The 57,028-nt window shown below is 65.9% G+C and carries 53 protein-coding genes and 4 tRNA genes (2 of these 57 running past the window's edge); 14 read left to right on the top strand and 43 right to left on the bottom strand.

The genetic code is table 11. The features are described 5' to 3' along the window. Positions 1-883 carry the 3' portion of an amidohydrolase family protein gene (locus L5G33_RS14850; protein ID WP_236998966.1) on the top strand. The gene continues 26 nt to the left of window position 1, outside the view, so only the last 883 of its 909 coding nucleotides appear in the window; the start codon falls outside the window, past its left edge; the stop codon is at positions 881-883. A 5-nt stretch (positions 884-888) separates the two neighbouring features. Next, a complete protein-coding gene (locus L5G33_RS14845; protein ID WP_236998965.1) occupies positions 889-1,905 on the top strand; it encodes a TIGR03617 family F420-dependent LLM class oxidoreductase in 1,017 nt (338 codons plus the stop codon). 21 nt (positions 1,906-1,926) lie between these two features. On the opposite strand, the gene L5G33_RS14840 is transcribed toward L5G33_RS14845, so the two are convergent. Continuing rightward, entirely contained in the window at positions 1,927-2,901 is a 975-nt protein-coding gene (locus L5G33_RS14840) for an NADPH:quinone oxidoreductase family protein (protein WP_236998964.1), read from the bottom strand. Positions 2,902-2,945: 44 nt separating this feature from the next. On the opposite strand from L5G33_RS14840, the gene L5G33_RS14835 reads away from it, so the two are divergent. Next, positions 2,946-3,602, top strand: coding sequence for a class I SAM-dependent methyltransferase (locus tag L5G33_RS14835; RefSeq protein ID WP_236998963.1), 657 nt, complete (start codon positions 2,946-2,948; stop codon positions 3,600-3,602). 24 nt (positions 3,603-3,626) lie between these two features. On the opposite strand, the gene L5G33_RS14830 is transcribed toward L5G33_RS14835, so the two are convergent. The 4 genes from L5G33_RS14830 to L5G33_RS14815 are packed head-to-tail and all read right to left on the bottom strand — an operon-like array spanning position 3,627 to position 8,456. After that, positions 3,627-4,667: a prenyltransferase gene (locus L5G33_RS14830; RefSeq protein ID WP_236998962.1), complete on the bottom strand. Its 1,041-nt coding sequence runs from the start codon at positions 4,665-4,667 to the stop codon at positions 3,627-3,629. A gap of 2 nt (positions 4,668-4,669) precedes the next feature. After that, complete coding sequence (locus L5G33_RS14825; RefSeq protein WP_236998961.1) at positions 4,670-5,383, bottom strand: class I SAM-dependent methyltransferase; 714 nt, start codon at positions 5,381-5,383, stop codon at positions 4,670-4,672. After that, entirely contained in the window at positions 5,377-6,774 is a 1,398-nt protein-coding gene (locus L5G33_RS14820) for a glycosyltransferase family 4 protein (RefSeq protein WP_236999162.1), read from the bottom strand. Before L5G33_RS14820 ends, L5G33_RS14825 begins: the two co-directional genes overlap by 7 nt. A gap of 17 nt (positions 6,775-6,791) precedes the next feature. Then, the gene (locus tag L5G33_RS14815) at positions 6,792-8,456 is read right to left on the bottom strand and encodes an FAD-dependent oxidoreductase (protein WP_236998960.1); all 1,665 of its coding nucleotides are present in this window, start codon (positions 8,454-8,456) and stop codon (positions 6,792-6,794) included. A gap of 144 nt (positions 8,457-8,600) precedes the next feature. Here L5G33_RS14815 and L5G33_RS14810 point away from each other — a divergent pair, with 144 nt between their 5' ends. Beyond that, positions 8,601-9,428: an acyl-[acyl-carrier-protein] thioesterase gene (locus L5G33_RS14810; protein WP_236998959.1), complete on the top strand. Its 828-nt coding sequence runs from the start codon at positions 8,601-8,603 to the stop codon at positions 9,426-9,428. Positions 9,429-9,438: 10 nt separating this feature from the next. Here L5G33_RS14810 and L5G33_RS14805 read toward each other — a convergent pair whose 3' ends face one another. From L5G33_RS14805 to L5G33_RS14795, 3 genes are all read right to left on the bottom strand, one after another. Then, positions 9,439-9,993 (bottom strand): DUF3558 domain-containing protein, encoded by a 555-nt coding sequence (locus L5G33_RS14805; protein ID WP_236998958.1) that lies wholly within the window; start codon positions 9,991-9,993, stop codon positions 9,439-9,441. Further along, entirely contained in the window at positions 9,990-10,865 is an 876-nt protein-coding gene (locus tag L5G33_RS14800; protein ID WP_236998957.1) for a DUF3558 family protein, read from the bottom strand. The genes L5G33_RS14805 and L5G33_RS14800 overlap by 4 nt, the downstream gene beginning before the upstream one ends. Positions 10,866-11,052: 187 nt before the next feature. Continuing rightward, positions 11,053-11,442, bottom strand: a complete 390-nt coding sequence (locus L5G33_RS14795) for an SHOCT domain-containing protein (protein WP_236998956.1) — start codon at positions 11,440-11,442, stop codon at positions 11,053-11,055. Between the two features lie 179 nt (positions 11,443-11,621). Between L5G33_RS14795 and L5G33_RS14790 the strand changes: the two genes are divergently transcribed. Together L5G33_RS14790 and L5G33_RS14785 are read left to right on the top strand one after the other, a co-directional pair. Then, positions 11,622-12,152: a DUF4333 domain-containing protein gene (locus L5G33_RS14790; RefSeq protein ID WP_236998955.1), complete on the top strand. Its 531-nt coding sequence runs from the start codon at positions 11,622-11,624 to the stop codon at positions 12,150-12,152. Between the two features lie 126 nt (positions 12,153-12,278). Further along, the gene (locus L5G33_RS14785) at positions 12,279-12,731 is read left to right on the top strand and encodes a flavodoxin domain-containing protein (protein WP_236998954.1); all 453 of its coding nucleotides are present in this window, start codon (positions 12,279-12,281) and stop codon (positions 12,729-12,731) included. Positions 12,732-12,797: 66 nt separating this feature from the next. On the opposite strand, the gene L5G33_RS14780 is transcribed toward L5G33_RS14785, so the two are convergent. After that, positions 12,798-13,643 carry a DMT family transporter gene (locus tag L5G33_RS14780; RefSeq protein WP_236998953.1) on the bottom strand — a complete coding sequence of 282 codons (846 nt, stop codon included), beginning with the start codon at positions 13,641-13,643 and terminating at the stop codon, positions 12,798-12,800. A 147-nt stretch (positions 13,644-13,790) separates the two neighbouring features. On the opposite strand from L5G33_RS14780, the gene L5G33_RS14775 reads away from it, so the two are divergent. Next, positions 13,791-14,063, top strand: coding sequence for a hypothetical protein (locus L5G33_RS14775; protein WP_236998952.1), 273 nt, complete (start codon positions 13,791-13,793; stop codon positions 14,061-14,063). Next, on the top strand, positions 14,060-14,551 hold the full coding sequence (locus L5G33_RS14770) for a SixA phosphatase family protein (protein ID WP_236998951.1): 492 nt from the start codon (positions 14,060-14,062) through the stop codon (positions 14,549-14,551). Before L5G33_RS14775 ends, L5G33_RS14770 begins: the two co-directional genes overlap by 4 nt. Before the next feature lie 9 nt (positions 14,552-14,560). Here the strand turns inward: L5G33_RS14770 and L5G33_RS14765 are convergent, their stop codons facing one another. Further along, positions 14,561-15,688, bottom strand: a complete 1,128-nt coding sequence (locus L5G33_RS14765; RefSeq protein ID WP_236998950.1) for a DNA polymerase IV — start codon at positions 15,686-15,688, stop codon at positions 14,561-14,563. A 124-nt stretch (positions 15,689-15,812) separates the two neighbouring features. On the opposite strand from L5G33_RS14765, the gene L5G33_RS14760 reads away from it, so the two are divergent. Both L5G33_RS14760 and L5G33_RS14755 read left to right on the top strand, forming a co-directional pair. After that, complete coding sequence (locus L5G33_RS14760) at positions 15,813-16,808, top strand: alpha/beta hydrolase (protein ID WP_372476921.1); 996 nt, start codon at positions 15,813-15,815, stop codon at positions 16,806-16,808. 36 nt (positions 16,809-16,844) lie between these two features. Continuing rightward, positions 16,845-17,291: an SRPBCC domain-containing protein gene (locus tag L5G33_RS14755; RefSeq protein WP_236998948.1), complete on the top strand. Its 447-nt coding sequence runs from the start codon at positions 16,845-16,847 to the stop codon at positions 17,289-17,291. Between the two features lie 168 nt (positions 17,292-17,459). On the opposite strand, the gene L5G33_RS14750 is transcribed toward L5G33_RS14755, so the two are convergent. The 15 genes from L5G33_RS14750 to rplJ form a co-directional block, all read right to left on the bottom strand. Then, positions 17,460-21,416, bottom strand: a complete 3,957-nt coding sequence (locus tag L5G33_RS14750) for a DNA-directed RNA polymerase subunit beta' (RefSeq protein ID WP_236998947.1) — start codon at positions 21,414-21,416, stop codon at positions 17,460-17,462. A 135-nt stretch (positions 21,417-21,551) separates the two neighbouring features. Then, a complete protein-coding gene (rpoB, locus tag L5G33_RS14745; RefSeq protein ID WP_236998946.1) occupies positions 21,552-25,052 on the bottom strand; it encodes a DNA-directed RNA polymerase subunit beta in 3,501 nt (1,166 codons plus the stop codon). A 363-nt stretch (positions 25,053-25,415) separates the two neighbouring features. Beyond that, entirely contained in the window at positions 25,416-26,195 is a 780-nt protein-coding gene (locus L5G33_RS14740) for a hypothetical protein (RefSeq protein ID WP_236998945.1), read from the bottom strand. Next, entirely contained in the window at positions 26,195-27,073 is an 879-nt protein-coding gene (locus L5G33_RS14735) for a hypothetical protein (RefSeq protein ID WP_236998944.1), read from the bottom strand. Before L5G33_RS14735 ends, L5G33_RS14740 begins: the two co-directional genes overlap by 1 nt. Before the next feature lie 178 nt (positions 27,074-27,251). Continuing rightward, on the bottom strand, positions 27,252-28,493 hold the full coding sequence (locus tag L5G33_RS14730; protein ID WP_236998943.1) for an MCE family protein: 1,242 nt from the start codon (positions 28,491-28,493) through the stop codon (positions 27,252-27,254). Then, positions 28,490-29,857: an MCE family protein gene (locus L5G33_RS14725; protein ID WP_236998942.1), complete on the bottom strand. Its 1,368-nt coding sequence runs from the start codon at positions 29,855-29,857 to the stop codon at positions 28,490-28,492. The genes L5G33_RS14730 and L5G33_RS14725 overlap by 4 nt, the downstream gene beginning before the upstream one ends. After that, a complete protein-coding gene (locus tag L5G33_RS14720; RefSeq protein WP_236999161.1) occupies positions 29,857-31,101 on the bottom strand; it encodes an MCE family protein in 1,245 nt (414 codons plus the stop codon). The genes L5G33_RS14725 and L5G33_RS14720 overlap by 1 nt, the downstream gene beginning before the upstream one ends. Continuing rightward, entirely contained in the window at positions 31,101-32,210 is a 1,110-nt protein-coding gene (locus tag L5G33_RS14715; RefSeq protein WP_372476913.1) for an MCE family protein, read from the bottom strand. Before L5G33_RS14715 ends, L5G33_RS14720 begins: the two co-directional genes overlap by 1 nt. Then, on the bottom strand, positions 32,207-33,295 hold the full coding sequence (locus tag L5G33_RS14710) for an MCE family protein (RefSeq protein WP_236998940.1): 1,089 nt from the start codon (positions 33,293-33,295) through the stop codon (positions 32,207-32,209). Before L5G33_RS14710 ends, L5G33_RS14715 begins: the two co-directional genes overlap by 4 nt. Next, positions 33,292-34,605, bottom strand: a complete 1,314-nt coding sequence (locus L5G33_RS14705) for an MCE family protein (RefSeq protein ID WP_236998939.1) — start codon at positions 34,603-34,605, stop codon at positions 33,292-33,294. Before L5G33_RS14705 ends, L5G33_RS14710 begins: the two co-directional genes overlap by 4 nt. A 6-nt stretch (positions 34,606-34,611) precedes the next feature. Beyond that, positions 34,612-35,484, bottom strand: coding sequence for an MlaE family ABC transporter permease (locus L5G33_RS14700; RefSeq protein ID WP_236998938.1), 873 nt, complete (start codon positions 35,482-35,484; stop codon positions 34,612-34,614). 2 nt (positions 35,485-35,486) lie between these two features. Further along, complete coding sequence (locus tag L5G33_RS14695) at positions 35,487-36,293, bottom strand: MlaE family ABC transporter permease (protein WP_236998937.1); 807 nt, start codon at positions 36,291-36,293, stop codon at positions 35,487-35,489. Next, positions 36,290-37,579 (bottom strand): ABC transporter ATP-binding protein, encoded by a 1,290-nt coding sequence (locus L5G33_RS14690; protein ID WP_236998936.1) that lies wholly within the window; start codon positions 37,577-37,579, stop codon positions 36,290-36,292. Before L5G33_RS14690 ends, L5G33_RS14695 begins: the two co-directional genes overlap by 4 nt. Before the next feature lie 398 nt (positions 37,580-37,977). Further along, complete coding sequence (rplL, locus tag L5G33_RS14685; protein ID WP_236998935.1) at positions 37,978-38,364, bottom strand: 50S ribosomal protein L7/L12; 387 nt, start codon at positions 38,362-38,364, stop codon at positions 37,978-37,980. A gap of 103 nt (positions 38,365-38,467) precedes the next feature. After that, complete coding sequence (gene rplJ, locus L5G33_RS14680; protein ID WP_236998934.1) at positions 38,468-38,998, bottom strand: 50S ribosomal protein L10; 531 nt, start codon at positions 38,996-38,998, stop codon at positions 38,468-38,470. 308 nt (positions 38,999-39,306) lie between these two features. On the opposite strand from rplJ, the gene L5G33_RS14675 reads away from it, so the two are divergent. Together L5G33_RS14675 and L5G33_RS14670 are read left to right on the top strand one after the other, a co-directional pair. Then, complete coding sequence (locus tag L5G33_RS14675; protein ID WP_236998933.1) at positions 39,307-40,485, top strand: glycoside hydrolase family 76 protein; 1,179 nt, start codon at positions 39,307-39,309, stop codon at positions 40,483-40,485. 96 nt (positions 40,486-40,581) lie between these two features. Then, on the top strand, positions 40,582-42,597 hold the full coding sequence (locus tag L5G33_RS14670) for a CocE/NonD family hydrolase (protein WP_236998932.1): 2,016 nt from the start codon (positions 40,582-40,584) through the stop codon (positions 42,595-42,597). A gap of 4 nt (positions 42,598-42,601) precedes the next feature. Here L5G33_RS14670 and L5G33_RS14665 read toward each other — a convergent pair whose 3' ends face one another. The 13 genes from L5G33_RS14665 to L5G33_RS14605 all read right to left on the bottom strand — a co-directional run bounded on the left by L5G33_RS14665 (position 42,602) and on the right by L5G33_RS14605 (position 50,383). Further along, positions 42,602-43,033 carry a TIGR04338 family metallohydrolase gene (locus L5G33_RS14665; protein ID WP_236999160.1) on the bottom strand — a complete coding sequence of 144 codons (432 nt, stop codon included), beginning with the start codon at positions 43,031-43,033 and terminating at the stop codon, positions 42,602-42,604. Positions 43,034-43,086: 53 nt separating this feature from the next. Beyond that, on the bottom strand, positions 43,087-43,908 hold the full coding sequence (locus L5G33_RS14660) for a DUF2786 domain-containing protein (protein ID WP_236998930.1): 822 nt from the start codon (positions 43,906-43,908) through the stop codon (positions 43,087-43,089). 94 nt (positions 43,909-44,002) lie between these two features. After that, positions 44,003-45,337, bottom strand: a complete 1,335-nt coding sequence (locus L5G33_RS14655; RefSeq protein ID WP_236998929.1) for a bifunctional adenosylcobinamide kinase/adenosylcobinamide-phosphate guanylyltransferase — start codon at positions 45,335-45,337, stop codon at positions 44,003-44,005. A gap of 107 nt (positions 45,338-45,444) precedes the next feature. Next, positions 45,445-46,161 carry a 50S ribosomal protein L1 gene (gene rplA, locus L5G33_RS14650; RefSeq protein ID WP_236998928.1) on the bottom strand — a complete coding sequence of 239 codons (717 nt, stop codon included), beginning with the start codon at positions 46,159-46,161 and terminating at the stop codon, positions 45,445-45,447. A 111-nt stretch (positions 46,162-46,272) separates the two neighbouring features. Further along, positions 46,273-46,710 (bottom strand): 50S ribosomal protein L11, encoded by a 438-nt coding sequence (rplK, locus tag L5G33_RS14645; RefSeq protein WP_236998927.1) that lies wholly within the window; start codon positions 46,708-46,710, stop codon positions 46,273-46,275. A gap of 78 nt (positions 46,711-46,788) precedes the next feature. Next, the gene (gene nusG / locus L5G33_RS14640) at positions 46,789-47,628 is read right to left on the bottom strand and encodes a transcription termination/antitermination protein NusG (RefSeq protein ID WP_236998926.1); all 840 of its coding nucleotides are present in this window, start codon (positions 47,626-47,628) and stop codon (positions 46,789-46,791) included. Positions 47,629-47,714: 86 nt separating this feature from the next. Next, a complete protein-coding gene (secE, locus tag L5G33_RS14635) occupies positions 47,715-48,080 on the bottom strand; it encodes a preprotein translocase subunit SecE (RefSeq protein WP_236998925.1) in 366 nt (121 codons plus the stop codon). Positions 48,081-48,118: 38 nt separating this feature from the next. Next, positions 48,119-48,191, bottom strand: a tRNA-Trp gene (locus L5G33_RS14630). A 188-nt stretch (positions 48,192-48,379) separates the two neighbouring features. Further along, positions 48,380-49,468, bottom strand: a complete 1,089-nt coding sequence (locus L5G33_RS14625) for a fused (3R)-hydroxyacyl-ACP dehydratase subunits HadA/HadB (protein WP_236998924.1) — start codon at positions 49,466-49,468, stop codon at positions 48,380-48,382. 273 nt (positions 49,469-49,741) lie between these two features. Then, positions 49,742-49,909 carry a 50S ribosomal protein L33 gene (gene rpmG, locus L5G33_RS14620; RefSeq protein ID WP_183369950.1) on the bottom strand — a complete coding sequence of 56 codons (168 nt, stop codon included), beginning with the start codon at positions 49,907-49,909 and terminating at the stop codon, positions 49,742-49,744. A gap of 86 nt (positions 49,910-49,995) precedes the next feature. Next, positions 49,996-50,069: transfer RNA gene (locus L5G33_RS14615), tRNA-Met, on the bottom strand. Positions 50,070-50,106: 37 nt separating this feature from the next. Continuing rightward, positions 50,107-50,179: transfer RNA gene (locus tag L5G33_RS14610), tRNA-Thr, on the bottom strand. A gap of 123 nt (positions 50,180-50,302) precedes the next feature. Next, positions 50,303-50,383 (bottom strand) — tRNA-Tyr (locus L5G33_RS14605). A 129-nt stretch (positions 50,384-50,512) separates the two neighbouring features. Between L5G33_RS14605 and L5G33_RS14600 the strand changes: the two genes are divergently transcribed. Then, positions 50,513-51,004, top strand: a complete 492-nt coding sequence (locus tag L5G33_RS14600; protein ID WP_236998923.1) for a YajQ family cyclic di-GMP-binding protein — start codon at positions 50,513-50,515, stop codon at positions 51,002-51,004. Positions 51,005-51,163: 159 nt separating this feature from the next. Here L5G33_RS14600 and htpX read toward each other — a convergent pair whose 3' ends face one another. Together htpX and L5G33_RS14590 are read right to left on the bottom strand one after the other, a co-directional pair. Next, positions 51,164-52,027 (bottom strand): zinc metalloprotease HtpX, encoded by an 864-nt coding sequence (gene htpX / locus L5G33_RS14595; protein ID WP_236998922.1) that lies wholly within the window; start codon positions 52,025-52,027, stop codon positions 51,164-51,166. Positions 52,028-52,113: 86 nt separating this feature from the next. After that, the gene (locus L5G33_RS14590) at positions 52,114-53,130 is read right to left on the bottom strand and encodes a polyprenyl synthetase family protein (RefSeq protein WP_236998921.1); all 1,017 of its coding nucleotides are present in this window, start codon (positions 53,128-53,130) and stop codon (positions 52,114-52,116) included. A gap of 143 nt (positions 53,131-53,273) precedes the next feature. Between L5G33_RS14590 and L5G33_RS14585 the strand changes: the two genes are divergently transcribed. Continuing rightward, positions 53,274-54,503 (top strand): geranylgeranyl reductase family protein, encoded by a 1,230-nt coding sequence (locus tag L5G33_RS14585; protein ID WP_236999159.1) that lies wholly within the window; start codon positions 53,274-53,276, stop codon positions 54,501-54,503. Between the two features lie 27 nt (positions 54,504-54,530). On the opposite strand, the gene L5G33_RS14580 is transcribed toward L5G33_RS14585, so the two are convergent. The 3 genes in view from L5G33_RS14580 to menD are tightly spaced (at most 11 nt apart) and all read right to left on the bottom strand, a layout consistent with a single transcriptional unit that may run on beyond the window. After that, entirely contained in the window at positions 54,531-55,223 is a 693-nt protein-coding gene (locus L5G33_RS14580) for a demethylmenaquinone methyltransferase (protein ID WP_236998919.1), read from the bottom strand. A gap of 9 nt (positions 55,224-55,232) precedes the next feature. Continuing rightward, on the bottom strand, positions 55,233-55,661 hold the full coding sequence (locus L5G33_RS14575) for a DUF3592 domain-containing protein (protein WP_236998918.1): 429 nt from the start codon (positions 55,659-55,661) through the stop codon (positions 55,233-55,235). A gap of 11 nt (positions 55,662-55,672) precedes the next feature. Further along, on the bottom strand, positions 55,673-57,028 hold the 3' portion of the coding sequence (gene menD / locus L5G33_RS14570) for a 2-succinyl-5-enolpyruvyl-6-hydroxy-3-cyclohexene-1-carboxylic-acid synthase (RefSeq protein WP_236998917.1). Its footprint extends 315 nt past the window's final position; only the last 1,356 of its 1,671 coding nucleotides appear in the window; the start codon falls outside the window, past its right edge; it ends in the stop codon at positions 55,673-55,675.

The following is a 57,028-nucleotide window of genomic DNA, read 5'->3' as shown; positions in this document are numbered from 1 at the left end:
GTTCTCGCGGGCCGAGACCGATGCCGTTCACGAACGCTGGCAACGGCTTGACCTCCCCGGGATCATCGACGTCCACACGCATTTCATGCCGGGGCGAGTCCTCGACAAGGTGTGGGCATACTTCGATTCGGCTGGCCCGATGCTGGGCCGTGAGTGGCCGATCACCTACCGCGCTGACGAGGACGAACGCGTCGAGACACTCCGCGGGTTCGGCGTCCTCGCCTACTCGTCGATGCTCTACCCACACAAGCCCGCGATGGCGCGCTGGCTGAACTCCTGGGCCGCCGACTTCGCCGCCGGGCACCCCGACTGCCTGCACACGTCGACCTTCTACCCCGAACGCGACGCCGGCGAGTACGTCCGCGCCGCAATCGACGCAGGCACGCGAGTGTTCAAATCACACATCCAGGTGGGTGACTACTCGCCGATCGATCCGCTGCTCGACGACGTGTGGGGCGCGATCGACGACGCGCAGGTACCGGTCGTCATCCACTGCGGTTCGGGGCCTGCCCCGGGCTCGTTCACCGGGCCGGGGCCGGTCGAGGCCCTGCTGGCGCGCTTCCCGACACTGCCGCTGATCGTCGCCCACATGGGCACCCCCGAGTATGCCGAGTTCCTCGCGCTCGCCGAGCGATACGAGAACGTGCGACTGGACACGACGATGTCATTCACCGACTTCTCCGAGCAGGATGCGCCGTACCCGCGCGATCTCTTGCCGCGCGTCGCCGACCTCGGCGACAAGATCCTATTCGGCTCCGACTTCCCGAACATCCCGTACGGCTACACGCACGCGCTCGATGCGATCGTCCGTCTCGACCTCGGTGACGACTGGAACCGCCGTGTGCTCAACGGCAACGCAGCGCGCCTGTTCGGCATCCGGTAACCAGCATGCTCGTCGACACGACCGTCACGTGCCCGCTCGCGGAGATGCCCGCACGCGCCGTGGCAGCCGAACGTGCCGGGTACGACGGGGTGTGGACGTTCGAGGGCGCGCACGACCCGTTCCTTCCGCTCTTGCTGGCGGCCGAGCACACGGAGTCCGTGACGCTCGGAACGTCGATCGCTGTGGCGTTCGGCCGCAATCCGCTGCTGCTGGCGACGATGGGCTGGGACCTGCAGTCGTATTCGCGGGGACGGTTCGTGTTGGGTCTGGGCACGCAGATCAAGCCGCATATCGAGCGTCGATATTCGATGCCGTGGAGCCGTCCGGCCGACCGCATGCGCGACATGGTGACAGCGGTCCGCGCGATCTGGGACAGTTGGCTCACTGGCGGCCGGCTCGATCACCGCGGCGAGTTCTATACGCAGACGCTGATGCCGCCGCTGTTCAAACCCGATGCCGACGAGGTGGACGGTTTCGGTCCTCCGCCGGTGTGGCTGGCCGGAGTCGGGCCAGCGATGACGCGAGTGGCGGGAGAGGTCGCCGACGGCTTCCTCTCTCATCCGCTGGCGACACCGCAGTTCTTGCGCGACACCACGATCCCCAATCTCATCGACGGTGCCGCCTGCCGTCCGCGTCCGACAGTCCACCATTCGGCGATGGTGATCGTCGGACGCGACGACGTCGAGCGCGCCGCCGCACGCAACGCGGTCCGCGCTCAGATCGGCTTCTACGGTTCGACTCCCGCGTACCGCCCGATCCTCGACTCGGTGGGTTTCGGTGATCTCCAGCCGCGCCTTCGAGAACTGACCCGCGCCGGCGACTGGAAGGCCATCGCCCGCCTGGTTCCCGACGACCTGGTCGACGCGATCGCGGTGACGGTCACCGATCCCGCCGACGGCGCCGCCGAACTCCTGCGACAGTACGGGCCGCTGGTGAACCGTCTCGGCTTCAACACGCCGTACCAGGCCGACCCGGATCTACTCGCCGAGCTCGCCGTCGAGGTCCAGCGCGCCGACGGCTAACGTCGAGCGTCGTGACTATCGTCACCCCTCCGTGACATGGACGACGGCCTTCCCCTTGATGCGGCCTTCGGCGAGATCGGTCAGCGCGGCCCCCAGCTGGTCGAGTTCGTAGACGTGGGTGGCGGGCGGACGCATGCCCGCAGCAATCATCTCGGTGAGCTCGTCGTGCAGCAGGGCGGGGAGCTCGGGACTCTTCTTGGTGATGTACTCGCCCCACGCCGCGCCGACGATCGAGATGTTGCGGAACAAAACACGGTTGAGCTTGACCGACGGGATGCCGCCCGCGGCGAACCCGATCACGACGTAGCGACCGTCGGCGCCGACGGTGCGCAGCGCTTCGTCGAAGACCTCGCCGCCGACTGGGTCGATCAGCACATCGACGCCGCCGTCGGACAGTTCGAGCACTTTCTCCTTCCAGCCGTCGGTCAGCTGGACGACCTCGTCGGCTCCGAGACCGCGCAGCATCTCCTCTTGGCCGGTGCGGTGCACGACGGCGATCACCTTGGCGCCCATGGCCTTCGCGACGAGGATCGAGGCTACGCCCACGCCACCCGCCGAACCGAGGACAGCGACCACTTCGCCCGGAGCCGTCTGCGCGCGAACCTTCAACGCGAACAGCGCCGTCTGGAAGTTGATGCCCATCGCAGCACCCTCGTCGAAGGTCAGCTCGGCGGGCATCGGGAGGATCTGTTGCTCGACGGCGGCGAGTTGCTCGCCGAAGCCGCCGACCATCGACGTGACCAACACCCGGTCACCGACGGCGTAAGCGCCGCCGGCGGGGGCCTGCGCGATCACGCCCGCCACCTCGGTGCCCGGGACGTACGGGACCGGCGGACGGAACTGATACTTGCCCTGCGACATGAGCAGATCGGGGAAGCACACCCCGCACGAGCGGACGTCGACCAGGTACTGTCCAGCCTGGGCCTGTGGGGCGGGGATCTCTTGGAGTTCGAGTCCGTCGGGGCCGGTCTCGCTGACGATCATCTGAGCCTTCATGGGTTTCACCGTATCTGCATCGAGCCCTCGCCTACGATCGAATCATGCCTTTGTCGACTTCGAGTTCCACGCTGCCCGACGACCGCCGCACGGTGGCCGACAACACTCCGGGATTCATGCCCGCCGACGAAGCCGATGCTCTGCATCGGGTAGCGGATCGCTTTCTGTCCGAGCCGGATTCGGTCGGGATCGGGGTGGAGATCGGCACGTACTGCGGAAAGTCGACCGTGTACCTGGGCGATGCGGCGCAACGTCATGACGCACTGATCGTCACCGTCGACCATCATCGCGGTTCCGAAGAGCATCAGCCGGGCTGGGAGTATCACGACACGACTCTCGTCGACGCGCACGCCGGTCTTCTCGACACTGCGGCACGGTTCCGCCGCACCATGTTCGACGCGCGACTCGAGCACACCGTCCTGGGTCTGCTCGCACCGTCGACTGCCGCGGCCCGCGTATGGGGGCGTGCCGTCGACTTCGTGTTCATCGACGGCGGCCACTCGATGGAGGCCGCCCAGAACGACTACGACGGGTGGGCCACCTGGGTGCGCCCCGGCGGAGCCCTGCTGATCCACGACGTGTTCCCCGACCCTGCAGACGGCGGGCGTCCACCGTACGAGATCTATCGGCAGGCCCTCGACTCCGGCCAATTCACCGAAGCCGACGCCCACGGTTCGCTGCGCGTGCTGGTGCGCCGCTGACCTGGGAGCCAGACGACACACGACCTAGCCTGCGACGCGGCTGTCTGCGACGTCGCGGAAGATTCCACTTCCCGGCGTCGCGCGGCTGATCGCGTCGGCAGCGAGCACGACGGCCGCCGCCGTCCAACAGCTCAGTTCGACCGGCCAGCGTTTCCCGTCGGAGAAGACGAGCCCAGTCCAGTACGAACCGTCGTCCTCGCGGAGATGCTGGATCGACTGCACGAGAGCAGCGGCCCGGTCGACGTCGCCGAGCGAGTCGACGGCCATCGCCAGCTCGCAGGTCTCGGCGCCCGTCACCCACGGATGGTCGTCGACGCAGCGTGCGCCGAGACCATCGACGACGAACTCGCTCCAGCGTTCGTCGATGAGTTCGCGTCCGACGTCGCCGCGCACCGCGCCGCCGAGCACCGGGTAGTACCAATCCATGGAATGGTGCGACGCGGGGTCGAGGACGCTGCGATCGTCCGCCCAGCGGTCGAACACGTCGCCGAGGCGGTGCCTCGCAGCCTCCCACGCCTGCGTCGGCTCACCGAGGACGTCCCCGATCCGCACCGCGCAGTCGAGCGCCGAATAGATACTGGCGTTCCCGGTGATGAGGACGTTCGGGAACATCTCACCGGTGGCATGGTCTGCGGCCCACCGGATCGCGCCGTCGGCGCGCGCGAACGTCACAGTGCGCTCGATGGCGGCCCGGACCGTCAGCCACATGCGTCGAAGGAACGCCGGGTCGTCGTACACCAGGAAGTGGTGCCACACGCCGACCGCGACGTAGGCACAGAAGTTGCTATCGACGCCGGTATCGACGACGCGCCCCTCCCGGACTTCGATCGGCCACGACCCGTCGAGTCGCTGAGTGCGGCGAGACCACTCGTAGGCGGCTTCCGCCTCCCACCGGAACCCGCTGGCCGACAACGCCATCGCTGATTCGACATGGTCCCACGGGTCGGTTTTGCCGCCGGGGAACCACGGCAGAGCGCCGGACGGCTCCTGCATCGCGACGATCGACTGTCCCGTCGCCCGGATCTGAGCCGGGGTCAGCACGCCGTCGATGTACGGGACCGGCATGCCTATTCCGGTTTACGCAGATAGATGGCGACCGATTTGCCGACGAGCGGATTGAGCAACTGCTCGCCCACACGCGTCACCCACGGCTTGCTCATCATGTCCCAGACGAGCAGCTTGTGATAGCCCTTGATCAGGGGATTGCTGTCGTTCTCCACGCCGACGGCGCACTTGAGCCACCAGTACGGCGCGTGGAGCGCGTGCGCATGATCAGTGCCGGTCACTTCCAGGCCCGCGGCCTGGAGCTTGGCCGCCAACTCCGACGCCTTGTAGATGCGGACGTGCCCGCCTTCGACCTCGTGATACTCGTCCGACAGTGCCCAGCAGATCTTCTCCGGCCAGAACCTCGGAACGGTGACCGCGGCCAGGCCGCCCGGCTTGAGAATGCGGACCATCTCGGCGATCGCCGACTCGTCGTCGGGGATGTGTTCGAGGATCTCTGACATCAGCACCACGTCGAACGAGGCGTCGTCGTACGGCAGACCGAGAGCGTCGCCGGTACGGGTGTCCGCGTTCCCCGACTCGGGGACTTCGCCCGCCGCGACAAGTGCCCCGAACATCTCGGAGACGTCGGCCATGTCGGATGCGCTCATGTCGAACGCCGTCACCTCGGCGCCGCGACGCAGCATCTCATACGAATGCCGTCCTTGCCCGGCGCCGATGTCGATCGCGCGTACTCCCGGACCGACGTTGAGTCGATCGAAGTCGACCGTCAGCATGATGTTCCCTTCTGTCCCCCAGCGGCTTTGGCTCCTGTGGCATTGGCTCCAGTGGCATTGGCTCCAGTGGCATTGGCTCGAGCGGAATCGGCGTCAGGGGAATCTGCGCCAGGGGGGTTGGCTCGAGTCGATTCGATCGCCGCGCGGTACCGCTCGACGGTGGCGGCGGCGACTGCCGACCAGCTGTACTTCGTCAGCACGCGTTGCCGGCCTCCGCGGCCGAGTCGATCGCGCAAGTCCGAGTCGTCGAACAGACGCAGGAACGCTTGCGCCAGCTGTCCGGCGTCTCCCGCGTCGACGAGCACCGCCGCTTCTTCGGCCTCACCGACCACCTCGGGGATCGCTCCGGCGCGGGTCGCCACCAACGGGGTCCCGCAGCTCATGGCTTCGACGGCTGGCAGCGAGAACCCCTCGTACAACGATGGGACACAGGCGATCTCCGCGCTGGCCAGAACGCGTGCGAGTTCGTCGTCGTCGATGCCCGACACGACTGACACCTTGTCGGCGATCGACAGTTCGTCGATGAGCGCGGCCGACGGGCCGGCCGGGTCGAGTTTGGACACAAGTGTCAGGTGCACCGGCTGCTCGGCGGCAACCTTGGCCACCGCTTCCAACAGGTACGAGACGCCCTTGAGCGGTGCATCAGCGCTCGCGACGCACACGATGTGCCCTGGGGCGCGGTCGGCGCGCGGTGCGAACACCTCGGTGTCGACGCCGAGCGGGATCGTCGCCAACGAGTCCTCACGGACTTTGAACGCGCTGCGGATGTCCTCTTCGCTGCTGCGCGAGACCGTCAGCAGTGACGGGATCCGCCGGGCCACGCGTCCCTGCATGGCCAGGAACGAATGCCAGCGCCAGGCGCTGATCTTCTTGACGCCCTTGGCGGCCCGCACTGCGAGGGCGCGGTCGCGGGTGATCGGATGGTGGATCGTAGCGACGAGCGGGAAGCCTGCGCGCTTGACAGACAGGAGGCCATAGCCGAGACACTGGTTGTCGTGGACGACGTCGAAGCCGCCGGTCGAGTCGCCTGCCGCCAGTGCGGCCCGACGACGACTGCGCAGCAGCCGGGATGCTCGAAGGCTGAACGTGAGCGGCTCACCGAATGCGGCGGTCCACATCTGGGCGACCTCGACGACGTCGATCCAGTCCCGGAACTCGCGCGGCCTCGGGGTCCGAAACGGGTCCGGTTCGCCGAACAGATCCAGGCTCGGCACTTTAGTCAAGGTGACGCCCGCGTCGAGCGCCGACTCGTCGAGGTCGGGGTACGGCTGGCCGGAGAAGATCTCGACGTCGTGACCGAGCAGCGCGATCTCACGTGCCAGATGACGGACGTAGACGCCCTGACCTCCGCAGTGCGGTTTGCTGCGGTACGAGAGCAGCGCGATCCGCAACCGGTCGTCGCCGGCGCTCACGCGTTGTCCCCCGCAGCCCGCTCCAGGTCGGTCACTGACACGATCTTGATGCGGCGGCGACCTGCGGCCTTGCCCGCCCCCTTCTCGGCGGCGTCGATCGCCTTCCATCCGGCGAGGTCGATGCGGTTGGCTCCGCGCGACGCGACGAGGTCGGCGAGGTCGTCGGTGCTCGCGGTCGGGGCCGGAAGCACTCCGTGAGCGAAGTCGGCGAGCACGGCCTTGGCCGCTTCCTCGCCGCAGTACCGGTTGCGGCCGATGCCTCCGGTGGGCCCGCGCCGGATCCAGCCTGCGACGTAGAGGCCCGGTATCGGTTCGCCGTCCGGAGCGTCGAGCACGCGCGCGTCCGCGCTGGGGACGACGGCGCGCTGCTCGTCGAACGGCAGGCCGTCGACGGGGTTCCCGCGGTAACCGACTGATCGGACCACGACTCCGGCCGCGATCTCCCCGGTGTCGTCCGTCGGCTCGATCGACGATCCATCAACGTACCGGTTGCGGACGTACTGCACCGTCTCGACGCCGCCGGAGCCGACGATCGCGGTCGGCGAGGTCAAGAACTCGAACACGATCCGACGGTCCCCGCCGCCGACCGACTTCGCCGCGAACTCACGGGCGAGTCGGATCTTGGTGGCCTTGACCGAGTCGAGCGAGCCATCGGCTTCGGCGGCGGCCGCCTCATCGGACAGGGTCAGTTCGTCGGGCATGACGATGTCGACACCGTCGAGTTCGCCGAGCGACAGGAACTCGCTGTTGGTGAACGCACCGTGCTCGACGCCGCGACGCGCCAGCACGACGACTTCGCGGACGGCCGATTCGCGCAGGACTGCGAGTGCGTGGTCGGCGATGTCGGTGCGGGCGAGCTGGTCGGGATCGGTCACCAGGATGCGGGCGACGTCGAGCGCGACATTGCCGTTTCCGACGATGACGACCCGCTCGGACGAGAGGTCGAACACCCGGCCCGCGTGATCGGGATGTCCGTTGTACCAGGCGACGAAGTCGGTTGCGGCGATCGACCCGGGCAGTTCCTCGCCGACGACGCCGAGACGACGATCGTGCGCCGCGCCGACCGCGTACAGCACCGCGCCGAAGCGCTCGCGCAGCTCGTCAGAGGTCACATGCGGACCGACCTCGACGTTCAGGTGGTAGGTGAAGTTCGCCTTCTTCTCGACGGCCGCGAATGTCGACTCGACGCCTTTGGTCTTGGCGTGGTCGGGGGCCACCCCCGCGCGCACCAGTCCGTACGGGGTGGGCAGCCGGTCGAACATGTGCACCTGCACCTGCCGCTTCTTGACCAGCTCCTCGGCCGCGTAGAAGGCGGCCGGACCGGCCCCGACGATCGCGACCCGCAGTTCCTCACCCTCGGGCAACTGCGGGGGCTTGGGATGCTTCACCAGGCCGCCGTCTGCGTCGTGGTCCTTGTAGTAGTCCGCGTTGATCTGCAGATACGGTTCGTCCGACTCTTCGAGCTGGTCGTCGGGAACGATCGCCTCAACCGGGCATTCGTCGATACACGCACCGCAGTCGATACAGGTCTCGGGATCGATGTACAGCATTTCCGCGGTCAGAAAGTCCGGTTCGTCCGGCGTCGGATGAATACAGTTCACCGGACACACTGCGACGCAAGAGCCGTCATTGCAGCAAGGGCGGGTGATAACGTGCGCCATCTGGTCTTCCTTCATGCCGAAACCGGCGATCCACAGGGTGAACGTGTTCTAGTTTTGCTATTGAGAATAGCGTAATGCGTCACACCGGAGGATAGTGGACCCGAGATTACGCGCCACCCCGCAGCCCCCTAGGAGGCCCCCGACGTGACCAGCACCGGCGAGTACGGGCCGCTGAGCGAACGGAAGTCCGGTGCGCGATTCTTCGCAGGCGAGTACCGCGTCCGCACCGGTGACGTCGACCAGGACATGCGCGTTCGATTGGACGGAGTGGCGCGCTACCTACAGGACGTCGCGAACGACAACATCGCCGCCGTCACATTCGCCGACACCGACCCGTTCTGGATCATCCGCCGCACCGTCATCGATGTGATCGAACCCCTCACCTGGCCGTCCGATCTCCGAATGGAACGGTGGTGCGGCGCCCTCTCCACGCGGTGGACCAACATGCGCGTGCGCATCGTCGGCGAGACGCAGACCAACCGGTTCAATCCGAAACCCCGACCGAACGGACTCGTCGAGACCGAGGCGTTCTGGATCAACGTCAACGATTCGGGAATGCCGTCGCGGATCAGTGACGGTGCCCTCGACCTGCTCGCGCAGATGACCGACGAGCACCGCCTGCGGTGGAAGTCGATGAATCCGGGGACCGCTCCGAGTGTCGAGGACATCGATCTCCCCGATCGCGAACACGTCCTGCGGATCACTGATTTCGATCCGTTCAAGCATCTGAACAACGCGGCGTACCTCGAGATCGTCGAGGATGAGCTCGTCGATCACCCCGATCTGATCGACGGTCCGCACCGAGCAGTGATCGAGTACCTGCGACCGATCGCGCCGGCCACGCCGGTCACCGTCCGCCGCTCCCGGGACGGCGAACGCCTGCTGATGTGGATCTTGGTCCCCGACGACGACGGCGCGCTCGCCGTGGCCTCGACCGTCTCAGTCACGACCCTTGCGAACGCGGCCCTTTAGAGCGCGACCCTCAGAACGCACCCGTCAGAATGAGTTCCATCAGTTTGATGGGCGCGTCGCAGGCGTCGCCCGCCGGCGTGCCGGATGGCTCAACCCACCACGTGTAGACGCCGCCGCTCGGTGCTTTCGCAGTCACGCCGCAGACGTTCGGTCGTTTCGGGTCCCGTGCGGTAAAGGCGGCCTGGCTGCGCACTTCGACGTTCTCGGTGGTGAAGCCCAGCCGCTTGGCGGTGTCCTTCTCATGGTTGTACGACCCCCACTCGAACCAGTTGAACATCACCTCGGCGGTGTTCGTCCCCAGCACGGTCCAGCGACAGTTGGCACCGAAGAAGCTCGGGTCGGCGACAGCGCCGCCGACGGCTTCGGCGATCTGGTTCGACGGCAGGATCTCGCATTCGGCGAGGAGGTTCTCGAACTTGTCGGTGTCGACGTGGCCGGTGTCGGTGCCGACGTCACGCCCTTCACGCACCGGAGTGCCGTCCACGCTGCACGCGCCGACACCGACGACCGCGGCGACGGCGACCGCCGATGCGGCGACGACCCGGCGGGCCCGGTTCCCCCTCACGAGGACGCTCCTCTCACGACCTTCTCGGTGAGCCGTTTCGTCACTTCACACGTCTGATCGGTAGTCATCGACGCGGTACCGTCCGCGGATGCGGACATCACCGAGATCTCGATGAAGTCGGCGTCCCATCCGATGCCGGTCTCACAGATGTTCCCATGGCGGGCGATGAAACCGGACTGTCCGTCGACCTCGTAATCCTGTGTCACATCGCGTTGCAGCTGTTCGGTTCCCCGCTCGCGCCCGATGGGCGACCCTCGGTACCAGTTGAACGACACGGACGGCGCGCTGGTCGCGCCGCGCCGCCATTCGCAGGCCGACGGATTGTCGATGACCTGGGTGAGGCCGCCGAGTCGGCTGATCGAGACGACGTCGTCAGTGGTGAGACCGCCGCATCGGTCGAAGTCGGGACCGGTACCCGTCTTAGGTTCGGGACTCGAGTCGATCGCGTCGGACGTTCCATCGCTACCGCACGCCGCCAGGCCGAGCACCGCGATCGCGGCCACAACGAGCATCGCCCCGCGGCGAAAGCGGTCGAGTTCACGCCGTTCACGTTTAGTCGGCCTGCCCGCTCCGGCTTCGCGCCGCGGAATCGACGCGATCACTTCGCGGGGAGGAGGTGGAGGGCTGTGGTCGACATAGTGCTGCGCGGCGACGGCCGCCGACACCCGTTTGTTGATCAGGCCGGTCACTTCGACGACCCGTTCGCGCGAACCCTGGCGCACACTTACTCGGTCGCCGACCGCGACGGTCGCAGACGGTTTGGCGGTGGCCCCGTTGAGCCGGACGTGGCCGCCCCGGCATGCGGCGCCCGCGGCTGAGCGGGTCTTCGTCAGTCGGATCGCCCAGATCCAGCTGTCGATACGGGTCGCCATGGACAGGTCCCTTCTCGCGGAGCGCGGTGTTCGGTCCGATCCCAGAGTATCGGTCCGAACCGCCGACCACGGTGCACACACGATCGTTCGACCGACCGGGTGTACACGTCTACGACAGACAAACAGGCCCGGACGGAACAATCTCCGTCCGAGCCTGTCGCAGGGCACTACCAGCCATCGGGGCCGGTCAGGCAGCGAGCGCCTTGGCCTTGAGAGTCTCGTACTCCTCCGGCGTCACGACTCCGGCGTCGAGCAGCGACTTCGCGGTCGCGATCTGGTGCGCAGGCGACGCCTGGCCCGCGGCGTGCTGGATGTACTCCTCCTGCGCCCGGTGAGCGGCGACGGCTGCCGCGCGGTTCCGGTCGTTCATCCCGGGGCCGCGCGCGAGAATGTACACGAACGCCGTCAGATACGGGAAGATCACCAGCGCGATGATCCACAGGACCTTCCAGCCCGCACCCAGCTTGTGGTCGCGGAACAGGTCGGTCAGGATCATGAACAAGACGATCAGATATGCGATGAAAGCAAAAATCACGATGGTGTACCACAGCACACCCCAGAACGAACTCCAGTCCACTTTCGTGCACCTTTCTCAAATGTCGGGAATGCAATCCTATCGCGCCAGGAGAAGGCAATAGCGCCGTTCAGCCACAACCGGCGACCCACGATCACCACAGTTCAGCGACAGTCATCCGATCGACGGACAAATCACTATAGTGACACAAATCACTTCCGTGAAGAATATTCTTGCCGGGTATGAGCCATCTGCGTCCCGCCGCCGCCATCGCAGCCCTCGCCGTACTCCCCCTCCTCGCCGCGTGCAGCGCCTCGGTGAGCGTCGGCGACAACGGTTTCGACCGGAGTGCCTTCGAGGAGAGGGCCGTCTCGGAGATCGACGACGACTACGCGAAGACCGGCCGAACCGTCTCCACCTACGAGTGCGACTATCCGGAGAGCGAGATCACGACCGGCACCGCGTTCACGTGCGTGGCCGACATCGACGGCGCGAAAGTTCGTACGCAGATCACGATCACCGACGACGACGGCGGATTCAAGCTGACCACTGACGACCTGCTGTACGACATGCCCACTGTCGCAAAGCAACTCGCACAGCCAGTCGCGGATCAACTCGGCGGGAATGTCACCGTGAACTGTGGTGAGGACGTCAAAGCGTTGACCGCGGGATCGACGTTCCAATGCACGGTGGTCAACGACGGCGGGGCGACGAGGCCCCTCACGTACTCCGTCTCCGCGGGCGGTACGAACGACCGTTGGGAGGTCAACTGACCCCGACTCCGCCGACGGGCCTGTGACATAGACCTAAAGTCCCTGGTCGGGGTTCGACGCGACGAAGTGGTTAGGATACCGTCATCGTCGTCGTTGACCCCGAATCTTCCCAGGAGATGCCCGATAATGGCAGCTGTCATCCTCTACGGCACCGAGACCGGCACCAGCGAACTCGTCGCCGACGCCATCGCCGACGTGCTCGCCGCCGACCACGATCCGTCGATCTACGACATGGCCGAGTACGCCGCCGAAGATCTGAACACCGACGACTTCCTCGTCGTGGTCTGCTCGACGTACGGCGAAGGCGAACTCCCGTCGAGCGCACTTCCGTTCGCGGATGAGTTGGATGAGGAGAAGCCCGATCTCGCCGGACTGCGCTTCTCCGTGTTCGGTCTCGGCGACACGGTCTACGACGACACGTTCAACCGTGGCGGAGAGGTCATGGCCGAGAAACTGACGGCTCTGGGCGCGATCGAGGTCGGGGAGCACTACCGCCACGACGCATCGAGCGCCGAGAAGCCCGCCAAGGCGGCGCAGGCGTGGGCCGAGCGACTCAAGCCGGTCATCGCCGGAGCCTGAGTCTCTACCGGTGCCTGAGTCTCTGCCGAAGCCTGCGTAATCGCGGGAGGCTGGGTCTCTGTACGTTCACTGATCCACGCACGCCAGCGAACGCTGGTCTCCGCGGATCGCTGCGGCTTTGGCCAGTTCTGCGACAGCGACGATCGCCAGTGCCAGGACCACTACGAGAACGATCGTCGCGGGCACCCCGACCTTCAAGCTCTCGCCGAGGAGCGCGACACCGAGCACCATCGCGACGGTCGGCTCCATGACGTTCATGGCCGGAAACGACGTCTGCAGATCACCGGACCCGAACGAACGCTGCTGCGCGACTACGCCGAGCACGACGACCGGCACCAGCAGGTAGACCTCGTAATGGACGAACACAGTCAGCGGACCGTCGACCACGCGGATCGCCACCGCCTTGATCAGCAGTGAGGACACTCCGAACAGGGCACCCGACGCCAGTCCGTACAGCAACGCCTTGTGGTGACGGTTGTCCTTACATTCGGCGACCACGACCAGCGCGATCAACCCGGCGACCACTGCGCCGACCGTGCCTCCCATGACGACGACATCTGGGCGGCGGTCCGTCGATACCGGTCTCGCGATCAGTAGGAAGGCAACGACGCAGGCGACGAGGACACCGCCCCACGCCCACTCGGAGCGGCGTGGTCGCCGGTGGTCGGCCCACGCCTCCATCGGCAGCACGAACAACACGGCGAGCACGACGAGCGGTTGCACGAGAAGGATCGACCCGAGGCCCAACGCCGACGCTTGCAGCGAGAACCCAGACAACGCCACGGCAGCGCCGATCCACCAGCCGGCGGTGATGGCCCCGCTCGCCGCCGACGAGCGCTGACGCAGCACAGTGCCGATGGCGATCAACAGTGCCGCGGCGATCGCCAACAGCGCGGGAATCCAGGTGTGCATCCCGACCAGACTATCCGCCGGCGACGCTTCACCCGGCAATCACGAGCACTGCGCGTGAATTGTCACTCATTCCACTGACGCCTGTGCACCCGACAACCGGTGGCGCGCCTGCCCGAAATTGTCGGGGGTCGGATCTACCGTTGACTCATGTACCGCAGCGAACTGGAACGCCTGATGACCCTGGCCTCCGACGACGTCAACGCAGCGTGCCGGGGCGAGAGTCTGCAGAGTCTGATCACGCGGTGCGTCGACGAGCACCTGGAGTTGTCCGAGCTGGCCGACGACTCTGCTCACACGTGCGACGTCGATGCACATGCCTTCTACGTGCAGGAGGCCGCCGCATGGCGTGCCACCGCGCAAGTACTGCGGACCATGTCCGCTGACTCCTCGCTCGCCCGGGACGCCCAGGGAGCCGCATGAGCCGAGGGAGCCGCCTGCTGATCCTGCTTCGGCACGGGAAGAGCGACTACCCGCTCGGCGTCCCCGATCACGAGCGGCCGCTCAACGAGCGCGGTCGACGTCAGGCCGCGCTCGCAGGCGACTGGATCCGGGACGACGGGTATCGCGTCGACGCCGTTCTCTGTTCGACGGCGACTCGCACCCGGCTGACGTTGGAGCGGACCGGGATCGGCGCGCCGACCCAGTATGTCGACGACATCTACGGCGGCACACCCGACGAATTGCTGGAGACGATCCGCATTCACGCGCCGGCCGACGCGCGGACCCTGCTGATGGTCGGCCACTTTCCGGGAATCCCGGAGACGGCGTTGACGCTCGATCCGTCCGGCACGATCGAGAGATTTCCGACGTCGGCCTACGCCGTCGTCCGGATCGGCGCCGAATGGGACCGGATCGGGTTGGATGTTGACGGCGACGCCGAACTCAGTTCGTTGCGGGTTCCCCGCTGACAGCGCGCGCTACACGTCTTCCAATTCCAACCGGACGGCCAGCAGACGAACAGGCCTGTCGAGTTCGAAGGCATCGACCAGACTGTCGACGACGGGGATGATCTCGGCGTACTCGACAGTCGGCTCGGCGAGCCTGCGCATCTTCGTCCGCGTGTAGAAGGTCGACGTGCGAACGGTGAGCCCGACACGGAACGGCAGGCGCTGCTCGGCGACGGCGTGCGCGAGCACCTCACGGGTCAAATCGGCCGCCGCGTCACGGACTTCTTCCCGATCGGTGAGATCTCTCGGATAGGTGCGTGACCGCGAGTGGGACTTCGCGATCCACGGCGCGGTCGCGATCGCGTCGTCGCCTCCTCCCCGACACAGGACGTACAGCCAATTTCCTTGACTCGGGCCGAACATCGAAATCAGATCCTCGAGCGGTACCGTCTGCAGTTGCTCGACGGTGTCGACACCGTGATCGGCGAGCCGAGCCGCAGTCCTCGGACCGACGCTCCACAGATCGCGGCAGGATCGCGGCCCCATGAGTTGAGGCCAGTTCCCGTCGTCGAGCACAAAGATCCGGTCGGCGGCAGGCGCGTCAGGGCGACGGACCGCAGCCTTCGCGAACCCCGCGGCCATCTTCGCTCGCTGCTTGTTGTCGGAGACCCCGAGACAGCACTCGAGACCGGTCTCGTCGAGTACCGCGACCCGGAGCCGGTCGGCGAACTCGACGACCTCCGCCGCGGTCAGCATCGGCGTCGCGTCACGCGGCTCGACGCCGAGGTACGCCTCGTCGAATCCCCACACTTCCACGAGACTGCCCTGTGCCCGGACGACGTCCATGACCCGCTCGGAGACGTCGGTGTAGTACGCCATGTCGAGCGGCAGGAAGACGGCGTCGGGGCTCTTGCGTCTGGCGGCGGGAAGTGGAAGGCCTGCACGCGCACCGTCGACCCGAGCCTCGTACGACGCGCACGTCACCACCTGCCGCGGACGGGACGGATCACCGTCTCCGCCGACGATGACCCGGACACCGACGAGATCGGGCCGACGCAATCGCTCCGCCGCCACCTGGAACTGGTCCACGTCGATGTGCAGCAGCCAACGGAACCGCGTCGGCGGCTGCTGCTGCGCTCGATCGACGCGCTCGGCCACGACCTCCACTGTAGAAGGCAGGAGCACGCATCGATACCACAACGAACGAGTAACGCGGATCGGCACTCGACGGTGCCACCGCTACTCTCGGGTCGTGACTGAATTGCGTGCGAGGACGACGCGCATGCCTGCGTCCGCGCCCGCGCCGACACGTCGCCGCCGTACCAGGCGAACCGTTCTCGTGGCCGTCGTCTTCGCGTTGCTCGCCGCATCGGCTCCAGGACTGCCCACGGCTGCCGCGGCAGCACGGATCGTCGGTGTGCAACGGCTCAGCCCGCAAGTGGATCTGGTCTCGGTGTACTCGCCATCGATGCACCGGGTGGTCCGCAACCACGTGCTGCATCCGGTCGGCAAGCCTGCCGGACTGCCGTCCTTCTACATGCTCCCCGGCGCGGGCGGCGCCGAGGACGGCATCTCCTGGTACCACAGCGGCGGCGCCCGAGCGTTCTTCGCACACAAACGCGTCAACGTCGTCCTGCCGATCGGCGGGAAGTTCTCCATGTGGACCGACTGGAACACGAACGACCCGGTTCTCGGGCACAACAAGTGGGAGACCTACATCAACCGGGAACTCCCGCCGGTGATCGACGCCGCCTACCGCACCAGCCGCGTGAACGCCCTGTCGGGAGTCTCCATGACGGCGGGCCCGGCCCTGGACATCGTGACGCACGCGCCGTCACGATGGCGTGCCGTCGCCTCCTACAGCGGTTGCCCCGGCGCCACCGATCCGCTGGGGCTGCTCGCGAACACGGCCGTCGTCGCCCGAGGAGGCGGGAACGTCGTCAACATGTGGGGGCCGCCCGGAAGCCCGCAGTGGCGGCACCACGATCCGGTGGTCAACGCAGGCAAGCTCCGTGGCAAGACCATCTATCTGTCCGCCGGGTCGGGAGTAGCGGGGCCGGTTGATGGCAGCCTCCTACGCAACGGCGGCGGACTCGTCGGCGGCAACGTGATCGAACGCGTCGCCCTGAGCTGCACGACGAACATGGCGAACCGACTCGCGGGTCTACACATCCCACACCGCTTCGTCCACCGCCCCGACGGCGTACACACGTGGGGCCTGTTCTACGCCGACCTCCGTGACTCCTGGCCGATGATCGCTCGCGCCATCGGCGCCTGACAGACGCATTTCTGCAACGTGTTCTACAGTTGCGGGATGAGCCTAGTCACCGACAACAGCATCGAGATCGACGCACCTGCCGACGTGGTCTGGAGCGTGCTCACCGACTTCGACGCCTACCACGAATGGAATCCCTTCCAGCTGGACTGCTCGACGACGCTGACTCCGGGTGCGCCGATCGACATGAAGGTCGACCTCGGCCCCCGACCGCCGATGCGTCAACGCGAGTTCATCGACGAGGTGGACGAGGATGGGCGATGGTTCACCTACCGGATGAAGCCCGCTCCGTTCAGGTTGATCACCAGCCTGCGCCGCCAGAGCGTCGTCGATCTCGGCGACGGGCGGTCGCGCTACGACTCGCACTTCGAGATAAACGGACCGTTGTCCGTGGTCGTCAAGGCCCTGATGGGCAGGGAGCTCGTCGCCAAGTTCACGAAGACCACCGAAGCCGTCGGCAGACGGGCCGCCGAACTGGCCCCCTAAGTCTCAGCGAAGGCCTCCGCAGAAACTCAGTGCTGCCCGTTTGTGCTCAGGGCAGCGCCCTTGTGCTCAGGGTCTGACCCTGCGCACAAAGCCGCGCCCTGGGCACGACCAGCAGCGACGAGGAAGGCCCCCACCTCGCGGTGGGGGCCTTCCTCGTTGTCTGTCGCGCTAGCGGAAGTCGCTACCGAAACCGTAGTCGTCCAGCGGGACGGCGGCACCACTCGGCGCACCGAACGGGCTGTCCGGGCTGTAGTAGGTGTCGTCGTACGTGGGCAGCGCGTACGCGGCGGCACGGGCTTCCTCGGTCGGCTGGACCTGGATGTTCCGGTAACGGTCGATACCGGTACCGGCCGGGATCAGCTTACCGATGATCACGTTCTCCTTGAGGCCGACGAGCTTGTCGCTGCGGCTGTTGATGGCCGCATCGGTCAGGACTCGCGTGGTCTCCTGGAACGACGCCGCCGACAGCCACGAATCCGTGGCGAGCGACGCCTTGGTGATGCCCATCAAGACCGGACGGCCGGCAGCCGGCTCCCCGCCCTCGGCGACGACCGACCTGTTGGCCGCCTCGAACTCGGCGCGCTCGGTCAACGAACCCGGCAGGAACTCGGTCGCACCGGAGTCGATGATCGTCACGCGACGCAGCATCTGGCGGACGATGGTCTCGACGTGCTTGTCGTGGATCGACACACCCTGGCTCCGGTACACCTCCTGGACCTCGTTGACGAGGTGGATCTGCACCTGGCGCGGACCCATCACACGCAGCACCTCGTGCGGATCGGCAGCACCCTCCATGAGCTGCTGACCGACCTCGACGTGGTCACCGTCGGTCAGGAGACGCTCGGTGCCGTCCTCGTGCTTGAAGACGCGCATGCGCTGACGCTTCGAGATCTTGTCGTACACGACCTCTTCGCTGCCGTCGTCCGGGACGATCGTGATCTTGTAGAAGCGATCATCGTCCTCGATGGAGACGCGGCCGGACACCTCGGCGATCGGAGCCTTGCCCTTCGGGACACGTGCTTCGAACAGCTCGGTGACACGCGGCAGACCACCCGTGATGTCGTCGCCGACACCACCCTGGTGGAACGTACGCATCGTCAGCTGGGTACCGGGCTCGCCGATCGACTGGGCAGCGATGATACCGACGGCCTCGCCGATGTCGACGAGCTTGCCGGTGGCCATCGAACGGCCGTAGCAGTGGGCACAGACGCCGGTGCCGGTCGCACAGGTGAGGACCGAACGGACCTTCACCTCGGTGACACCCGCGGCGAGGAGAGCCTCGATCGCGGGATCACCCAGGTCGTGGCCCTTCTTGATGACGACGTTGCCGTCGGCGTCGAGCGCGTCCACCGCGAGCGTACGAGCGTACGCCGAGGTCTCCACGTGAGCGTCGCGAATGAGTGCGCCGTCGCTCTGTCGCTCCGCGAGCGGCACGTTGATGCCGCGCTCGGTGCCACAATCCTCTTCGCGGACGATGACGTCCTGCGAAACGTCCACCAGACGACGGGTCAGGTAACCCGAGTCGGCGGTACGCAGAGCCGTGTCGGCCAGACCCTTACGAGCACCGTGCGTGTTGATGAAGTACTCGGCGACCGTCAGTCCCTCACGGAACGACGACTTGATCGGACGCGGGATGAACTCACCCTTCGGGTTCGTCACCAGGCCCTTCATGCCCGACAGGTTACGAACCTGCGTCATGTTGCCGGTGGCGCCCGACTTCGGGATCATCGTGATCGGGTTGTCGTCCGGGTAGTAGTCCTCGAGAGCCTTACCGACTTCCTCGGTGGCCTGCTTCCAGATCTCGACCAGTGCGTCGCGACGCTCTTCGGTGGTCAGACCACCGCGCTGGTACTTGCGCTCCAGCCCGTCGGCCCGCTCCTCGTAACGCTCCAGGATCTCGGCCTTGGCGGGCGGAACCAGAACGTCCGACATCGAGACGGTGACGCCTGACCGGGTCGCCCAGTAGAAGCCGACGTCCTTCATCTTGTCGACGGTCTGCGCGACGACGATCATCGGGTAGCGCTCAGCGAGATCGTTGATGATCACGGCCTGACGCTTCTTCGGCATCTGCTCGTCGATGAACGGGTAGTCGTGCGGAAGCAGCTCGTTGAACAGCACACGGCCCAAGGTGGTCGTGGTCTCCCACGCCATGCCCTTACGCCAGCCATCGGCGAACAGCTCGGCCTCAACGTCCGCGGGCGGACGCTGATCGGTCAGACGCACCTTGATCGACGCCTGGATGCTCAGCGAGCCGCGATCAACGGCCATCTGCGCCTCGGCGGGGCTCGAGAAGACACCGCGCTCGACGTCGTCGCCGGTCGCGCCGGTGTACTCGCCCTTCTCACCCGGCTTCTGAGTGGTCAGGTAGTACAGACCGGTCACCATGTCCAGACGCGGCATGGCGAGCGGGCGGCCCGATGCAGGCGAGAGGATGTTGTTGCTCGAGAGCATCAGGATGCGAGCCTCGGCCTGCGCCTCCGCCGACAGCGGGAGGTGCACGGCCATCTGGTCACCGTCGAAGTCGGCGTTGAACGCTTCACAGACGAGCGGGTGCAGTTGGATGGCCTTGCCCTCGACGAGCTGCGGCTCAAACGCCTGGATACCGAGACGGTGCAGGGTCGGAGCACGGTTCAGCAGCACGGGGTGCTCGGCGATGACCTCTTCGAGGACGTCCCACACGGCGGGGCGCTGACGCTCCACCATGCGCTTGGCCGACTTGATGTTCTGCGCCTGGTTCAGGTCGACGAGACGCTTCATCACGAACGGCTTGAACAGCTCAAGAGCCATCAGCTTCGGCAGGCCGCATTGGTGCAGCTTGAGCTGCGGACCGACGACGATGACGCTACGGCCCGAGTAGTCGACGCGCTTGCCGAGCAGGTTCTGACGGAAACGACCCTGCTTGCCCTTGAGCAGATCGGACAGCGACTTGAGCGGACGGTTGCCCGGTCCGGTGACCGGACGACCGCGACGGCCGTTGTCGAACAGTGCGTCAACCGACTCCTGAAGCATGCGCTTCTCGTTGTTGACGATGATCTCGGGCGCACCGAGATCGATCAGTCGCTTGAGACGGTTGTTGCGGTTGATGACGCGGCGGTACAGATCGTTCAGGTCCGACGTAGCGAATCGGCCACCGTCGAGCTGGACCATCGGACGCAGCTCCGGCGGGATCACCGGGACGGCTTCGAGGACCATGCCCTTGGGCTCATTGCCCGAACGCTGGAACGCAGCGACGACCTTCAGTCGCTTGAGCGCACGCAGCTTCTTCTGGCCCTTGCCGCTGCGAATGGTCTCGCGCAGCGATTCGGCTTCCGCGTCGATGTCGAAGGTCTCGAGGAGCTTCTTGATCGCCTCGGCGCCCATCGCACCGGTGAAGTACTCGCCGAAGCGGTCCTCCAGTTCCCGGTAGAGACGCTCGTCGATGATGAGCTCGCCCGGGGCCAGCTTGGTGAACTTGTCCCAGATCTCGTCGAGAGCCTCGACCTCGCGGTTGGCGTGGTCGCGCATGCGCTTGAGCTCGCGCTCACCGCCGTCACGGACCTTGCGCTTCGCGTCGGCCTTCGCGCCCTCCGCCTCGAGCTCGGCCAGGTCGGCTTCGAGCTTGGTCTGTCGCTCGGCAAGCGCGGCTTCGAGATCATCCATGATCGCCTTGCGCTCGACGCCCATCTCGGCCTCACGGGTCGAGAGCTCCGCGTGACGAAGCTCGTCGTCGACCGACGTGATCACGTAGGCGGCGAAGTAGATGATCTTCTCGAGATCCTTCGGCGCCAGGTCGAGCAGGTAGCCCAGACGGCTCGGCACACCCTTGAAGTACCAGATGTGCGTGACCGGTGCAGCCAGCTCGATGTGGCCCATGCGCTCGCGGCGCACCTTGGCCTTGGTCACCTCGACGCCGCAGCGCTCACAGATGATGCCCTTGAAGCGCACGCGCTTGTACTTGCCGCAGTAGCACTCCCAGTCGCGGGTCGGACCGAAGATCTTCTCGCAGAAGAGCCCGTCCTTCTCCGGCTTCAGGGTGCGGTAGTTGATGGTCTCCGGCTTCTTGACCTCACCGTACGACCAGTTGTGGATATCGTCGGCCGTCGCAAGACCGATCTTCAGTTCATCGAAAAAGTTTACGTCGAGCAATCTATTGCCCTTCCTCAGAAAGCTAAGCAGCCCTAAAAGCGTCGAGGTCTAAGTCGTGTTGTCGGGGGCGGCCCCGTCCCGTGAACCGCTGGTCGGACCAGGGTCCACGGGGGGACGGAGCTCCCCGTGCGTGGGTCAGTTCGCGAGATCGTCGACCGTGGCGTTCTCGTTGCGCGAGAGGTTGATACCCAGGTTCGCGGCGGCGCGCTCGAGGTCTTCGTCATCGCTGTCGGCCATCTCGATGGCTGCACCGTCCGACGACAACACCTCCACGTTGAGGCAGAGCGACTGAAGCTCCTTGAGCAGGACCTTGAACGACTCGGGGATACCCGGCTCCGGGATGTTCTCGCCCTTGACGATCGCCTCGTAGACCTTCACGCGGCCGACGACGTCGTCCGACTTGATGGTCAACAATTCCTGCAGGGTGTAGGCGGCGCCGTACGCCTGCATCGCCCAGCACTCCATCTCACCGAAGCGCTGGCCACCGAACTGCGCCTTACCACCGAGCGGCTGCTGCGTGATCATCGAGTACGGACCGGTCGAACGCGCGTGGATCTTGTCGTCGACCAGGTGGTGCAGCTTGATGATGTACATGTAGCCGACCGCGACCGGGTACGGGAACGGCTCGCCGGAACGACCGTCGAACAGCGTCGCCTTGCCGTCCGGGCCGACCATGACGTCGCCGTCACGGTTCGGCAGGGTCGAGCCGAGCAGACCGGCCAACTCGTCGTCCTTGGCACCGTCGAACACCGGAGTCGCGGTGTTCGTGTTCGGCTCGGCCGAGACCATGTCGGCGGGCAGGCGCTTGGCCCACTCCTCTTCGAGCTGCGCGGTGTCGATGTTCCAGCCGGCCTTGGCGACCCAGCCGAGGTGGGTCTCCAAGATCTGGCCGATGTTCATACGACGCGGAACACCGTGGGTGTTCAGGATGATGTCGACCGGTGTGCCGTCGGGCAGGAACGGCATGTCCTCCTGCGGCAGGATCTTGCCGATGACGCCCTTGTTGCCGTGGCGGCCTGCGAGCTTGTCGCCGTCCTGGATCTTGCGCTTCTGCGCGACGTAGACGCGGACCAGCTCGTTGACACCCGGAGCGAGGTCGTCGTCGTCGTCACGGCTGAAGACTCGGACGCCGATGACCTTGCCGGTTTCGCCGTGCGGCACCTTCAACGAGGTGTCACGCACTTCGCGCGCCTTCTCACCGAAGATCGCGCGGAGCAGACGCTCTTCCGGGGTCAGCTCGGTCTCGCCCTTCGGGGTGACCTTGCCGACCAGCACGTCGCCGTCGCGGACCTCGGCACCGATGCGCACGATTCCGCGCTCGTCGAGGTCCGCGAGGACCTCGTCGGAGACGTTCGGGATGTCACGAGTGATCTCCTCGGCACCGAGCTTGGTGTCGCGGGCATCGATCTCGTGCTCCTCGATGTGAATCGAGGTGAGCGTGTCCTCTTCGACGAGGCGCTGGCTCAGAATGATCGCGTCCTCGTAGTTGTGACCCTCCCACGGCATGATCGCCACGAGCAGGTTCTTGCCGAGCGCCATCTCACCCTGGTCGGTGCACGGGCCGTCGGCGAGAACCTGACCGGCCTCGACACGCTGTCCCTCGTCGACGATCGGCACCTGGTTGGCGCACGTGCCGTGGTTGCTCCGCTCGAACTTGCGCAGGCGGTAGCTGTCCCGGGTGCCGTCGTCGGCCATCACGGTGATGTAGTCGGCCGAGACCTCTTCGATGACACCGGTCTTGCCGGTGACGATGACATCGCCGGCATCGACCGCGGCACGCAACTCCATGCCGGTGCCGACCAGCGGCGACTCGCTCTGGACCAGCGGCACAGCCTGGCGCTGCATGTTCGCGCCCATCAGGGCACGGTTGGCGTCGTCGTGCTCGAGGAACGGGATCATCGCGGTCGCGACCGACACCATCTGGCGCGGCGAGACGTCGATGTACTGGACCTGCGAAGCCGGAACGAACTCGACCTCGGCGCCCTTGATGCGGACCAGGACGCGCTCGTCGGTGATGGTGCCGTCGGCGTCGTAGTTCGTGTTCGCCTGACCGATGAGGTAACGATCCTCCTCGTCGGCGGTCATGTACTCGATCTGGTCGGAGACCTTGCCGTCGATGACCTTGCGGTACGGCGTCTCGATGAAGCCGAACGGGTTGACGCGGGCGTACACCGACAGCGAACCGATCAGGCCGATGTTCGGTCCTTCTGGCGTCTCGATCGGGCACATGCGGCCGTAGTGCGACGGGTGGACGTCACGGACTTCCAGGCCGGCACGCTCACGCGACAGACCACCCGGGCCGAGCGCCGAGAGACGACGCTTGTGCGTCAGACCCGACAGTGGGTTGTTCTGGTCCATGAACTGCGAGAGCTGGCTGGTCCCGAAGAACTCCTTGATCGCCGCCACGACGGGACGGATGTTGATCAGAGTCTGCGGAGTGATCGCCTCGGCGTCCTGCGTGGTCATGCGCTCGCGGACGACGCGCTCCATGCGGGACAGGCCGACCCGGATCTGATTCTGGATCAGCTCGCCGACGGTGCGCAGGCGACGGTTGCCGAAGTGGTCGATGTCGTCGACCTCGACGGGCACCGGGACACCGCCGGGAACGGTCATCTCGCTGGTGACGTTCGGGTCGGCCTCGTGCAGGCGCACCAGGTACTCGACGGTCGCGATGATGTCCTCGCGGGTCAGCACCGACTCACCGAACATCGGGGTCGCGGTGAGACCGAGCTTCTTGTTGATCTTGTAGCGACCGACACGTGCCAGGTCGTAGCGCTTGTCCTTGAAGAACAGGTTCTCCAAGAGACTCTCGGCCGACTCCTTGGTCGGCGGCTCTCCCGGACGCAGCTTGCGGTAGACCTCAAGGAGGGCTTCGTCCTGGTTGCCGGTCGAGTCCTTCTCCAGCGTCGACATGAGGATCTCGGAGAAGCCGAAGCGCTCGGTGATCTCTTCGCGCGTCATGCCGAGCGCCTGCAGCAGCACGGTGACGGGCTGACGGCGCTTGCGGTCGATGCGGACACCGACGGTGTCGCGCTTGTCGACGTCGAACTCGAGCCACGCGCCGCGGCCCGGGATCACCTTGACCGAGTGCAGCGTCTTCTCGGTGGCCTTGTCGATGGTGGCGTCGAAGTACACGCCGGGGCTACGGACCAGCTGGCTCACCACGACACGCTCGGTGCCGTTGATGATGAAGCTGCCCTTGTCGGTCATGATCGGGAAGTCGCCCATGAAGACGGTCTGCGACTTGATCTCGCCGGTGTTGTTGTTGATGAACTCGGCGGTGACGAACAGCGGAGCCGCGTACGTCATGTCCTTGTCTTTGCACTCGTCGACCGAGGCCTTGACCTCGTCGAAGTGCGGATCAGAGAAGGACAGGGACATCGAGGACGAGAAGTCCTCGATGGGCGACAGTTCGCGGAGGACATCCTCGAGTCCGCCGACCGGGTTCTCTTCACCGCGGGCGGTCGCCTTAGCGCGCCACTCGGGCGTTCCGACGAGCCAGTCGAACGAGTCGAGCTGGACGTCCAGCAGACCCGGAACCTCCAGTGGCTCGTCGATCTTGGCGAATGAAGCGCGGTGCGGCGCTCCCGGGATAATACCCGCAGTGGTTGAGGTGGACTGGCGGTCGAGAGCCAAGATGCGTCCTTCCAACACGAAGTTTCTCGGTGCATGGCATGTAGCCGTTGGCCGTGGGGCCGCTGCGAGGCGAATCGACCTGATGAGCAGCGAATTCCCACGGCGGGCACCGAGGTGACCGGAAGGGCATCGAACAGCGAACAGGAGGCAGCCAGCGCAACGTCCAACTGTATCAGAAGAGGAGCGGGATTTGTCAACCCCGAGTAGAACCAGATCGCCGGGCTGCCACCTGAGCTGATCGGTTTGGTGACTACAGTGACCCGCGAAGAGCCGGTTCGTCAAGAGAACGCGCGGATCGGCCATGAAATTTCATGACTGATCCGCGCGCTGTCAGCGAACGACGGACATACGTCCACGCGGTGTCTACGGATCGAGGAACTGGTCGACCAGCCACTCGTCGCCGTCGCGGACCAGGACGATCCCCGTCTTCGGCTTGTTCGACTCGACCAGCGCGCCGTCGCGGGTGGTGTCGATTTGGAGGGCGGCCAGGACGGTCGCGTGATCGTGCGACAGATCCATCAGGCCGACCGTCTCGACTCGACAGTCCGACGACGACTTGGTCTGTTCGATGATCGACCGGTTCGTCTTGAGATTCGCCTGGAACTGTTCGCGCGCGGTGCCGCTCAGCTTGCTCTGGGCCTCGGTGAGCCAGTAGTCGAGGTTCTGGTACTTGTACTGGAACGGTGCACACGCTGCCGATCGTGCTTGCGACAGCACCTTCTCCGACGCCTCCTGGTCGACGAACGCCTTGTTGTCGGTCACATCGGCTCCCGGGTGGAACGCGAAGACAGCCGCGATCGCGCCGAGGAGCACCGCGACTGCGCCGAGGACCGCCGCGAGTCGGTACGTTCCGCGTGTGTCGCGGACCCCGGGTTCGACGTCGGTCATCGAACGTTCGCGTTCGGCGACCTCGCGTTCGGCTTCGACCAGACGACGCTTGCGGTCGACGCCGGACTCGGCACCCTGCGGCTTGCGAAGGCTGACGGAGCGCGCCGTCTCCTCGGCCTGCGAGACCGGCTCCGCCGTGCCGGCGGGCCCCTTGGACTGCTTGCGCTCCCGCGCGGTCTGCGACAGTTCGACGCGGGCCGTCGAACGGCCTGCGACCTTGCGTGTACGACGCTGGTTCGGGCGTTCGGCCGCCATCAGTTGCCGCCTTCCTGCTGCTGTTCGGTGCCCTGCTGCTGTTCACCGGTGGCAGGCTCTGCCGTGTCGTCGTAGTAGGTGATGTCGGTAAGCGGCACGATCTTGTCGACCTTCCACGTGTCGTCGACCTTGACCACCGACAGCAACGACGACTGGGCCTGCGGCTGGTTCGGGGCCTCCGACGTGGCCGCCTGGCTCAGCACGAAGACCGTCGCCGTGTCCTCGTCCGGGTTGAATTCGGTGGTCGCGCTGCGAATGATGCTCGCCTTGATCGTCAGCTTCCGGTCCTTGGCGGCTTCGATCTGCTTGACCGCACCACCGCTGGTCTCGTCGATCGCCTGCTTCAACGCGTCACCGGTCAACGACGACTTCATCCGCTTCTGCCAGACGTCGACACCCTTGTCATCGACGGTGAGGATGTTCAGCATCGCCTGTTCGGCTGCGTCGACGACGTGGACGCGCATCTGCTCACGGTTGGCATCGACGGTGTACGCCCTGATGCCGGTGTAGCCGAAGTAGCCGACGCACACGATGGCTGCTACGAGCGCGGTGACCGCCACTGCGAGAGCCATCGAGGCCGCCCAGTGGCGTCCACCGTCCGTCTCGCCGGAGTCAGAGTCGGTGTCGTCGGAGTCGGTGTCGTCGGAGTCGGTGTCGTCAGAGTCCGTCTCGCCGGAGTCGGTGTCGTCAGAGTCGGTGTCGTCGGAGTCGGTCTCGTCGTCCGAATCGACCGGGCCCTGAGACGCGCCGGTCTCGTCGACTCCTGCCACGTCGGCTCCGGTCTCATCGACTCCTGCCTCGTCGCTGCCGTCCAGGCTGGTCTCATCGCTCACCGATTCGTCCACCGAATCCGGCTCGCGGGTCTCATCAGAATTCATCGAGCGCCACTGTACCTATCGAATGTCACGGCACGCTGTGTGCCGGTTGGAGGATGTTCCGACTCGCTCCGCCCGCTCTACCAGCGACAAGGCGAAGCTCGGGACGACTAGCGCCCGCGGGCGTCTACGGCTCCGCGGGCGCGATCGCATCCTTCACCGCATCGTCACTGACTGCACGTCATTTGGCGTGCACGCCCATCAGTGTCGCCAGCTGCGTGGCGATCGGATTGAGGTTGAGCTTGTCCGGGTCGGCCTTGGGCTTGTTGTCCCACGGCTGAACGAAATCCGGGTTCGACAGTGCAGCACGGTCGGCGCTGCGTACGCCCGTCGGGTTGCCGACCGGGACGTCGCAGCCCGCCTCCGTGTTCAACGGGAAGTCGTCGTAGTTGACGTCGAAGTCCGGGTTGCGCTTCTTCATCTCGGCGATGAGCTTGTCGGTGCTCTCGTAGCCACTGGTACAGCTCGGCGGGTTGTCCGTCTCCAGCACGATGCCGAAGTGGATCTGACCGTCTCCCGGTGCGGGGGTGTGGCTGCCCGCAGACAGCGCCGACAGCATCGCGAACGTCGCGCCGGTCGCGAACGACGTCGGCGAGATCGTGTCGACCGTCCGCCCCAACTGGTGAATCAGCTTCGTGGTGTCGTCGCCGTTCGAATCCAGGAAGTGCGACAGGGTCGTCGCCGCACGCGGTCCGTCGGTCAAGATCCGCCGGATCGCCGGGTCCGAGCCTGCCAGCGTCGCTGCGACCTTGTCGATGTTCTTCGACCACGCCAGGATCTCGTCGGACTGCTCGGCTTGCGTCCCGAGGACGACGTTGGAGTCGTCGATCAACGAGATCGTGTCGTCGAGGTTCTCCACACCCGTCTTGGACAGCTTGTCGAGCGAGTCGATAAGCCGGGTCAGGTTCTCGCCCTGCCCGTTGAACGCCTGCCCTAGTTCGGTGACGACGGTGTGCAGATCATCCACCGGGACCGTGTCAGTCAACGTGATCGCGTCGGAGATGACCTCCTGCAGCTTCGGCGGAAGGCTGTAGTCGGTGATCACCGACCCGTCCTTGAGGTACGGGCCGTCGTCGTTCGGCGGCTGCAGATCGACGAATTGCTCGCCGATCGCCGACCGGTTGGCCACTACGGCCTTCGACGACGCCGGAATCTTGGGCCCGTCCGACCGGAGGTCGAGCTGGATCTTCATCCCGTCGGTCGTCAGTTCCATGTCGCCGACCAGGCCGACGGGAACGCCGCGGTAGGTCACTTCCGCGTTTGGGAACACGCCGCCCGAGTCCTCGGCTTCGATCGTCACCTGGTAGATCGACAGACCGACCATCTGGTCCAATCGTGCGTACTTGCCGCCGACGTAGACCACCGCGAGGGCGCCGACGACGGCGAAGACGATCAACTGGATCTTGACTATCCGGCTCGTCATCGGTCCTCCCCGGTCATCATCGAGATCGGTGCGTCGAGGAAGCTGGTCTCAGAAGAGGTGACCGAGTACTGGTTCTTCGGCTTCTTCTTCGAAGTCCCCGTACTGTTCGAAGCCCCCGTGCTGTTCGAAGTCCCCGTGCTCTTCTTCTTCGTCGTCGTCGAGCCTGCTGCCGGATACCGGCCGCCAGACGGCGGAGTGTTGGGCCCCGGACGCGAGTTCAACGGCGGCGGCAGCAGCGAGATGGTCGGCCATCCCCACCGCGGCCCGTTCCCGTTGATGTACGGGTTGTTCGGGTTGACCTTCGGCGGATTGACCTTCGGCGGGCTGTACTTCGGCGTGCCCTGACCGACGCCCAATGCCTCCAGCTGGTTCAGCAGTCGCAGGTCGAGCGTCATGAACAGGTTGGTCGAATCACCCTGGACGGCCGGCAGCAGGTCATCGGGGAACGGATGCGTCAACATCAACGGCATCGCGGTGACCGCGTCCTGCGCGGACTTCGACAGCTCGGTCAAGATCGGTCGAAGCGCCTTGAGGTCGGTGATGATCGCGTCGTGCGCCTTGCCGAGAACGTCGGTACCGACGTCGCCGAGCTCGTCGAGCTTGGTCAGCAAGTCGACGAACTGCGGACGTTGCTCCTCGAGCACCTGGACGCCTGCGGGCAGTTCGTCGAGGATGCGCTCGATCTGATCGGTCTGGTTGTTGGCGCGAGCCGACAGGCGATCGACACCGTCGATCGCACGGATGATGTCGTCGCGCTGCGCGTTGAGACCCGAGATCAACGTCTCCGTCTGGCGGAGCAGCGACGCGAAGCGACCGGGATTGTCGCCGACCGACTCGTTGATTGCCGTGATGATCGGTTCCAGCTGGTTGATCCCGCCACCGTTGAGCAGCATCGACAGCGCGCCGAGAAGCTGCTCAATGTCCGTCGTCGTCGACGTACGTGAGGTCTTGATGATCTGCGACTCGGGTTGCCGAGCCGTCGTCGACGCGTCGTCCGGGTCGCTGAGTGCGACGAACTTCTCGCCGAGCAGGTTGGTCTGCTGGATGGAGGCCTTCGCCTTCGCCGACAAGTCCACATTGTTGCGGACCTTGACCGTCACCAACGCGTCCCACGAATTCTCGGGGACTTCGACCTTCACGACGCGACCGACCGGGATGCCGTCCATCTTGACCATCGACTGCGGGACCAGGTCCAGGATGTCCGCGAACTCGATCTTGTACTCGCGCGGATTGTCGCCGACGTCGACGCCGCCGGGCAACGGCAGCGACTGGAATCCCGAACACGCCGACGCCAGCGCGACGACGACCGCCATCACTGCGCCGACCGCGGATGCGCGGGCACGCCTATTGAGCGTCACCTTCATCACTTGCCTCCGGGGAGTCGCGGATCCGGGTTACCGGAGTTGGTGCCCGGTGCGGGCTCCTTCTGCAGCTTCTTCGCGCTGAGGATGCCGAACGGGAGGATCGGCAGCATCGGCTCGAGCACGCCGTCGGTGACCTGCTTGCCGATCTTCTTGCAGTTGTCGACGAGCGGAGCCAATTTCTTGCTGAAATCGATGGCGAGCGGGTTGCCCGGCATCAGGTTCTTCAGGTCGAGGAATCGGCAGCCCGCACTCAACGGGTCCTGCAGGTCCGGCAGGTTCAGGCGCATCGCCAGCGTGCCCGACTCTGCGTCGTACGCGTTGATCAGGTTCGAGATCGTGACCGGGAGAACGGTGAAGATCTCGAGCAGGTGCTCCTTGTTGTCCAGGAGCGCCTGTCCGGTCGGGTGCAGCCCTCGGATCGCGTCGCCGATGCGGTCGTTGTTGTCGGCGACGAACGTCGCGACATCACCAAGCGCGTACGACAAGGAATCGAGTGCTGTGCCGAGCTGGTTGCGTTCTCCGGCCAGGAACGTGTTGAACGACGCCATCTGCGTGTTGAACTGCCGCACCTGGGAGTCGTTCTCGCGAAGCGCTCCGACGAAGACGTTCAAGTTCTTGATGGTCGACGCCAGGTCGCCGCGGCCGTCGGACAGCGTGGTCGCCGCCTTCGAGAGATTGGTGAGCGCCTTGCCGAGCTTCGCGCCGTTGCCGTCGAGGTTGTCGGCCGCGGTCTCGACGAAGTCGGTGACCGCGCCGTTCTTGTTAGCGCCTTCGGGGCCCAGCGACTTCGACAGCTTCTGCAAGTTGGCGTAGATCGCGTCGATCTCGACGGGCACATGGGTCTCGTCGGTGGTGAGCGTGACGTCGCTGCCCACCTTCTCGCCACCGGAGTAGGCGGGAGCCAGCTGGACGTACCGGTCGGCGACGATCGACGGGATGATCTGCATCGCCTGAACGCCTTCGGGCAGGTCGATGCCCCGGTTGACGCGCATCTCGACGTCGACGACGTCGCCGCGCGGCGTCACCTCCGTCACCTTGCCGACGTCGACGCCGAGAACGCGCACGTCGCTGCCCTTGTAGATGCCCACCGCGCTCGTGAACGTCGCGTTCACCTTGGTGGTCCCGACCAGCGTCGACGCCCACCATCCGGCAGCCCCGACAATCAGGAGCAGGACCAGGCCGAGCGCACCGAACACGATGTTCCGTCGGCTGAAGACACCGGACTTCTCGTCAGCGGCGGTCATCATCCGGCCTCCGTTCCACCGTTGTTCAACTGCTTGTTCATATTGGGCAGTCGCGTCGTGTTCTGCTGCGGCAGCGAGGGCGGCAGCAGGTTGGTGACGGTCGACTCGAACCAACGTCCGTTACCGAGCACGTTCGCGTACAGGCGGTAGAACGGCGCCATGTAAGTGATCGTGTCGCGAAGGTTCTTGTTCTGGTCGGTCAGCAGATCGGTCACGCCCTTGAGCGACTCCAGAGCGGGCGCGAGTTGCTCTTCGTTGTCCCGGACGATCCCGGTCAACGCCTTGCTCAACGTCGTCGTGCTGGCGAGCAGAGCCGAGATGTCGTCTTGACGCTTGTTCAGCTCCTTCAGCAGGGTGCCCGCGCCCGCGATCAGCCGGGTGAACTCCTCGTTGCGATCGGCGAGGATCTTCGACGAGTTCTTCGTCGCCTGGAGCAATCGCTGCACTTCCTGATCGCGGCTGGCGATCGTGTTCGACAGGCGCGCGATGCCGTCGAGCGACGGCCCGATGTCACCGGCGGTCCCGGAGAAGGCGTTCGACATCGTCCGCAGCGACTTCGCGACCTGGTCCGTGTCGACGTGCTCGATCTGGTCGGCCGCGTCGCCGAACGCTTCGATGACGTCGTACGGGGAGACCGTGTCGGTGAACGGGACATCCGGATCGGCGAGTTCGCTGCCGCGCGGGTTCAACGCGAGGTACTTCTGGCCGAGAACTGTCTTGATCTGGATGGACGCCTGCGTCTGGTCGCCGATCCACGTGTTGTTCGCACGGAAGTCGACGTTCACCTTGTCACCGTCGAGCGAGACCTTGGTGACCTCGCCGACCTTGACACCCGCGACGCGGACCTCGTTGCCGGACTTGAGCCCGGCGGCTTCGGAGAAGACGGCCGTGTACTGGGGGCCCGCACCGAGCAGAGGCAGGTCCTTCAGGTAGAACGACGACACCGACACCATGATCAGGATCAGCAAGCCGATCGCACCGATGCTCATCGGGCTGCGACGGCCGGCGAACCTTCTGCTCTTCTTGGGTTCTGTCGGCAGATCGCCCGAATCGTTCGGGCCCTGGGGGTTGTTCGGTCCTTGGGAGTTCGGATCTTGCGTCATTGTCACTCCCCCGGTCGCTTGTTGTCTTTCCAGCACCTGGTGGCAGCGCTGGTGTACAGAACGTGGTTGATGTCCGGCAGTCCGACCGCGGGCTGGGTGAGCAGGGTCGACTTACCGTTGCCCGCGACGACGTCGATACCGCACAGGTAGAACTGGAACCACGATCCGAAGGTCGCGGCGCGGCCGATCTTCTGCAGTTTGACCGGCAGATTGGTCAGCGCCTTCTTGAGGTCGTCGTCGCGCGAGTTCAACTGGTCCGACAGCGACTTGATCCCGGCGATGTCGCCTTGGATGGCCGGACGCGACTTACTCAGGATGGAGCCGGTCACCGTCGTGAGGTTCGACACCGAGCTGACGGCCGAGCCGATCGAATCGCGCTGCGCGGCGAGTCCGGTGACGAGCTTCTCGGTGTTCACCAGGAGGCTGGTGAACTCCTTGTCGTTGCGGTTCACGGTGTCCAGAACCTTCGTCAGGTTGGTGATCATGTCGCCGATCACCTGGTCCTTGTCGGCTAGTGCGTTCGTCAACTCGGACGTCTGGCTGACCAACTGGCTGATCGTGGTGTCCATGTCGCCTTGGAAGACCTTGATGATGGTCTCGGCGAGTTTGTCGATGTCCTGCGGTTCGATCTGCTTGAACAGCGGCTTGAACCCGTTGAACAGTTCGGTCAGGTTGACCGCGGGATGGGTGTCGTCGATCTTCGGGTCGGTGCCGAACGTGTAGTCCTTGCCGACGGTCTCGTTCGCTTCACCGGCGCCCTTCTCCAACGCCACGTAGCGCAGGCCGGTCAGGTTCCGGTAGCGGATGTACACATTGGTGCTCGACGGGAGCGTATCTCGGTCGACGTTGAACGTGACGAGGGCCTTGTTCCGGTCGGTGATCTCGACGCTCTCGACCTGTCCGACGCGGACGCCTGCGATGCGGACGTCGTCGCCCGGGTTGAGCATCGCCGCATCGGAGAAGACGGCTTTGAACCCGGTGCGGCCGCCGCCGCCCGCGTTGGCGATCGTCAGACCGAGCATCGCGGTGGCGATGACGGTCACGACTGCGAAGATGACCAGCTTGATCAGCGGTCCTGCGAGTCCTCTCACTTGATCGTCATCTCCGTTCCTTGCGCGGCTCCGCCGCCGATGTAGGTGATCCACGTCGGCACCTGCGACGGATCCACTCCGGTCGACGAGCCGTACACGATCTTCATCTGCTTGGCGTAGTCGGCGTCGGACACCGTTCCCGCCGGCGTAGCGCTGAACTGCGGCTGCGGCAGCTCGGGCCAGGTGGTCGGCCCCGCGTTGCGCGAGGGCGGCTGGTAGGAGCCGTCCGGCACGCCGCCGCCCGGGTACTGCGGGAACGGACGACCGTCAGTCGGCGGTTCGTAGCAGCGGGCAGGCGGATCTTCCCAGAACATGCGGGGCTCGTCCTGGTTCGGGAGGTAGCGGCCACGCGGATTCACGAACTGGAGGTTGACGCGGACACCGGGATTGTCGGTGCCCTTGCCGACGATCTTCTCCGACTCCGGGATGAGCGTCGCGAAGTTCTTGAACATGCACGTGAACGTCGGGGACTGCTTGGCGATCTTGGTCAGGAACGGCTCCGACTCTATCGTCAGGTCCAACATGTCACGTCGGTTCGTCTTCAGGAACGCTGTGGTGTCGGTCGCGGCGACGCCGACCGTCGAGATCAACGAGCGCAGATCTCCCTGACGCTCGACGATCGTGTTGCCGGTCGTCCGGAGCGAGTCGAGTGCGTCGATCACGTCCGGGAGGGCCTCAGAATAGGTGTCCGAGAACGAAGCGAGCCCGCGCAGAGTGCCCTGCAGGTCGTCCATGTGCGCGTTGACGCGGGTGAAGATGGTGTTCAGCCGGTCGATGGTCTGACCCAACTGTTTGCCCTTGCCGCCGATCGCCTGCGAGATCGAGGTCAGGGTGACGTTCAAGTCCTGCGGCGGGATGGCTTCGAGCACCGGCATCAGCGAGTCGAAGAGATCCTCGACCTCGGCCGAACTGCCACGCGGATCGGTCTTGATCATGTCGCCGTCGTGCAACTGCCCCTTGCCGCCGACCGGCACCGTCAGTGAGACGTACCGTTCGCCGAACAATGTCTTGGGGAGCACGCGGCCGGTCGTCTCGGCGTTGAGGTCCGCCATCTTGTCCGGTTCCACACCGAGTTGGACGGTCACTTTGCCGCCGGACTCCACGTGCACTTCGCGGACGGTACCGATGATCACACCGCGCGCTTTGACGTCGGAGTCCACGGACAGCGCGTTGCCGGCGTCGTCGGTCTTCAGGGTGATGGTGGAGACGTCGTCGAACGTTCCGCGGAACTTCAGGATCGACGTCGCGAGCAGTCCGATCACCACGACGAAGAAGAGCAGGCCGAGCAGCCTGCGTTTAGCAGTCGCCACGTTTGTCTAACCTCCGACTCTGACCGACGTTGTGGTTCCCCAGATCGCCAGGCCGAGGAAGAAGTCCAGGACGGCGATCAACACGAGCGCGGCGCGCACGGCGTGCCCGACGGCCACGCCGACGCCCGCGGGCCCGCCGCTGGCGTAGTAGCCGTAGTAGCAGTGCACGAGGATGATCACGAAAGCGAACACCAGGACCTTGCCGAACGACCATAGGACGTCGGCAGGCGGTAGGAACAGATTGAAGTAGTGGTCGTACGAGCCCGTCGACTGGCCGTTGAACACTGTGTTGACGACGCGTGATGCGAGGTAGGCCGCCATCAGGCCGAGCACGTACAGCGGGATGACGGCGACGAAGCCTGCGATCACGCGGGTGCTGACCAGGAACGGGATCGACGGCACCGCCATCACCTCGAGCGCGTCGATCTCCTCGGAGATGCGCATGGCGCCGAGCTGAGCGGTGAAACCGCAGCCGACCGTCGCCGACAGCGCGAGGCCCGCCACGAGCGGTGCGACCTCACGCGTGTTGACGTACGCCGACAGGAAGCCGGTGAGCGCTTGAGACCCGATCTGGTCGAGTGCCGCATAGCCCTGCATGCCGACGACGACGCCGGTGAAACCGGACATCAGGATCATGACGCCGACCGTGCCGCCGATCACGGCGAGTCCGCCGGAACCGAACGCCACCTCGGCGAGCAGGCGCATCACTTCGCGCGTGTAGTGCACGAGGGTCTTCGGGATCCAGGCGAGTGTGCGTCCGTAGAACGACATCTGCTCGCCTGCGCCGTCGAGCATCTTCAACGGCTTGCCAAGCTGTTTGCGCGCCTCGTACAGGTAGTACTCCGGGCGGCTCTTGGCGATCGTCACACCACGAGTCATCACTAACCTACCTTCGGCGGAACGATCTGCAGGAACACGGCGGTAATGATGAGGTTCGCGAAGAACAGCAGCAGGAACGCCACCACGACACTCTGGTTCACCGCTTCGCCGACGCCCTTCGGCCCGCCCTTCGGGTTGAGGCCCTTATACGCGGCGATCACACCGGCGATCACACCGAAGATCGCGGCTTTGAGCGTCGAGATGTAAAGGTCCGGAAGCTGCGCGAGCGCACCGAACGAGGCCAGGTAGGCACCTGGCGTGCCGCCTTGGACAACGACGTTGAAGAAGTATCCGCCGCCGATGCCGACCACGGCGACGAGGCCGTTCAGCAGCACGGCGACCAGAACCATCGCCAACACGCGTGGCACGACGAGACGCTGGATGGGATTGATGCCCAGCACCTCCATCGCGTCGATCTCTTCACGAATGGTGCGCGACCCGAGGTCGGCCGCCACGGCCGAACCGGCGGCGCCCGCCACCAACAGCGACGTCACCAGCGGTGACCCCTGTTGCACGACGACCAGCACGCTGGCCGCACCTGTATATGATTCAGCGCCGAGCTGCTTGATCAGCGAACCGGTCTGCAGCGAGACGATCGCACCGAACGGGATCGCGATGAGCGCCGTCGGAAGGATCGTGACGCTGGCGATGAACCAGGCCTGCTGAATGAACTCGCGCAGCTGAAACGGACGCACGAAGAGCTGGCGTGCGACGTCGACGAACAGCTGGACGATATTGCCGGTCTGGGCGAGCGCGCCCTCTCCGGCATTCGCGACTTTGTCGACGCCACGCGTGGTGGCACTCGTCATGCCTGGTTACTCCCCTGTCCATTCGACTGATCGTTGATAGCCGTCTCGATGGCGGAGGTGTCGATCGGCTGGGTGAAGGCGTCGTCGCCTGCTGGCTGCGCGGCTGCGGTCTTCGCCAGGTCGGGTCGGGTGACTTCCTCGGTCCGCGCGTTGGCGCCCACGTCGTGGACGTGGGTCGGCTCGACGTAGACGCCTTCCGGTCCGCCGGGCAGGCCGGTCTTTCCGACGTCGGGGTCGTTGAAGTCGGTCGCGGCGAGCGCGACCAGCGTGGTCGAGGTCTCCGGCGCCTCGGCGGCCTGACGGTCCTCGGCGGCGATTGAGTTGTGGATCGCTTCCTGCGCGTTGGCGGGCAGCGTGTGCAGCATCCCGAGCACGTTGGCACGGTGCCGGATCGCGGCCTTGCGGACCGGCATGCCCGGGTTGGGCTGGACCTGCGGAATGATCTCGGAGAAGTCGTCCTTGGTACCGCCGCCGGAGATGCCCGCGGCCTGCATCGCAGCCTCGGCCGCCGCTGCTGCCTCGTCCTTCTCCTCGGACATGCCGATCGGACCGAAGCGGTCACCGGCCAGGAACTGCTTGACGACCGGCTGCTCCGACGTCAGCAACTGTTCACGCGGACCGAACATCACCAGTTCCTTGCGGAACAGCATGCCGATGTTGTCCGGGATCGTACGAGCGATGTTGATGTTGTGCGTGACCACCATGATCGTCGCGTCGATCTCGGCATTGATGTCGATCAACAACTGCGAGATATAGGCGGTACGCACCGGGTCCAGACCGGAGTCCGGCTCATCACACAGGATGATCTCCGGATCGAGCACGAGGGCGCGGGCCAGGCCGGCACGCTTGCGCATACCACCGGAGATCTCGCCGGGCAGCTTGTCCTCAGCACCGGTCAGACCGACCAACTCGACCTTGTCCAGGACGATCTTGCGGATCTCGTCTTCCTTCTTCTTCGTGTGCTCACGAAGCGGGAACGCGATGTTGTCGTACAGGCTCATCGAACCGAACAACGCACCGTCCTGGAACAGGACGCCGAACAGCTTACGGATCTCGTAGAGTTCCTTGGCCGAACACTGCGTGATGTCGGTGCCGTCGATGACCACCGACCCCTGCTCAGGGTGGAGCAGACCGATGAGCGTCTTCAAGAACACCGACTTACCCGTACCCGACGGGCCCAGCAGAGCACTGACCTCACCGGCAGGCAACGTCAGACTGACGTCTCTCCAGATGTTCTGCGAGCCGAACGACTTCGTAAGTCCCTCGACCGTGACCTCAACTCCCACTGCGTCCCTCCAGACGTTCATTCACCGGTCCAGCCACCGCGTCCATCCGTAGTCGCAGTCTTCAAGCGTCCTCGCTCGCCCCGGCGTGCCCTTTGTGGCTGCGGTCACTCTAACGCACGTGACCAGCGGTACACACCATCGGAACTGGCGAAAGCCTTCTCACAACCGCCCTACTGAGCAGTAACTTCTCGGTGGTCTGAGAATACGCGAAGAAGCGCCGTACACCAAGTGACGCCCGACTCTTTGGCCCCCGATGCTGAGACTGCCGCCACTCGACGGCTGACCGGGCGACACCGGGACAGGCGAGCATGGAAAAAGGCGAGGCCCGCAGGTCTCCCTGCGGGCCTCGCCCGTATCAAGCCACGCGTGGTGACCGGTGCGCCGAACGGCGCATCAGATCACTTGAGCGAGATGGAGGCGCCGGCCTCTTCGAGCTTGGCCTTGGCGGCCTCGGCGTCTTCCTTGCTGACCTTCTCCAGGAGGGCCTTCGGAGCGCTCTCGACGAGGTCCTTGGCTTCCTTCAGGCCCAGGCCGGCGACGACCTCACGCACGACCTTGATGACCTGGATCTTCTTGTCGCCCGCGCCCTCAAGCACGACGTCGAACTCGTCCTGCTCGGCAGCGGCTTCCGCGCCGGCGGCCGGAGCACCGGCAGCAGCGACGGCGACCGGAGCAGCAGCGGTGACCTCGAAGACATCTTCGAACTTCTTCACGAAATCGCTGAGCTCCAGCAGGGTCAGTTCCTTGAACTGCTCGATGAGCTCGTCAGCGGTGAGCTTCGCCATGGTGGCGTCCTTCCGTAATTCCCCGCCGGTGCGGGGGCGCCTGCGGTGCAGGCTCGATCATGGGTGGTGATCGGCGAACCGATCGGATTGGAGCAGCGGTGACTCAGGCGGCGTCGCCCGAAGCCTCCTGCTTCTCCTGCAGTGCCGCGGCAAGACGCGCGACCTGCGACGCAGGCTGGTTGAACAGCCCTGCAGCCTTTGCCAAGTTGCCCTTCATGGCACCGGCGAGCTTCGCCAACAGAACCTCACGGGACTCAAGGTCGGCGATCTGTTCGACCTCGGCCACGGACAGCGCGCGGCCGTCCATGTACCCGCCCTTGATGACAAGGTTCTTGTTCTCCTTGGCGAACGTCTTCATCGCCTTGGCGGCTTCGGGAAACTCGCCCTGGATGAATGCGATCGCGGTCGGACCGGTGAACAGCTCGTCGAGGCCCTCGACGCCTGCCTCTTCGGCAGCACGCTTGACGAGGGTGTTCTTGGCGACGGAGTAGGTTGCACCTTCACCGAGCGAGCGACGCAGGGTCCCCAGCTGGGTGACGGTCAGACCACGGTATTCCGTGACCACTGCCGCGTCGGAGCCCTTGAACTGCTCGGCGATCTCTGCGACTGCAGAAACCTTTTCGGCGTTAGCCATACTTCGCCTCCTCTCGTGTCACTTCACGTCGGTCCGGGTTAAGGGACCGAATCGGACCCAGGCCGTCGTGCCGTGAGAGCGGCGATTCGCGATCGGAGGCTGGCCAAAAGAAAAACGCCCCGGCGCAGGAGGCACGGGGCGAACAAGAACTCAGCGCATAGCGTGAGGAGTACTCCACGTTCATCCTGCGTGGGTCGCCGACTCTCGCCGGACCTTCGATCGGAAACTTCGTTCCCGACGACCAACGGTCTCTGGTTGAACTCGGTACATCGAGCGAACTCGATGTACCGGCTAATAGGCTAACGTCCATGGCCGCAGAAGTCGAATCGGCGCAGCGTCGGGCCGCCGCAGCTCAGCAGGCGCTGCGCGTTCGCCACCTCCGCAGGCTCGGCGGATGGGTTCCGGGCACCCGGATCGGCCGGGTCGCATGGCCGCCTGCCGGGCGGCCGCTGTCGAAGGAGCGTCTCACGGCCTCGTGGAACTACTGGTGGCAGGCACACCTGGTGGACGTCCTCGTCGACGGCGCGATCCACCGCGACGACGCCCGGTGCGAGCGCGATGCGACAGCACTGTTGCGCGGGATCCGCTTCCGCAACGCCGGCAGATGGACCAATTCGTACTACGACGACATGGCGTGGCTCGGTCTCGCGATCGAGCGGGTGGAGCGCCACCTGGGGCCAGGCGCCGCGAGCTGCCGCCCGCGGGCGTTGCGCGTCCTGCGCGACCGGGTGTACGACGCCTGGGCGCCGGACGCGGGCGGCGGCATCCCGTGGCGCACCACCGACACATTCTTCAACGCACCTGCGAACGGGCCCGCCGCGGTCCTGCTGTCCCGAACCGATCGCATCGAACGGTCAATCGCGATGGCCGACTGGATGGACGAGCATCTCCGGCTGCCATCCGGGCTGATCGCGGACGGGCTCTGGTGTCACGCGGACGGCACGTGCGAACTCGACGACTCGCTGTACACCTACTGTCAGGGCGTGGCGCTCGCCGCGCAGACACAGACATACCGCCACACCGGCGACCGCGCGCGACTGCACCGCATCGACGCCCTGTTGACCGCCGTGGCCGACCGATTCACCACCGACGGCGTCATCCACGCCGCGGGCGGCGGGGACGGCGGCCTGTTCGGAGGCATCCTCGCGCGCTATCTGGCATTCGTCGCCACCGACCTGACCGACGACGGCCCCGAGTCAGTCTCGATTCGGGAACGGGCCGCGTGGATCGTCACCGCCAGCGCTGACGCGGCATGGGCCAACCGGGCCGAGCACGAACACCTCCCCGTGTTCGGCCACGATTGGCGAGTGCCCGCCGTGGTCCCGACGGCGGTCGGCCCCGCAGGCCGCAGGCACGGCGGGGCGGTCGCATCGTCGAAGACGCCGGAACGCGACATGTCCGTACAGATCGCCGGGACGATACTCCTTGAAGCCGCGGTCGCGGTCACGATCGGATCACCGGAGGACATCGTTTCCACCCCGGGTTAGGCATCTGGAACGCCGTCGTTTTTAATTGGGACAGCAACACTTTTGGTGACGTGTGCCACATGGCCGGCTTCGGTCGGCGGGAGGGTGAGTGACGCGATGACACTCGACTTGGACTACGACGCGTTCGCGGGGGCAGACCGGGGATCTGCCCGACTGCAGCCGAACGCCGACGGCGGCGAGACCGCCCGAGCCTGGCGCGACGCCGTCGACGGCAGTCAGCCGTACCCGCGAGTGCACATTGATCGCAGCGTCACCCTGACGATGTCGGACGGGACACGGCTGCGGGCGACCGTCGTCCGCCCGGCCAATCTCCTCGGCCAGCCAGTCCGGACCCCGTTCCCGGCCGTCTTGAACATCAACCCGTACAACCGGGCGGTCATCGACTCCATCGACCACACGCTGCACGCGCCCGCGATCGGCCGCGTGGTCCGGACCGCGAGCGCGTCGCTGCCGCTCGGAGACGGGCTCTCCCGGATCGGCCGCACCTTTGGTACCGGCTTGTGGGACGTGTTCGGCATCAACCGCAACCTAGTCCGTTCCGGCTACACCCAGGTGATCGTCGACGTTCGCGGCACGGGCTCGTCACACGGCCGATGGGAGATCCTGTCGCCGCGCGAACAGCAGGATTCGGTGGAGGTCATCGACTGGCTCAGCCGTCAGCCGTGGTGCGACGGAAACGTCGGCATGACCGGGTGGTCGTACTCGGCGATCAACTCGCTGCAGGCCGCCGGGCTCCGTCCGCCCGCGCTCAAAGCGGTCTTCGCCGTCGAGGGCGGCGAGGACATCGTCCGCGATGTCTACCTGACCGGCGGGATGCCGTCGGCGTTCATCCCGCTGTGGTTGGCCCTCGTCAACGGACTGAAATGGCTGCCGAATCCGGCGACCGGCGTCGCCGACGTGCTGCGCGGCGACGCGTACCTCTGGCTGCGCGACCGGTTGAAGTCGCCAGCCTCGGAGATGCCGTCGCTGATCTGGGGTTTCCTGACCGCACGCGACGACCGGATCTTCGACGACCCGTACTTCGATGAACGCAACCCGAAAGTCGAGCAGATCGAGTGCCCCACGTTCACTGTGGGCGGCTGGCACGATCTGTTCGGCCGCAGCGCCACCCGCGTGTACGCCAAGCTCCAGATGGCCCCCGGCCGCAAGCAGATGCTCGTGGCAGACGGCTATCATCTCGACCCCGGGTGCGATCACGGCGCACCCGGACGCCCGCCGCGCCTGGACGTCCTGGAACGCGCCTGGTTCGACAAGTGGCTCAAAGGCATCGACAACGACGTCGACGGTTACGGCCCGGTGACCATGCACCAGCAGGGCGGCAGTTGGTCGTGCGGTGACGCCTTCCCCCGCACCGGCGTCACACCGCGCCGACTCTTCCTGACCGAGGAGCCGTCTGGGACCGCAGACCATGCACGGCACGACGGCAGTCTCCGGCCCTCCCCTGCGTCCCGACGACGCACCCTCCGCATCACCCCGGACCTGCGTGGGTTCGTCTCCCGCGACATCGCCCAGGTCACCGCGGGCGCCGCCATCGTGCTCGGCGAAAAGTTCTCGACCGACGCGCGTTTCCAGGAGGCAGGCGGACTGTCGTTCACCAGTGAACCGGTCGCTGCCCCCACGCAGGTGTCCGGCCAGATGAATCTGCGGTTGAACGTCTCGACGACCGCGCACGAGGGCATCTGGGCGGTCACCGTCAACGACGTCGCTCCCGACGGCTCGTCGCGCGTGTTGACGAACGGAGCGTTGACGGCGTCCAACCGCGCACTCGATCCGTCACGGTGCACGTACACCGACGACGGCGTCCTACTCGACGCCGTCCACTATCTGTCCCGCATTCGCCGGCTCCCGGTACCGGCCGACGAGCCGGTGCGGATCGACGTCGACCTCGTCCCGACGGACGTGGTCCTCGCAACCGGCCATCGGCTGCGCGTCGACGTCTACGCGGCGAGCCTCCCCCGGTATCTGACCATCGTCCCCGACCTGATCAAAGCGCGTGGCCGCAGGCAACGGCTGGTCCTGGACCCGACTAAGCCCAGCTATCTGACGTTCCAGGCCGACGGCGACCTCGGGGCCGACCCGGTGCCGGTGGTGCGACTGGCCTCGGCTCGCTGAGCGGTCACAGCAGTCCGCTGTCGCCGAACACCACGCGGTAGACGAGCGCGGTCTCCGGTCCGAGGACGAGTCCGACGAGTTCGATGAGGGTGTCCACGAAGCCACGGCCGTGCGCCGGCGCCCCCACCGGGTCGACGTGATGCGCGATCTCGTGCAGGACCACCAACTCCCGCATCGCCCAGGCGCCGTTTACCGACTCGGGCACGGCGATCACACCGCCGTCGCGTTCGTAGTGGGCCGCGGTGCTCCCCCGCCGTCGCCGCACCGTGACGGGCCGCTGCGCCTGCGGAAAGCTCTCGCACACGCTCGGCAACGCGAGCACATCGTCGACGTACCGCCGGACTGCGTCGACCGACGAGAATCTGGCTTCCGGTGGCAGAGTCAGCTCCGCACCCGCGATCTGCACCGTCCGCGACGAACCGGCCCGCTCGACCATCGCACGGACGAGTTGTTCGGCCGCATAGACCGCCGATCGGTCGACGTCGCGCGTCACCGGTCGATCGCGCCGCGGGCCCCGGGCAACGTGTGGTCCGCTCCGATGCGGGCGCGTCGGCCCGCCTGATCTCCGGCCTGCCGGGCCGCAACCGAATACCCGGACCGCGCCGACGACGGACGCCACGTCCCTCGCGCCGACGAGGAGTGCCGGTAGAAGTCGCGGATCTCCACCTCCTTGTCACGCAACGCGACCTCGGTGGAGCCGGCGGCCGTCGTCTCGGCCGCGACGGCTTCGGCGCGCTGCTCGTCCCGCGCCCGGACCAGCCGCGCCCCGATGCGTTCGGCGAACCCCGACTGGAAGTTCAGGCGGGCGGTGATCGGCGACAGCGGCTTCTCAGCGACCGCCCGGCGCCGAAAGTATCCGTCGCCGACGGTGACCACCTGGCGTGCGGTCTCCCGCTTGTATGTACCCGACTTCAGATAGGCGTCGCTGGCTGCGACCATCTGGATCACCAAGGACGTGTACAGCGCCTCGGTCGTGTCAATGTCCACTTCGAACCCGTAGGCGATGACGAACGTCGAGTTCGACGCCACATCGACGGTCAGATCGTTCGCGCGCGCGATCTGCACGAACAATTGCACGTACGTCTTGAGTCCCCGTTTACCCTTCTCTCCGATGCTCACCTGACGGGTGATCGGCGTCGTCGCCGTGCGCGTCGACCGATCGTGCGCGCGAGCCAGCGCGAGGTCAATGGACGACGCCGTCGCCAGACGTTGCGCGGCCGCCATAAACGCTTCGGCCTCGTGCTCGTTGTCGGTGCCTTCGGCCTGCCGGAGCAGTCCCGCGATGCGGGTCAGAAGTCTGTCGTCGCGCATGCGCCACAGGTTATCGGTCGACGCCACCGACCGTCGATCCCGTTATCCACAGGCTCGTCGCCGGTGACGTCGCGCGCGGAGCCGCAAGGGGACGTCAAAGGACAAGTGGACGTCCGGCCACCATCAGCACCACGGTCTCGGAGATGTTCGCGATCGCCGCATTGAGACGTCCCAGTTCATCGCGGAACAATCGTCCGGACGCTGTCGCGGGCACGACGCCGCTACCGACCTCGTTGCTGACCGCGACCACCGATACCGTGCACTGCTCCCAAGCCGTCACGAGTTGGTCCACATCGTCGCGCACACCGCTCAAGTCACCGCTGTCCCAGACCCCGTGGTGGTCGAGTCGGGCGCTGAGCCAGGTGCTCAGGCAGTCGACGAGCACTGGAGTCGTCGTCGTGCACAGGAGGTCGGTGACCTGCGTCGTCTCGAGCGTCGTCCACGACGCGGGCCGTCGCCGCTGATGGAGTTCCACGCGACGCGTCCACTCAGGGTCACCGCCAGCCGGGCCGCCTGCAGCGACGTAGACGAGATCGGTCACGTCCGCGAACAGGTTCTCGGCGTACCGTGACTTGCCCGACCGGGCTCCCCCGGTGACGAACACGCGCCGACCAGTTGGGAGCGATCCGCCTGCCCGCACACACTCACCATCGCGCCCGGGCCTCGCCCCCACCGCCTCCAGCCGCCGTGAGAGCTCGTCGAACGGCGGATTGTGGTGGCTCAGGTGCACCGCGACGACGTCGGTCCGGTCGGTGACCGCCCCGACCCGCCGCATGGACCCGACCATCTCGGAGAAGCCGTCGAACCCCAGGTGCCCCACCGAGTCGACGACGTGGTCGCCGAAGGTCTCTTCGAGGAACACCGTGTCGTACCGGGCGTCGGCCACCGCGTCGAACCACGATCGCGGCCACGTCCCGGTGTCCGTGGCCCACAGCAGCCGTGTCCCGTCGGGGCCGGTCACGTCGTAGAGCACGGCGTCACCGTCGACGAACACACGGTGCCGGGCCGGGAGGACGCGAATGTCGTAGTCGTCGAGTCGGAGCCGATCGCCCGCACCGACGGCGACGAAACGTACGGGATCGTCGGGTCCCACCCAACCGCGGCAGTCCTCTAGCGCGGCGGCCGGCCCGACCACGCACAGTTCCTCGAGTCCGGAGACCCAGGACCGCCACAGCAGAGCCTGCGGCCCGAGATGGTCTGGGTGCGCGTGTGTGACCAACAGCACTCGTACACGCGCCAGCGACCGACCCGCCCGCGTCGCCGCGCTCGGCGTCTCCGGGCCGCAGTCGAGCAGAAGGGTGTCATCGACGAGTGCAGCCGTCTGTCCGCGGATCTCCCGTCGTGCGGCCGCGTCGAGGCACGACGTGCAGGAGCAGAACGGGTTCGGCCAGCCGTCAGCGGCTCCGCTGCCGAGCACCACGACGTCCATCGCCCCTCCTCATGCGTTCACCGGTACCGGTGAACGCACGAAGGGCCCGGCAGCGTGTGCCGGGCCCCTCGCGCTATCTCGTTCTATGCGTTCGTACGCAGTTCTTCTCAGGCCTGATCTTCGCCCGCGAAGTTGCGGGTCACCGACGGATCGACCTGGATGCCCGGGCCGGTGTTGGTCGAGACCGTGACCTTCTTGACGTAGCGCCCCTTGGCAGCCGACGGCTTCGCACGCAGGATCTCGTCGAACGCGGCTCCGTAGTTCTCGGCGAGCTTCTTCGCGTCGAACGACGCCTTGCCGATCACGAAGTGCAGGTTCGCAGCCTTGTCGACGCGGAAGCTGATCTTGCCGCCCTTGATGTCGTTGACAGCTTTGGTCACGTCGTTGGTGACGGTGCCGGTCTTCGGGTTCGGCATCAGGCCGCGGGGGCCGAGGACACGCGCGATGCGGCCGACCTTGGCCATCTGATCCGGGGTGGCGATCGCGGCGTCGAAGTCGAGCCAACCACCCTGGATCTTCTCGATCAGGTCCTCGGCGCCGACCTCATCTGCGCCTGCGGCGGTCGCTTCGTTCGCCTTGTCGCCTGCGGCGAACACGATGACGCGGGCGGTCTTACCGGTGCCGTTCGGCAGGTTGACGGTGCCGCGAACCATCTGGTCGGCCTTGCGCGGGTCGACGCCCAGGCGGACGGCGACCTCGACGGTCGAGTCGGTGTTCTTCGACGACGTGTCTTTCGCGAGCTCTACAGCCTCCAGCGGGCTGTACAGGTTGTCGCGATCGATCTTCTCGGCGGCGGCCTGGTAGGCCTTGCTCTTCTTGCTCATGCTCTGTTCCTTCTCCCCGCGTAGTGCGGGAGTTAGTGGTTAATGGGCCGAGCACGGCCCTCCCACGGATGTCACTGGTTCTCTGCCCTGACGGCAGAGGTGTTGGCGGGATCAGCCTTCGACGGTGATGCCCATCGAACGCGCGGTGCCCGCGATGATCTTCGCGGCGGCGTCGACGTCGTTGGCGTTCAGGTCTTCGGCCTTGGTCTTGGCGATCTCGCGGACCTGGTCCATCGAGACCTTGCCGACCTTGTTCGTGTGCGGAACACCCGAACCCTTCTGGAGGCCTGCGGCCTTCAGGAGCAGCTTGGCTGCCGGCGGGGTCTTCAGCTTGAAGTCGAACGAGCGGTCTTCGTACACGAAGATCTCGACCGGAATCACGTTTCCACGCTGGTTCTCGGTCGCGGCGTTGTACGCCTTGCAGAACTCCATGATGTTGACGCCGTGCTGGCCGAGCGCCGGACCCACGGGCGGAGCCGGGTTGGCCTGGCCCGCCTGGATCTGGAGCTTGATGATCCCGGAGATCTTCTTCTTCTTCTTGGGAGGCATATCCTCTAGTCCTTTTTCCTACAGATCCGCGCACGCTGGATACGCGGAAGTCTCTTCATCGCATTCGGTGGAAGGCCGTCAGATCTTCTCGACCTGGTTGAAACCGAGTTCGACCGGCGTTTCGCGGCCGAAGATCGACACCAGGACCTTCACCTTGCGCTGTTCTGTGTTCACCTCGCTGATCGAGGCCGGGAGAGTCGCGAACGGTCCGTCCATGACAGTCACCGACTCGCCGACCTCGAAGTCGACCTCGACGAGGTTCGACGCGGCTGCCGCGGCTTCCTCGACGCTCTCGCCCGCGTCCGCTGCCGCCTTCGCGGCCTGAGCCTTGCGCACTTCTGCGCGCGGCATCAGGAACTGAAGGACTTCCTTCAGGGACAGCGGCGACGGACGGGAAGTCATGCCGACGAACCCGGTGACGCCCGGCGTGTTGCGGACGGCGCTCCACGAGTCGTCGTTCAGTTCCATGCGCACCAGGATGTAGCCCGGCAGCACCTTGCGGTTGACCTTCTTCTGCTGGCCGTTCTTGATCTCGGTGACCTCTTCGGTCGGCACTTCGACCTGGAAGATGTAGTCGCCGACGTCGAGGTTCTGGACGCGGGTCTCGAGGTTGGTCTTCACCTTGTTCTCGTACCCGGCGTACGAGTGGATGACGTACCAGTCACCCGGCTGGCGGCGCAGCTGCGCCTTGAATTCGGCGACCGGGTCGACTTCGACCTCAGGATCAGCAGCCTCAGGCTCTGCCGCTTCGGCTTCTGGGGCCTCTTCTGCGTTGGCTGTCGTTTCAGCAGCCTCCGGCGCGGCATCGGCGACGGGGTCGGCACCTGCGGCGTCGACCGTGGTCTCCGCCTGCACAGCATCGTCGGGCATCGCATCGCCGGCCTCCGGCGATTCGATTTCGTTCTCCGGGGTGCTCACTGCGCCCAACTCCTTCATTCTCAGACCGGGCCGAAAAGGCCCGCTAGTTCTCCGGGAGGTCCGCCCCGCAGCGTGTGGTCCGACCGTCAGCCGAACACCTGCAACATCAGCTTCGCGAAACCGATGTCCAAGCCCGCGATGATCGCGGTGAGGACCACGAGAAACGCGAGCACTGCGATCGTGTAGTTGACCATGTCGTTGCGCGTCGGCCACACGACCTTGCGCATCTCGCTGACGACCTGCTTGAGGAACACCCAGATGCGGACGAACGGGTTTCGGCTGGTCGATGGTGCGGCTTCCGCGGCGCGCGACTTGGTCGCGACTGCGGTGCCGCTGTCGGCCCGACGACCACGCGTTGAGCGTTTGCCGCTCGGACGCAGTTCATCGGCCCGGATGTCGTCGACCTCGATCGAGTCGTCGACGTCGCCGGCCTTGCGATCCCGCTTGGCCACCTTCTCACCGATCCCTTCGTATGCATTCTGCCCGAGGGCAGGGGCGACAGGACTTGAACCTGCAACCTGCGGTTTTGGAGACCGCTGCTCTGCCAGTTGAGCTACGCCCCTTTGTACCGGATGCGCATCCGGTACCGTCCAGCGCTTAACAACACCAACGCGCCACCCTTTGGGCAGCGCGCAAGTCTAAAAGAGCATCAGACTCAACTAGTGTAGAGCACGTCGGCGGTCGGACCCAACTTCGCCCGGTAACACCAGGTGAAGGCGGGCACGCGCTGCACGCTCGTCTTCGATCGCAGTCACGCGAATTGCACATGGGCCTGCGCACGGCCGAAAATCTTGCGATCGCCTTGTTTGGCGACGAGTGCGATCACACCGCGCCGGGTCCCCGGGTCGAGCGATTTGACCTTCCCGGTGAAATCGATCTCCGCATAGCCGACAGCGGGGACGTAGACGGGACTGGTGAATCGCACGTTGTATTCGTACACGGCCGCCGGATCCCCGACGAAGTCGCTGATCACGCTCGCGCCGATGCCCATCGTCTGCATGCCGTGTGCCACCATGCCGTCCAGGCCCGCCGACGTGGCGACCTCGGGCGAGAAGTGGATCGGGTTCGGGTCGCCAGCAACGCCCGCGAAGTTCACCAGATTGCCCAGCGTCAGCTTCTTCGTGACCGCAGGCAACGACTGGCCGACCTCGAGCGAATCGAAGTCGATCGCCCCATACGGCTTCGGTTCGACGGACGGATCAGGATCGTTGTAGCGCTCGAACGGCCCGAAGACCGTCTGCGCACTCTGTGGCTCACGGTCGATCGTCATCATCACGTGCTCGAGCTTGTCCAGGACGTCCGGGTCGACGTCGACCGACGGCCGAGCGACAAGCGAGGTGAATGTCGTCAACACCGGCTCGTGATGCTGGTTCCAGACGATGTTCTTCGTCACCATCATGTCGGTGCCCATCGACTGCCGGAACGATTCGAGGGAGACGTCGCAGACCAGTCGGTCGCCCACCTTGACCGGCTGGTGGAAGATCAACCGCTGGTCGCTCTGCATCACCTGCCACACGTCGTATCCGGTGACGACGTCCTCGAAGAGGCGACGCTGCGCGATGATCCCGAGAACCGAGATGTACGTCGGCGCCGCAATCAGCGTGTCGTGGCCGAGACGGGCGGCGACGTTCTCATCCCAGTGCGCCGGGTGATCGGATTGGACGGCCCGCGCATGTTTACGGACCTCTTCTCGTCCCACCTCATAGAAGTCGTCGACCGTGTAGTTGTAGCCGACCATCGCCCTGGTGTGTTCGGCGATCTCCTCCGGCGTCATCTTCTCCCCGGACTTCAGTTTTGCGATCCGCGCCAGGATCTCTGGGTCATCGATCTGATCTGTCATCGCCCACACACTCCTCACACGGCACCCCGTCGTGGGCCGCTGTCCACGCCAGCCGGCAGGGCTGTGCCGACTGAACTTCCCTCTTCTCTTGTTCGTTCCGTCGCACGCGGTGTCCACATGAACCGACACCTGATCGTTACACACGGGTGGCACACGATCGTTACACATCGCGGTCGGCATCACGTCCGGACACCACGAAAGCGGGCCACCTCGCGTGAGGTGGCCCGCTTTCGAAAGTGTTAAGTCTCCTGCACGCGCGAAGCGCGGCTCAGGTCAGCGCGACTCTTTGTGCGCCTGGTGAGTTCCACAGTTCGGGCAAAACTTCTTCAGCTCGAGGCGGTCAGGGTTGTTACGCCGATTCTTCTTGGTGATGTAGTTACGGTGCTTGCACACCTCGCATGCCAAGGTGATCTTCGGCCGGACATCGGTTGAGGAAGCCACTTTGTTTGCCTACTTTCGCGTCTTGCAGTTGTCGGGCCGTATCGCGGCCCTGCCTCGGGCCGGGGCGTGCACCGGTGATCGATGTGTAGCGGTGGGGGGACTCGATCCCCCGACCTCACGATTATGAGTCGTGCGCTCTAACCAGCTGAGCTACACCGCCCTGTCGGTCCCGAAGCCGTACGGCCGCGAAACCAGCGAGCCCCCTGACGGAATCGAACCGTCGACCTTTTCCTTACCATGGAAACGCTCTACCGACTGAGCTAAGGGGGCGTACTTGACACCCGGCGACGTCACCGTCACCGTGTACTCAAGAGCCTCAACGAGGTTACACATACGGACACCGAGAAACCAAAACCGCTGGTCGTCGTAGATCTGTACGAGTTGACTCGTTTGTGGCAGATATAGGATTCGAACCTATGTAGCTTGCGCGACGGATTTACAATCCGCTCCCTTTGGCCGCTCGGGCAATCTGCCATTCGCCGCCCACTCCTCGGCGTCCACGCATGCGAGGAACACCCCAGTGAGGGCAACGGCGACTAGAATACAACGAACCTCCCACGTCCATGCAAATCTGCTGCTCAGACACCGTGTACTCTTCGGTGCATGGCTGATTCCTCATTCGACATCGTGAGCAAGGTCGACCGTCAGGAGGTCGACAACGCACTCAACCAGGCGGGCAAAGAACTGTCGCAGCGGTACGACTTCCGCGGCACCAACACCGGCATCGACTGGTCGGGCGAAGAGAAGATCGTGATCACCTCCGACGCCGAGGAGCGCGCCCTCGCCGCCCTCGAAGTGTTCAAAGAGAAGCTGATCCGCCGCGACATCTCCCTCAAAGCGTTCGAAGCGGGCGAACCCGCCGCTTCTGGCAAGACGTTCAAGATCTCCGGCGAGATCGTCGAAGGCATCGATTCCGAGCACGCCAAGAAGATCTCCAAGAAGATTCGCGACGAAGGTCCCAAGGGCGTCAAAGCGCAGATTCAGGGCGACGAGCTGCGCGTCTCGTCCAAGAAGCGCGACGATCTGCAGTCGGTGATCTCGCTGCTGAAGGGCGACGATTTCGGGATTGCCCTGCAGTTCGTGAACTACCGGTAGATGTTTCGACGCCGGTAGGTGGGGCGAAATATCGTTCGTCGGCAGTCCTCGCTCCTCGCCTAGCGGCTCGTCGCTGCGGAGGGCTCCTCACGACATTTCGCCCCACCTACCTCGTTTCGCTCTGCGTCACGAACTGCTGAGCCCGCACCCGTGAAGCGTTTATTGCCCCATCTCGCGGGCCATGTCCTGCAGTCTGGCGACGCGTTCCTCGGTCGGCGGGTGGGTGGAGAAGAAGCGGGACAGCTTCTCACCGGCCCGGAACGGGCTCTCTATCATGAGATGCGACTGGGTCGTCAGGTCCGGGGTCGGCGGCAGCGGGGCCGACTGGATTCCGCCCGAGATCTTGTTCAAGGCGGATGCGAGTGCGAGTGGGTCGCCAGTGAGCTCGGCACCGGACTGGTCGGCCTGGAATTCACGCGAGCGCGAGACCGACATCTGGATGACCGCCGCGGCGACGGGGCCGAGGAGCGAGACGAGGATCATCGCGAACGGGCCCGGACCGTTGTCGCGGTTGCCGCCGAACATGCCCATCCACATCGCCATGTTCGCGAGCCCTGTGATGACCGCCGCCATCGCGCCCGCGATGGAGCTGATGAGGATGTCGCGGTTATAGACGTGCGAGAGCTCGTGGCCGAGCACGGCGCGCAGCTCGCGTTCGGTGAGTAACTCCATGATCCCGGACGTGCAGCACACGGCGGCGTTCTTGGGGTTCCGCCCGGTCGCGAAGGCGTTCGGCGACTCCGTCGGACTGATGTACAGCGCGGGCATCGGTTGGTGCGCCTGCGTCGCTAGTTCTCGAACGATCCGGTACAGAGCGGGCGCCTGGACCTCTGTCACCGGTTGCGCGTGCATCGCTTTGAGCGACAGCTTGGCACTGTTGAAATAGGCGTACGCGTTGGTGCCGACCGCGAGCAGCACAGCGACGATCAGGATCGTCTTGTTGCCGAATGCTGCCCCGATGCCGACGATGATCGCCGACATGGCGCCCATCAACGCAGCCGTCTTGAGCCCGTTGAAATGCACCGTGCCTCCTGTTTGCGTTCGAGGGTGTCTATCTTCTCAACGCGAGGCGCAGACAATCAGTTCCAGACGGAAGTGATAGTCGCGTCTCAGCCGATGCGGTCGACCGTGTAGCGGACGAGCGAGGTGAACGCGTCGTTGGCGTCACCGGCCGGGAGGGTCGCGAGGAGTGCCGCGGACTCCTCAGACATCTCCTGTAGTTTCGCGCGCGCCGCGGTCATGCCGTCCGACGCGACAAGCAGATGGAGCGCTTCGTCGACCTCGGCGTCGTCGGTGACCGCACGCGGTGTTCCCGTCGCCTGGTCGACGAGCAGCTCGGTCAGTCGAACCGCGTCGGGTCCGTCGCCTGCGAGGGCGTAGATGACGGGCAGTGTGTGGACGCCCTCGCGCAGATCAGTGCCCGGGGTCTTGCCGGAGTCGCCGGTCACCGAAGCGATGTCGATGATGTCGTCGGACACCTGGAACGCGGTTCCGATGATGTCGCCGAGGCGGGTCAGGGTCTGGATGCTGGCCTCGTCGGCGCCCGCCGACATCGCGCCGAACCGTCCCGCGGCGGCGATCAACGAGCCGGTCTTTTCCCAGACCACACGCAGATAGTGGTCGACGGGGTCTGCTCCTCGCGCACCGACCGTCTCGCGCATCTGGCCGGTGACCAGCTCGGCGAACGTGTCGGCGATGATGCGGACGGCGTCGGGACCGAGCGTCGACACCAGATGCGACGCACGGGCGAACAGGAAGTCGCCGGCCAGGATCGCCACCGAGTTGGACCAGCGCGCGTTCGCGGACTGGGCTCCGCGACGGATCGGAGCCTCGTCCATGACGTCGTCGTGGTAGAGCGTCGCGAGGTGCGTCATCTCCAGGACGGTCGCCGACGTGATGACGTCGCGGTTCTCCGGTTCCGGGCCGAAGTGTGACGCCAGGATCGCGAACATGGGACGGAATCGTTTGCCGCCTGCCTTCGCAAGGTGCGTCGCGGCCTCGGTGAGGATCTCGTCGCCCGACGACAGTTCGGTGAGGAGCAGTTCTTCGACGTCGGCAAGCGAGGTCCGGACCTGTCCGGCGAACTCGCCTGTGCCGAGGTCCAATCCGGCGAATGTTGACTTCACTGGTGTTCGAGCCCCACTTCGTTCCGTTCCTGCCACCGCGGGTTCGGGCGGCGCTGCACACCAGCAGCCTAGCCGCTGACGGCGGACGCCATACTGGTCGGGTGACGACCGTACCGCCCGCCGACGACAATCCGTCTCCCGCGATGCCGGACAGCACCGACTTGCTGGTGGTCGGCGCCGGCCCGGCAGGCGCCGCCGCCGCCGCGCACGCCGCTCGCCGAGGCATGGACGTCGTCCTGCTCGACGCGGCCGTGTTCCCGCGCGATAAGACGTGCGGCGACGGCCTGACACCACGCGCCCATTCGGCGATGAACGCGCTCGGGATGGGCGAGTTCCTGGCCGACCGTCCCCGCATCCGCGGACTCGAACTGAACGGGTGGGGTGCACGCCAGCAGGTGGCGTGGCCGTCGTCGCCGTTCGGCGAGGTCGGAACCGCGGTGTCCCGGATGGAACTCGACGACGCCATCCGCCGCTTTGCCGTCGATCACGGGGCCCGCATGGTGCAGGGCACCAAGGCGATCGGCGTCCAGGTGATGGGAGGCCGGATCGAGTCGGTGACGCTCGCGTGCGGCGGTGCACTATCGCAGATATCGGTGCAGAACGTGATCGTCGCGGACGGCGTCCGGTCCGGCCTCGGCAAATCCCTGGGGCGGCAGTGGCATCGGGAGACGGCGTACGGCGTCGCGGCGCGATCGTATGCGTTCTCGGAGCGGTCGGACGCCGAGTGGATGGGATCGCATCTGGAGTTGCGGGGCCCCGACGACGAACTGCTGCCGGGGTACGGCTGGGTGTTCCCGCTGGGCGGGGGACTCGTGAACGTCGGCGTCGGCGCGTTGGCTACGGCGAAGCGCCCCGCGTCCCTGGCGCTACGCCCGGTGTTGGAGCACTACGCCCGCATGGTCGGCGACGAATGGGCGCTGACGGCGCCGCCCGAACGCATCACGTCAGCGCTGCTGCCGATGGGCGGCGCGGTCTCGGGCGTAGCGGGCGCGAACTGGATGTTGATCGGCGACGCCGCCGCCTGCGTCAACCCGTTGAACGGCGAGGGCATCGACTACGCGTTGGAGACCGCGGAAGCCGCGGTCGCGATGCTCGACACCGCGAGCGATTTCTCCGCCGCGTGGCCGGCACACCTACGCCGCGAGTACGGGGCGGTGTTCGCGGCGGCTCGTCGCGCGGCAGGACTATTGACGCTCCCTCAGACCGTGCCGGTGCTGGGTAGGCCCGGCATCCGATCGGCGACGCTGATGTCGACGGTGGTCCGCGTGATGGGCAACCTGCTGACGCCCGAGGACACCGACGTGATCGCCCGTGCATGGCGAACCGCCGGACGAACCGCGTCGAGAGTCGAGTCCCGGCCCCCGTTCACGTAAATCGAGCACGCGAGAGGATCGAGTGTATTAGGGACGGCGCGCGTGGTGGATGGCCGCAATTCCACCGGTCTGGTTGGTCCATCCCACGTCCGCGAAGCCTGCGGCGTTCAGCTTGGCCGCCAACCGTTCCTGGTCGGGCCATTCCCGGATCGACTCGGCGAGGTACACGTAGGCGGCTGGATTGGACGACACCTTCGTCGCGACGGCGGGGAGCGCCTTCATCAGGTACTCCATGTAGACGGTGCGGAACGGCCGCCACGTCGGCGTGGAGAACTCGCACACCGCGAGGCGCCCACCGGGTTTGAGAACACGCCGCAGTTCGCGCAACGCGAGGTCGACGTCGTTGACGTTGCGGAGCCCGAACGAGATCGTCGCGGCGTCGAACGACTCGTCGGCGAACGGAAGATGGAGTGCGTCGGCGGCGACTTTGGGCATGTCGCGGCGAGCATTCGCCCGAAGCATCCCGAGGGAGAAATCGGCGGCGACACAGGTGGCCCCGGACATTCGGAGTTCGTCGGTGGAGACCGCGGTGCCCGCGGCGAGGTCGAGGACGACGTCGCGGGGGCGGAGGCGGAGCGCCTTGCGCGTGTTACGCCGCCAGAGCCGGTCCTGGCCGAACGAGAGGACCGTGTTGGTGATGTCGTAGCGTTTGGCGACGCCGTCGAACATCTCGGCGACTTCGGACGGCTTCTTGTCCAGGCCTGCGCGGTCTCCACTCATGTGTCGAGACTAGCTGCGGCGCGTTCGACGTCCTACTTCGGCCACGGCCACCATGAGGACGATCACGACGATCCATCCGGCTCCGATGACCGAGACCGCGGGTTTGATCGACAGCGACGCTCCGCGGCCCGCCGGGCGGGCGAGGGTGTCGGGATCCGACGCGTCGTAGTCGACGAGGATTCGTTGTCCCGTGGACAGCTGCGTCGGGTAGAGAAGGCCCAGTTTCGGGTTGCGGAGCACCCCGTCGGGGGTGACGAAGTTGACGGCGGCGTGGAGTCGGTCAGCGGAGATGACCTCGGCGACTGCGGTGGCCTTGTTCGCGTCGATCTTGGCGTCGTTGCGGTGCGCGCCCGCGATGATGACCACACCGATCAACGTCACGATGACGCCGAGCGCGGCGAGCGCGAGCTGCACACGTCGTTGCACGGTGGTCGTCATGGGATACGAGGTTACCGGCCAGTCGGGTCGAGTCGTGCGGCGATCCGGTCGTGGAGGGAGCGGAGGCCGCCGCGGCTGGTGGAGACCTCGACGACTTCGATGCCGCCTTCGGGCTCCGGTTCGGCGAGAACTCCGGGCAGGCCCGCGAGGTCGGTGCGGCGGTGCCCGATGTGGAATCCGGCGCAGAGTGCGGCGAGGTCGGTGCGGTGCGGGGTGCCGAACACCCGCTCGTAGACGCCTGTGTAGTCGCCGGTGTCGAACCGCGGATCGCCCTGCTCGAGGAGGCTGAAGATACCGCCGCCGTCGTCGTTCGCGACGACGATCCGCAAGTCGGTCGGGCGGGGTTCGGCTGGCCCGATGAGCAGGCCGGTGGCGTCGTGAACGAAGGTGAGGTCGCCCATGAGCGCAACGGTTCGTTGGCCGGGGCCCGCGGCGAGCGCAGCGCCGATCGCGGTGGCGTTGGTGCCGTCGATGCCTGCGACGCCCCGGTTCGACATGACCGCGACGCCGTCGGCCAGACGGCCCGCGAGGGCGATGTCGCGGACCGGGTTGGACGCTCCGACGACGAGCCGATCACCGGACTGCATGGCCGATGCCACCGTCTGGGCAACGTGGAGTCCGGTCGTGGTGTCGGCGGCCGCGAGTTCGGCGTCGACCGCCGCGACGACGCGGGCGTGGACGGCCGCCGCCTCGTCGATCCACCCGGGACGCGGCGCGGCGATCGGCTCGGCGCGGGTGCCGGTGGCGCGGACGTTGCCCGACACGTCGGGCCAGCGCGGACCGGTCGTGAGAGCGAACACGTCGACGGCCGGGTCGGCGAGCAGTCGGGACACCGACCGATGGAGGGTCGGCCGACCGCAGATGATCGCCTGTTGTGGTTTCAATTCGCGGAGGGCCAGCGGGTGCAGCGGGTTCTGCGGTGCGGGCGCGGTCGGCTCGGCGACGGTCGGGAGGTCGGCGAGTTCGGGGTGAACGCCCGCACCGTGTCCGGACACGACGACGGTGTCGCGGGATAGATCGATCTCGAGCGCGATGTCGAGCCGTCCGACGGGCGCGTCGGTCCAGGGTTCACCGTCCGGGCGGCCGGCGAACCTGCCGCCGACAAGATCGGCGTCCGGGTCGTCCCCCACGTCGGGGACGAGGGGTTCGCGGAGCGGGATGTCGAACTGGACCGGTCCGGCGTTGCCGGTGCGAGCACCGCGCGCAGACGCGAGGACGCGGCCCACCGCCGACCGCCATTGCGAATTGGTGTCGAGGTCCTGTTCGGCGAGCCCGAGACTGATGGCGGCCCGCACCTGGGTGCCGAAGATCCCGAACTGTTCGATGGTCTGGTTGGCCCCCGAGCCGAGGAGTTCGTACGGGCGGTT

The sequence above is a fragment of the Gordonia liuliyuniae genome, from assembly GCF_021738805.1.
Taxonomy (GTDB): domain Bacteria; phylum Actinomycetota; class Actinomycetes; order Mycobacteriales; family Mycobacteriaceae; genus Gordonia; species Gordonia liuliyuniae.
Note: the sequence above shows the minus strand (reverse complement) of the source record. Positions and strands in the feature narration are given on the sequence as shown.

Bases quoted from the DNA above. Each gene is read 5' to 3' on its own strand.
- L5G33_RS14845 (WP_236998965.1), top strand. From the start codon at position 889: ATGCTCGTCGACACGACCGTCACGTGCCCGCTCGCGGAGATGCCCGCA.
- L5G33_RS14840 (WP_236998964.1), bottom strand. From the start codon at position 2,901: ATGAAGGCTCAGATGATCGTCAGCGAGACCGGCCCCGACGGACTCGAA.
- L5G33_RS14835 (WP_236998963.1), top strand. From the start codon at position 2,946: ATGCCTTTGTCGACTTCGAGTTCCACGCTGCCCGACGACCGCCGCACG.
- L5G33_RS14830 (WP_236998962.1), bottom strand. From the start codon at position 4,667: ATGCCGGTCCCGTACATCGACGGCGTGCTGACCCCGGCTCAGATCCGG.
- L5G33_RS14825 (WP_236998961.1), bottom strand. From the start codon at position 5,383: ATGCTGACGGTCGACTTCGATCGACTCAACGTCGGTCCGGGAGTACGC.
- L5G33_RS14815 (WP_236998960.1), bottom strand. From the start codon at position 8,456: ATGGCGCACGTTATCACCCGCCCTTGCTGCAATGACGGCTCTTGCGTC.
- L5G33_RS14800 (WP_236998957.1), bottom strand. From the start codon at position 10,865: ATGGCGACCCGTATCGACAGCTGGATCTGGGCGATCCGACTGACGAAG.
- L5G33_RS14790 (WP_236998955.1), top strand. From the start codon at position 11,622: ATGAGCCATCTGCGTCCCGCCGCCGCCATCGCAGCCCTCGCCGTACTC.
- L5G33_RS14785 (WP_236998954.1), top strand. From the start codon at position 12,279: ATGGCAGCTGTCATCCTCTACGGCACCGAGACCGGCACCAGCGAACTC.
- L5G33_RS14780 (WP_236998953.1), bottom strand. From the start codon at position 13,643: ATGCACACCTGGATTCCCGCGCTGTTGGCGATCGCCGCGGCACTGTTG.
- L5G33_RS14775 (WP_236998952.1), top strand. From the start codon at position 13,791: ATGTACCGCAGCGAACTGGAACGCCTGATGACCCTGGCCTCCGACGAC.
- L5G33_RS14770 (WP_236998951.1), top strand. From the start codon at position 14,060: ATGAGCCGAGGGAGCCGCCTGCTGATCCTGCTTCGGCACGGGAAGAGC.
- L5G33_RS14760 (WP_372476921.1), top strand. From the start codon at position 15,813: ATGCCTGCGTCCGCGCCCGCGCCGACACGTCGCCGCCGTACCAGGCGA.
- L5G33_RS14755 (WP_236998948.1), top strand. From the start codon at position 16,845: ATGAGCCTAGTCACCGACAACAGCATCGAGATCGACGCACCTGCCGAC.
- L5G33_RS14740 (WP_236998945.1), bottom strand. From the start codon at position 26,195: ATGGCGGCCGAACGCCCGAACCAGCGTCGTACACGCAAGGTCGCAGGC.
- L5G33_RS14735 (WP_236998944.1), bottom strand. From the start codon at position 27,073: ATGAATTCTGATGAGACCCGCGAGCCGGATTCGGTGGACGAATCGGTG.
- L5G33_RS14730 (WP_236998943.1), bottom strand. From the start codon at position 28,493: ATGACGAGCCGGATAGTCAAGATCCAGTTGATCGTCTTCGCCGTCGTC.
- L5G33_RS14725 (WP_236998942.1), bottom strand. From the start codon at position 29,857: ATGAAGGTGACGCTCAATAGGCGTGCCCGCGCATCCGCGGTCGGCGCA.
- L5G33_RS14720 (WP_236999161.1), bottom strand. From the start codon at position 31,101: ATGACCGCCGCTGACGAGAAGTCCGGTGTCTTCAGCCGACGGAACATC.
- L5G33_RS14700 (WP_236998938.1), bottom strand. From the start codon at position 35,484: ATGACTCGTGGTGTGACGATCGCCAAGAGCCGCCCGGAGTACTACCTG.
- L5G33_RS14695 (WP_236998937.1), bottom strand. From the start codon at position 36,293: ATGACGAGTGCCACCACGCGTGGCGTCGACAAAGTCGCGAATGCCGGA.
- rplL (WP_236998935.1), bottom strand. From the start codon at position 38,364: ATGGCGAAGCTCACCGCTGACGAGCTCATCGAGCAGTTCAAGGAACTG.
- rplJ (WP_236998934.1), bottom strand. From the start codon at position 38,998: ATGGCTAACGCCGAAAAGGTTTCTGCAGTCGCAGAGATCGCCGAGCAG.
- L5G33_RS14675 (WP_236998933.1), top strand. From the start codon at position 39,307: ATGGCCGCAGAAGTCGAATCGGCGCAGCGTCGGGCCGCCGCAGCTCAG.
- L5G33_RS14670 (WP_236998932.1), top strand. From the start codon at position 40,582: ATGACACTCGACTTGGACTACGACGCGTTCGCGGGGGCAGACCGGGGA.
- L5G33_RS14665 (WP_236999160.1), bottom strand. From the start codon at position 43,033: ATGGTCGAGCGGGCCGGTTCGTCGCGGACGGTGCAGATCGCGGGTGCG.
- L5G33_RS14660 (WP_236998930.1), bottom strand. From the start codon at position 43,908: ATGCGCGACGACAGACTTCTGACCCGCATCGCGGGACTGCTCCGGCAG.
- L5G33_RS14655 (WP_236998929.1), bottom strand. From the start codon at position 45,337: ATGGACGTCGTGGTGCTCGGCAGCGGAGCCGCTGACGGCTGGCCGAAC.
- rplA (WP_236998928.1), bottom strand. From the start codon at position 46,161: ATGAGCAAGAAGAGCAAGGCCTACCAGGCCGCCGCCGAGAAGATCGAT.
- rplK (WP_236998927.1), bottom strand. From the start codon at position 46,710: ATGCCTCCCAAGAAGAAGAAGAAGATCTCCGGGATCATCAAGCTCCAG.
- L5G33_RS14625 (WP_236998924.1), bottom strand. From the start codon at position 49,468: ATGACAGATCAGATCGATGACCCAGAGATCCTGGCGCGGATCGCAAAA.
- L5G33_RS14600 (WP_236998923.1), top strand. From the start codon at position 50,513: ATGGCTGATTCCTCATTCGACATCGTGAGCAAGGTCGACCGTCAGGAG.
- L5G33_RS14585 (WP_236999159.1), top strand. From the start codon at position 53,274: ATGCCGGACAGCACCGACTTGCTGGTGGTCGGCGCCGGCCCGGCAGGC.
- L5G33_RS14580 (WP_236998919.1), bottom strand. From the start codon at position 55,223: ATGAGTGGAGACCGCGCAGGCCTGGACAAGAAGCCGTCCGAAGTCGCC.
- L5G33_RS14575 (WP_236998918.1), bottom strand. From the start codon at position 55,661: ATGACGACCACCGTGCAACGACGTGTGCAGCTCGCGCTCGCCGCGCTC.